This window comes from Streptomyces sp. NPDC093252, assembly GCF_040683675.1.
Lineage (GTDB): Bacteria > Actinomycetota > Actinomycetes > Streptomycetales > Streptomycetaceae > Streptomyces.
This window is the reverse complement of record NZ_JBFBEM010000021.1, coordinates 57672-115342: the sequence shown is the minus strand read 5'-3', so window position 1 is coordinate 115342 and position 57671 is coordinate 57672. Positions and strand designations below refer to the sequence as shown.

Annotated in this window: 44 protein-coding genes and 2 pseudogenes (1 of these 46 only partly in view); 11 read left to right on the top strand and 35 right to left on the bottom strand. The window is 71.3% G+C overall.

All coding sequences use genetic code 11. The features are described 5' to 3' along the window. The 4 genes from AB0O01_RS33910 to AB0O01_RS33895 form a co-directional block, all read right to left on the bottom strand. A protein-coding gene (locus AB0O01_RS33910) for an ATP-binding cassette domain-containing protein (RefSeq protein WP_365319559.1) crosses the window boundary here: on the bottom strand, positions 1-21 show its beginning. 1965 nt of this gene lie to the left of the window's left edge; only the first 21 of its 1986 coding nucleotides appear in the window; the start codon lies at positions 19-21; its stop codon lies beyond the left edge, outside the window. Positions 22-226: 205 nt separating this feature from the next. Beyond that, complete coding sequence (locus tag AB0O01_RS33905) at positions 227-985, bottom strand: NUDIX hydrolase (protein WP_365319558.1); 759 nt, start codon at positions 983-985, stop codon at positions 227-229. 131 nt (positions 986-1116) lie between these two features. Continuing rightward, complete coding sequence (locus tag AB0O01_RS33900; protein WP_365319556.1) at positions 1117-3030, bottom strand: glycogen debranching N-terminal domain-containing protein; 1914 nt, start codon at positions 3028-3030, stop codon at positions 1117-1119. Positions 3031-3745: 715 nt separating this feature from the next. Further along, on the bottom strand, positions 3746-5455 hold the full coding sequence (locus AB0O01_RS33895; protein ID WP_365319554.1) for a DUF4192 domain-containing protein: 1710 nt from the start codon (positions 5453-5455) through the stop codon (positions 3746-3748). Positions 5456-5962: 507 nt separating this feature from the next. Here AB0O01_RS33895 and AB0O01_RS33890 point away from each other — a divergent pair. Then, positions 5963-6418 carry a RidA family protein gene (locus AB0O01_RS33890; RefSeq protein WP_365319552.1) on the top strand — a complete coding sequence of 152 codons (456 nt, stop codon included), beginning with the start codon at positions 5963-5965 and terminating at the stop codon, positions 6416-6418. A gap of 117 nt (positions 6419-6535) precedes the next feature. Here AB0O01_RS33890 and AB0O01_RS33885 read toward each other — a convergent pair whose 3' ends face one another. Next, on the bottom strand, positions 6536-8689 hold the full coding sequence (locus AB0O01_RS33885; protein WP_365319550.1) for a DEAD/DEAH box helicase: 2154 nt from the start codon (positions 8687-8689) through the stop codon (positions 6536-6538). A gap of 441 nt (positions 8690-9130) precedes the next feature. Between AB0O01_RS33885 and AB0O01_RS33880 the strand changes: the two genes are divergently transcribed. Then, positions 9131-9766, top strand: a complete 636-nt coding sequence (locus AB0O01_RS33880) for a hypothetical protein (RefSeq protein WP_365319549.1) — start codon at positions 9131-9133, stop codon at positions 9764-9766. A gap of 326 nt (positions 9767-10092) precedes the next feature. On the opposite strand, the gene AB0O01_RS33875 is transcribed toward AB0O01_RS33880, so the two are convergent. The 3 genes and pseudogenes from AB0O01_RS33875 to AB0O01_RS33865 all read right to left on the bottom strand — a co-directional run. Next, positions 10093-10725 carry a hypothetical protein gene (locus AB0O01_RS33875; protein ID WP_365319548.1) on the bottom strand — a complete coding sequence of 211 codons (633 nt, stop codon included), beginning with the start codon at positions 10723-10725 and terminating at the stop codon, positions 10093-10095. 68 nt (positions 10726-10793) lie between these two features. Beyond that, positions 10794-11495: a ribonuclease HII gene (locus AB0O01_RS33870; protein ID WP_365319547.1), complete on the bottom strand. Its 702-nt coding sequence runs from the start codon at positions 11493-11495 to the stop codon at positions 10794-10796. Positions 11496-11577: 82 nt separating this feature from the next. Next, a pseudogene (locus tag AB0O01_RS33865) lies at positions 11578-12060 on the bottom strand (TetR-like C-terminal domain-containing protein); the annotation flags it as partial. A gap of 8 nt (positions 12061-12068) precedes the next feature. On the opposite strand from AB0O01_RS33865, the pseudogene AB0O01_RS33860 reads away from it, so the two are divergent. Next, a pseudogene (locus AB0O01_RS33860) lies at positions 12069-13035 on the top strand (MFS transporter); the annotation flags it as partial. 687 nt (positions 13036-13722) lie between these two features. Here the strand turns inward: AB0O01_RS33860 and AB0O01_RS33855 are convergent. The 3 genes from AB0O01_RS33855 to AB0O01_RS33845 all read right to left on the bottom strand — a co-directional run bounded on the left by AB0O01_RS33855 (position 13723) and on the right by AB0O01_RS33845 (position 16339). Next, the gene (locus AB0O01_RS33855) at positions 13723-14652 is read right to left on the bottom strand and encodes an ADP-ribosylglycohydrolase family protein (RefSeq protein WP_365319546.1); all 930 of its coding nucleotides are present in this window, start codon (positions 14650-14652) and stop codon (positions 13723-13725) included. 226 nt (positions 14653-14878) lie between these two features. Continuing rightward, positions 14879-15538 (bottom strand): histidine phosphatase family protein, encoded by a 660-nt coding sequence (locus AB0O01_RS33850; protein ID WP_365319544.1) that lies wholly within the window; start codon positions 15536-15538, stop codon positions 14879-14881. 195 nt (positions 15539-15733) lie between these two features. Continuing rightward, entirely contained in the window at positions 15734-16339 is a 606-nt protein-coding gene (locus tag AB0O01_RS33845) for a YdbC family protein (RefSeq protein WP_365319542.1), read from the bottom strand. Positions 16340-16488: 149 nt separating this feature from the next. On the opposite strand from AB0O01_RS33845, the gene AB0O01_RS33840 reads away from it, so the two are divergent. Beyond that, entirely contained in the window at positions 16489-17022 is a 534-nt protein-coding gene (locus tag AB0O01_RS33840) for a TerD family protein (protein ID WP_365319541.1), read from the top strand. Between the two features lie 259 nt (positions 17023-17281). Here the strand turns inward: AB0O01_RS33840 and AB0O01_RS33835 are convergent, their stop codons facing one another. Both AB0O01_RS33835 and nrdR read right to left on the bottom strand, forming a co-directional pair. Then, positions 17282-20191 carry a vitamin B12-dependent ribonucleotide reductase gene (locus tag AB0O01_RS33835; protein ID WP_365319539.1) on the bottom strand — a complete coding sequence of 970 codons (2910 nt, stop codon included), beginning with the start codon at positions 20189-20191 and terminating at the stop codon, positions 17282-17284. Between the two features lie 172 nt (positions 20192-20363). Beyond that, positions 20364-20930 carry a transcriptional regulator NrdR gene (gene nrdR / locus AB0O01_RS33830; protein WP_365319537.1) on the bottom strand — a complete coding sequence of 189 codons (567 nt, stop codon included), beginning with the start codon at positions 20928-20930 and terminating at the stop codon, positions 20364-20366. 609 nt (positions 20931-21539) lie between these two features. On the opposite strand from nrdR, the gene lexA reads away from it, so the two are divergent. Beyond that, the gene (lexA, locus tag AB0O01_RS33825; protein ID WP_365319535.1) at positions 21540-22319 is read left to right on the top strand and encodes a transcriptional repressor LexA; all 780 of its coding nucleotides are present in this window, start codon (positions 21540-21542) and stop codon (positions 22317-22319) included. Positions 22320-22613: 294 nt separating this feature from the next. Here lexA and AB0O01_RS33820 read toward each other — a convergent pair whose 3' ends face one another. From AB0O01_RS33820 to AB0O01_RS33810, 3 genes are all read right to left on the bottom strand, one after another. Beyond that, the gene (locus AB0O01_RS33820; RefSeq protein WP_365319533.1) at positions 22614-24593 is read right to left on the bottom strand and encodes an ATP-dependent DNA helicase; all 1980 of its coding nucleotides are present in this window, start codon (positions 24591-24593) and stop codon (positions 22614-22616) included. Positions 24594-24760: 167 nt separating this feature from the next. Continuing rightward, a complete protein-coding gene (locus tag AB0O01_RS33815; protein WP_365319602.1) occupies positions 24761-25594 on the bottom strand; it encodes a GNAT family N-acetyltransferase in 834 nt (277 codons plus the stop codon). Beyond that, positions 25489-27423, bottom strand: a complete 1935-nt coding sequence (locus AB0O01_RS33810) for an IucA/IucC family protein (protein ID WP_365319532.1) — start codon at positions 27421-27423, stop codon at positions 25489-25491. The genes AB0O01_RS33815 and AB0O01_RS33810 overlap by 106 nt, the downstream gene beginning before the upstream one ends. 344 nt (positions 27424-27767) lie before the next feature. Between AB0O01_RS33810 and AB0O01_RS33805 the strand changes: the two genes are divergently transcribed. Continuing rightward, positions 27768-28994 carry a hypothetical protein gene (locus AB0O01_RS33805; protein ID WP_365319530.1) on the top strand — a complete coding sequence of 409 codons (1227 nt, stop codon included), beginning with the start codon at positions 27768-27770 and terminating at the stop codon, positions 28992-28994. 232 nt (positions 28995-29226) lie between these two features. Here AB0O01_RS33805 and hflX read toward each other — a convergent pair whose 3' ends face one another. The 6 genes from hflX to miaA all read right to left on the bottom strand — a co-directional run bounded on the left by hflX (position 29227) and on the right by miaA (position 37913). Next, positions 29227-30720: a GTPase HflX gene (gene hflX, locus AB0O01_RS33800; protein ID WP_365319528.1), complete on the bottom strand. Its 1494-nt coding sequence runs from the start codon at positions 30718-30720 to the stop codon at positions 29227-29229. Between the two features lie 272 nt (positions 30721-30992). Beyond that, positions 30993-32498 (bottom strand): M1 family metallopeptidase, encoded by a 1506-nt coding sequence (locus AB0O01_RS33795; RefSeq protein WP_365319527.1) that lies wholly within the window; start codon positions 32496-32498, stop codon positions 30993-30995. Positions 32499-32687: 189 nt separating this feature from the next. Further along, positions 32688-34877, bottom strand: coding sequence for an HD domain-containing protein (locus AB0O01_RS33790; RefSeq protein ID WP_365319525.1), 2190 nt, complete (start codon positions 34875-34877; stop codon positions 32688-32690). Between the two features lie 471 nt (positions 34878-35348). Then, a complete protein-coding gene (gene dapF, locus AB0O01_RS33785; RefSeq protein WP_365319523.1) occupies positions 35349-36218 on the bottom strand; it encodes a diaminopimelate epimerase in 870 nt (289 codons plus the stop codon). Positions 36219-36349: 131 nt separating this feature from the next. After that, entirely contained in the window at positions 36350-36868 is a 519-nt protein-coding gene (locus AB0O01_RS33780; RefSeq protein ID WP_365319600.1) for a hypothetical protein, read from the bottom strand. Between the two features lie 106 nt (positions 36869-36974). Further along, positions 36975-37913 carry a tRNA (adenosine(37)-N6)-dimethylallyltransferase MiaA gene (gene miaA, locus AB0O01_RS33775; protein WP_365319521.1) on the bottom strand — a complete coding sequence of 313 codons (939 nt, stop codon included), beginning with the start codon at positions 37911-37913 and terminating at the stop codon, positions 36975-36977. A 180-nt stretch (positions 37914-38093) separates the two neighbouring features. On the opposite strand from miaA, the gene AB0O01_RS33770 reads away from it, so the two are divergent. Further along, positions 38094-38462 carry a hypothetical protein gene (locus tag AB0O01_RS33770; RefSeq protein WP_365319519.1) on the top strand — a complete coding sequence of 123 codons (369 nt, stop codon included), beginning with the start codon at positions 38094-38096 and terminating at the stop codon, positions 38460-38462. 93 nt (positions 38463-38555) lie between these two features. Continuing rightward, positions 38556-38873, top strand: a complete 318-nt coding sequence (locus AB0O01_RS33765; protein ID WP_365319517.1) for an antitoxin — start codon at positions 38556-38558, stop codon at positions 38871-38873. Between the two features lie 209 nt (positions 38874-39082). Here the strand turns inward: AB0O01_RS33765 and AB0O01_RS33760 are convergent, their stop codons facing one another. From AB0O01_RS33760 to AB0O01_RS33750, 3 genes are all read right to left on the bottom strand, one after another. Further along, a complete protein-coding gene (locus AB0O01_RS33760; RefSeq protein ID WP_365319515.1) occupies positions 39083-39820 on the bottom strand; it encodes a class III extradiol dioxygenase subunit B-like domain-containing protein in 738 nt (245 codons plus the stop codon). 326 nt (positions 39821-40146) lie between these two features. Continuing rightward, positions 40147-41682: a tRNA (N6-isopentenyl adenosine(37)-C2)-methylthiotransferase MiaB gene (miaB, locus tag AB0O01_RS33755; protein ID WP_365319513.1), complete on the bottom strand. Its 1536-nt coding sequence runs from the start codon at positions 41680-41682 to the stop codon at positions 40147-40149. A gap of 30 nt (positions 41683-41712) precedes the next feature. Continuing rightward, on the bottom strand, positions 41713-42387 hold the full coding sequence (locus AB0O01_RS33750; protein ID WP_365319511.1) for a TMEM175 family protein: 675 nt from the start codon (positions 42385-42387) through the stop codon (positions 41713-41715). Positions 42388-42753: 366 nt separating this feature from the next. On the opposite strand from AB0O01_RS33750, the gene AB0O01_RS33745 reads away from it, so the two are divergent. Further along, positions 42754-44133 carry a lectin gene (locus AB0O01_RS33745; protein ID WP_365319509.1) on the top strand — a complete coding sequence of 460 codons (1380 nt, stop codon included), beginning with the start codon at positions 42754-42756 and terminating at the stop codon, positions 44131-44133. Positions 44134-44312: 179 nt separating this feature from the next. Beyond that, on the top strand, positions 44313-46478 hold the full coding sequence (locus tag AB0O01_RS33740) for an RICIN domain-containing protein (RefSeq protein ID WP_365319598.1): 2166 nt from the start codon (positions 44313-44315) through the stop codon (positions 46476-46478). A 132-nt stretch (positions 46479-46610) separates the two neighbouring features. On the opposite strand, the gene AB0O01_RS33735 is transcribed toward AB0O01_RS33740, so the two are convergent. From AB0O01_RS33735 to AB0O01_RS33720, 4 genes are all read right to left on the bottom strand, one after another. Beyond that, a complete protein-coding gene (locus AB0O01_RS33735; protein ID WP_365319508.1) occupies positions 46611-47432 on the bottom strand; it encodes an ABC transporter permease in 822 nt (273 codons plus the stop codon). A gap of 12 nt (positions 47433-47444) precedes the next feature. After that, entirely contained in the window at positions 47445-48239 is a 795-nt protein-coding gene (locus tag AB0O01_RS33730; protein ID WP_365319506.1) for an ABC transporter ATP-binding protein, read from the bottom strand. Positions 48240-48345: 106 nt separating this feature from the next. Beyond that, positions 48346-49413 carry an ABC transporter substrate-binding protein gene (locus AB0O01_RS33725; protein WP_365319505.1) on the bottom strand — a complete coding sequence of 356 codons (1068 nt, stop codon included), beginning with the start codon at positions 49411-49413 and terminating at the stop codon, positions 48346-48348. A 142-nt stretch (positions 49414-49555) separates the two neighbouring features. After that, complete coding sequence (locus AB0O01_RS33720; RefSeq protein WP_365319504.1) at positions 49556-51010, bottom strand: DHA2 family efflux MFS transporter permease subunit; 1455 nt, start codon at positions 51008-51010, stop codon at positions 49556-49558. Between the two features lie 285 nt (positions 51011-51295). Between AB0O01_RS33720 and AB0O01_RS33715 the strand changes: the two genes are divergently transcribed. Further along, complete coding sequence (locus tag AB0O01_RS33715) at positions 51296-52084, top strand: GntR family transcriptional regulator (RefSeq protein WP_365319502.1); 789 nt, start codon at positions 51296-51298, stop codon at positions 52082-52084. Between the two features lie 11 nt (positions 52085-52095). Here the strand turns inward: AB0O01_RS33715 and AB0O01_RS33710 are convergent, their stop codons facing one another. From AB0O01_RS33710 to AB0O01_RS33685, 6 genes are all read right to left on the bottom strand, one after another. Then, positions 52096-52899 carry a dienelactone hydrolase family protein gene (locus AB0O01_RS33710; RefSeq protein WP_365319499.1) on the bottom strand — a complete coding sequence of 268 codons (804 nt, stop codon included), beginning with the start codon at positions 52897-52899 and terminating at the stop codon, positions 52096-52098. A 32-nt stretch (positions 52900-52931) separates the two neighbouring features. Continuing rightward, on the bottom strand, positions 52932-54422 hold the full coding sequence (locus AB0O01_RS33705) for an MFS transporter (protein WP_365319497.1): 1491 nt from the start codon (positions 54420-54422) through the stop codon (positions 52932-52934). Between the two features lie 102 nt (positions 54423-54524). Next, positions 54525-54956 carry a heme-binding protein gene (locus tag AB0O01_RS33700; RefSeq protein ID WP_365319496.1) on the bottom strand — a complete coding sequence of 144 codons (432 nt, stop codon included), beginning with the start codon at positions 54954-54956 and terminating at the stop codon, positions 54525-54527. Between the two features lie 39 nt (positions 54957-54995). Continuing rightward, positions 54996-55580 carry an NAD(P)H-dependent oxidoreductase gene (locus tag AB0O01_RS33695; RefSeq protein WP_365319495.1) on the bottom strand — a complete coding sequence of 195 codons (585 nt, stop codon included), beginning with the start codon at positions 55578-55580 and terminating at the stop codon, positions 54996-54998. 186 nt (positions 55581-55766) lie between these two features. Continuing rightward, positions 55767-56714: a fumarylacetoacetate hydrolase family protein gene (locus tag AB0O01_RS33690; protein WP_365319493.1), complete on the bottom strand. Its 948-nt coding sequence runs from the start codon at positions 56712-56714 to the stop codon at positions 55767-55769. Positions 56715-56770: 56 nt separating this feature from the next. Further along, positions 56771-57622 (bottom strand): hypothetical protein, encoded by an 852-nt coding sequence (locus AB0O01_RS33685; RefSeq protein ID WP_365319491.1) that lies wholly within the window; start codon positions 57620-57622, stop codon positions 56771-56773. Between the last annotated feature and the right edge of the window lie 49 nt (positions 57623-57671).

The following is a 57671-nucleotide window of genomic DNA, read 5'->3' as shown; positions in this document are numbered from 1 at the left end:
CAGTCCGAACGCCTGGATCACTCACAGCAAGATAGCGCGCTATGTCCGTTTTTGCGGGCAGTTCCGGGGCCGCCGGGCAGCCGACCGGCGGCATCGGACACCTGACCGAGCGGCCTCGTCGGACACCTGACCGATCGGCTGTCTCGGACAACTGAGCGACCGCATCGGGCATGTGATGAGCCGCCGCCGGCGTCGGGCAGCCGATCGGGCCGGGCCCGCCCCGGTGTCACACCTCCGGGCGCAGCATGGGCGGGTTGAGCAGGGTGGCACCGCCCGCGCGGAACAGTTGGGCCGGCCGGCCTCCCTGGCGCGTGGTCGTGCCGCCGGTCGGTACCAGGAACCCGGGCGTGCCGGTGACCTTGCGGTGGAAGTTTCGCGGGTCCAGCGCCACGCCCCAGACCGCCTCGTAGACCCGGCGCAGCTCGCCCACGGTGAATTCGTAGGGGCAGAACGCGGTGGCCAGCGACGAGTACTCGATCTTCGACCGGGCGCGTTCGACGCCGTCCGAGAGGATCTGGGCGTGGTCGAAGGCGAGCGGTGCCGCGGGCTCGTCGTCGCGGCCGTAGCCGCCCTGTTGCAGCAGATCGTCGACGGGCGCCCAGCGCGCGTTGCTGGCGTCGCCGCCCGCGCGCGGGGCGGGGAGGTCCGGGGCGAGGGCCAGGTGCGCGACGCTGACCACGCGCATCCGCGGGTCGCGCTTGGGGTCTCCGTAGGTCGCGAGCTGTTCCAGATGGGCCCCGTTGTCCGTGGCGGGCACCGCCGGGTCGTGCACGCACAGCCCGGTTTCCTCCGACAACTCGCGCGCCGCGGCCTGCGCCAGGTCCTCGTCGGCCCGTACGAATCCGCCGGGCAGCGCCCAGCGGCCCTGGAACGGCGTCTCGCCCCTGCGCACCGCCAGCGCGCACAGCGCATGACGACGGACGGTCAGCACGACCAGGTCCACGGTGACGGCGAAGGGCGGGAACGCTGACGGGTCGTAGGGCATGTCGTGATCATAGTCGTCTGCCTGACGATAAACACGCCCTTCGCCGGTCCCGTCGCACCTGGCCCCCTTCCACCCGGTATCGCCCTCACCGGCGGCTCCTCGTCGTCTTGGCGCGTCGGGCGATGTGCCCGTCAGGCCCCCAGTCGGAGGCCGTCGGCCGCTTCCTCGACCATGGCGAGACCGAGTCTGCTGACCCTTACGGAGAAGGGCGCGCCGGCGACTCTGAGGTCCGTGAGACCGATCTCGCCGAGCGGGGCGCTGCGCATCGGTCTGAGCCGTACCGTCCCGGCCGGGGCGTCGGGGCGGATTCCGGCGAGCGTGGTCATCAGCAGGACCCCGGCGGCGGCCGAGGTGGCGGCGGGCCGGCAGGCCGCCGGGTGGGGCAGGGGGGCGCCGCCCTCGGTGCGCCGCTCCCCCGCGTACATCTCGGGCAGCCGGTGGCCGAAGGACTCGGCTGCCGCGAGGACGCCCTTCAGCAGGGAGGTCGCCTCCTTCTCGTACCCGGCGTGCGTCAGCCCCGCCACGGCGACGGCTGTTTCGTGGACGCGTATCGCTCCGCCGCGGTGTCCGAAGGGGTTGTGGCCCGGCTCCTTCGCGCCGAGCCCGCGCAGTCCCCACCCGGAGTCCATGGCGGGGCTGCCCAGGAGCCGGGCGAGCTGTTCCGTCCGCACCTTGTCCAGCAGCCCGGGTGCCTGTGCGCCCCCGCCCAGCAGGCCGGTGTCGAGCAGATGCGCGACCGCCGAGCCCAGATGGGGCACAAGAGCGCCGTCCGCCGTGCGTGCCGCTGCGGGTCGGCCTCCGCCGAGGTCTTCGATCCAGAACCGCTCCCGGAACGCCGTCCGCAGCCGCTCGGCCCACTGCCTCAGTTCGGCGCCCCCAGGTCTGCCGTAGGCGTCGAGCAGATCGGCTCCGAGCAGGGCGGCGCGGTGGGCGTGGGCCTGTGTCTCGCTGCGGACCGGGCCGCCCGGCTGGGGGTCGGGCAGGTAGACGCCGTTGCCGACCGCCGTGCGCAGCCAGGTCAGGCAGCGCTCCGCCGCCGGCAGCAGTTCCTCGGCGGTGTGCTCGGGCATACCCCAGCGGCGGGCCTCGGCGAGCAGTACCGGAAAGAGGAGCGTGGCTTCCGTACCCGTGCAGACGGGCGGCAGGTGGGGGCCCGCGTCGCGCAGCGGGCCGGGGATCATGCCGAAAAGCGGTGCGGGTCCGGTGCGTTGGGTGCGGGCGAGTCCGCGGAGGGTGCCCGCCGCCAGCCGGGTGCCGAGGGGGAGGGCCATTCTGGCGGCGGCCAGCGCCTCGGCAGGGGCCCGTCCACAGCGCCAAGGCGCTCCTGCGGCGAGATGGGTGTCGGAGGGGTGGTCGGGGTCGCGCAGCAGGAGGGCCCGGAGGTCGTCGACGCCGGTCTTCAGGAGCGGGCCGATCCTCGGGTCGTCGCCGGTGGCCCGTGCGGGGGCCAGCGGGCTCGTCGCCGCCCGTCCCACCGGCCGCAGCGGTCCGGCGCCGTCGAGCCGGACGGTCAGCTCGACCGTGGCCGTGCCGCCGGGCGCCAGCTCGAACTCCCAGCGCAGCAGACCGGCCGAGGCCAGGGCGTCGGCGGGCGGGGGATCCGCGGTGACCGACGAGGAACCGGCCGCCGCGGACGACCAGCGCAGTCCGGAGTCGTGGACGGTGGCCGTCAGTTCGGGACCGGCCGCGCCGGATGCGATGGCGCCCATGGTGGCCAGGTCTGTCCCCAGTGTCACTTCGACAGGGAGCCTCAGGGAGCGTGGCGCCGCGCTGCACACCGTGATGCGCTCCCTCCCGTCCGCGTGCCGGACGCGTTCGACGATCACGTCCGGGTCAGCGCCGGGCTCGGGCGAGGCACGGAGGGTTCCGACGAAGCGGGCGCTGTCTGCGGTGGCCATCCCGGCCTGCACGGCGAGGGGCTCCCGCCCTGCCACCCGGAGCCGGCAGCGGGCCAGCAGGCGCCGACCCGCCCGGTAGAAGCCGTCCAGGCCGTGTCCGGTCAGTTGTCCGTGCTCGGTGGAGATGGTGAGGCCGGGGAGGCTCACGCAGATGAGGGTGTGGTGGGCTGGAGGGAGGGCGGTGGGGTGGCGGGGTTGAGGTTGTGGAGGGAAGTGGGAGTGGGGGTTGGGGTGGGGTGGCGCGGGGGTCGGTACAGCCGTTGATGTCGCTGCCGGTGCTGGCGGGCGCGCCTTTGTCTCTGTCAGTGCCTTTGCCGGGACGGAGGCGGCGGCCTGGTGGTGGGGGTGGCTGGGCGGAGGGGGTGTCTGAGGGCGGTCCCGCGTGGGGGACGGTGCTGGGACGCAGCTGTGCGGTGGCGTTCCGGCGGGGTGCTCCCGGTGTTCGTACCTGCCTGTGCCGGAAGTCTCGGGCGGTCGGGAAACGGGGTCCGGTGACTGCGGTTCCGGGATGGGGCAGCCGTCGGCCGAGGGCGGGGTGGGCTGGTGCATGGGCGGCTTCCTCCGCGCCCGGTGCGCCTCCGGCCGGGCTGTCGGACTGACCGGGGTGAGCGTCGCGGGCAGGTCGGACGGGTGGGGCGAGTGCGGTGGGCGGCGGCGGATTGCCCAAGGGCGCGGCCGGTGGGGTTGTGCGCCCCCTCCGGGTGTTCCGCCACTCAGGTGAACGGGACCACTCACGTGAACGGGGCCGGAGTCCCCCAGGTCACGCCCACAGCGGCCCGACGTGCCCGAACGGCGTCGGGCGAGCCGCCGCCCGGCGGCCCGGGCCCACGCCCAGGCTGTCGCCCGCCGTCCCGGCGCCCGTTCACTCCTCGGCATCGGTGCTCCCGCCACCGGGCCGGGTTCCGTCGGCGGGGAATCGGGCGCCTTGGTGCGGGTCGCAGGCCGCGTCGCGCGGGTTCGCCCGCAGTGTGCGGGTGGCGGCCGTACGGATCCGGTCCGGGGCCGACGAGGTGCGCCGGGCTCCGGGGCGGGTGTCGCGGGCGCCGGAGGGACCGGTACCGGCACCCGCGCCGGTGGGGCGGAGGGGGCGACGGCGCCTGGGTGGAGTGAGTGCCCCGGATTCCACGGATGGCGGGGAGAGGGGTACCTCCGATGCGTCGTCCGATGCGGGAGCGAACGGCATCGACGACTCACTGACGCCGGATGCCTCCGGGCTGGACCCGCTATGCCCTTCGAGGCCGGGCTCGCCATCTTCTTCGAGGCCGGGCCCGCTGTCCTCCACGCCCTCCGGCCCCTCGGACCCCACCGGTGTCTCCAGCCCCACCGAGGACTTCCGCTCCTCACGCCCAGTCCGTTCCGAGCGCAGACAGCGCCGGATCGACTCCGGATCGAGCCCCTCGTTCACCGCCTGGTGCAGGAGACGGGCGAAGAGGTACTCGGTGTCGGCGCCCAGTGCCATGGCGAGCGCCTCACGGGCCTCCAGGTCGTCGCCGGTCGACCAGGCGACCCAGCCGGCGAGGGTGAGCGGTGCCGCCGCGTGTTCCGTGTAGGAGCCGACGCAGCGGCGCGCGAGGGCTCGCCAGAGCCTCAGTGCGGGTGCGGCGGCCTCGCCCTCCATCCACTCCGCCGCGCGGTCGCGGGTCGTACGGTCCTGGAGGCCGAGGATGAGCGCGGCGGCCTCGTTGTCGGTGAGGAGTGTGTCGTCGCGCAGATCCGAGGGGAGCGTGCCCGGCACCTTGGGGGCGTCGGCGAAGCGGTGCATCACGTGCGCTGCCAGTTCGACGGTTTCCGCCGCGACGGCGGCCCTGCTGGCGCCGTCGAGAATCCTGGGGACCAGCGACACACCGGCCTTGTCGAGCGCCGTCTCCTGTTCCAGGGCGGCGGCGGTTTCCATGGGCAGCAGCCTCGCTCGCAGTTCACGGAGTGTGCCCCGGACCTGGAGTCCCGCGTAGGTGGCCGCCGCCGCGAGCACCGAGGTGCCGGGAAGGCCCATCGCGGCGCCGTCGGGCGGGCAGCAGTCCGGCTGGGAGCAGCAGTAGGACCAGTACCGGCCGCCGGAGATGCAGAGCGCCTCGATCACCGGTACGTCGAGGAGGCCGCACTCCAGGCGCAGGTGCTGGGCCAGTGGGCGCAGTCGGTCCATCACGCTCTGGCCGGTCTCGCCGGGCGCCGGTTCCTGGCAGACGTACACCACCATCTGCTCCGGCGGGGTGCCCCGGCGGAGGCCGGCCGTGACCAGGCCGTGGGCGAGCTGCTTGGCGACGGAGGGCCAGTCGTCGGGGTTGGCGGGGATGCCGAGCCGTGCCCGGCCGCCCAGTCGTCCGCGTCCGTTCTTGTCGTACAGGGAGACCAGCACGATGCTGTCCTCGGGACGGTAGCCCAGGAGGTACGGCAAGGCATCCGCCAGTTCGCCGGGGCTACGGAGGGTGACCTGCTGGGCGCCGCCGTGTCCGACGTACGCGGAGATGTCGTCGCCGATTCCCTGTGGTCCGTCGCCGCCCTTGGCGGGCTTCGTGGGGTTGTTGACGTCGTGGTTGTCGGAAGGTCCCGTGGATTCGCCGTGGTTCGTCATGTCTCGACGATCTCGCGGATTGCAATCTTCCGCTTGGGCCTGTGGATAACTCTGATCAGGAACACGTCACAGAGCGTCAACTCGCCGCCTCTGGAGCGGTGTTCGGGCTACGCCCCCATCAGCCATCGGCGACAGATCAATGACTCCCTTTGTCGACATGAACAGCGCCTCGGTCAGTCGATAAAGGGAGGCGACCCCGAGAAAGAGTGCAGATTACCGATACCTTGACGGGCCGTTAACGGGAGTCCTACGCTCCGCGGCATCCGGCGACCCCTTGTCTCAAAATCAACCCCGCCGACGTGCGTCTCCTCACCGTCGACCAGGCAGTCCCATATCTGCGGAGCCACCGCCTTCGCCTGCCGCCGTCCCGAGGAGCCGTAGGAGCTGACATCCGCCATCCCCCGCCGCAGGAGATGAATACCGATGAACGCCCAGAACGCACCGGAGCCGCAAGAAGGCCCTCACCTGAGCCTGGTGCGCCCCCCTGTTCCGGCCGGCGCCCCTGCTGTGAGCACGGCCACCGTCGCCGCCGAGCCGGTCACCGTGGCCGAACCATCGGCGGGCCCCGGCCGCACCGACCTTTTCCACTACTGGGAGTCCCAGCAGAGATCGCTCGGCTTCTCCCAGGGCATCCGGGTGGACAACACCGTCTGGCTGTCCGGCACCGCCGCCCTGGACAAGGACTTCCAACCCGTATCGCCCGATGACCTGCCCTCCCAGATGAAGTTCATCTACCAGCGCATCGAGGAGAGCCTGGGCAGCTATGGGCTCGATTTCCGCCATGTCGTGCGCGAGAACATGTATGTCACCGACATGGCCGCCCTGGTCGGCGCCCTGCCGTACCGCAAAAGCGTCTACGGCGACGGCCCCTTTCCGACCTCGACAACGCTCCAGGTCAACCAACTGCTGCTGCCGGGCCTCATGATCGAGATAGAGGTGACCGCCTGCCGGGCACTGCCCTAAAGGCCTATCAGGGGCCCATCAGGGAGCCATCAGGGGGCCCTGTAGGGGCCGGTAGAGGCCAGCAGGGGTCTACTCGGCGAGGCCCCCCTTGGCCCTTGCTGCAAGGCCCTACCGCCTTCACCCCGCCGCCGCCAGGACCAGCGGCAGCACCTCGCCGCTCCCCGACCGGCGCAGCAGCCGTGCGGCGACCGCGAGGGTCCAGCCGGAGTCCGTGCGGTCGTCGACGAGCAGGACCGGGCCCGGCGCGGCGGCGAGGGCCTCGGCCAGGTCCCCGGGGACGGCGAACGCCCCCGAGAGCGCCCTGAGCCGCTGGGCGGAGTTGCTGCGCCGTACGGCGTGCCCGTCGCCGGTGTGGGCCAGGGTGCCGAGGAAGGGCAGCCGACCGGCGTTCGCGATGCCCTGGGCCAGGGTGGCGACGAGGTGCGGGCGGGTCGTGGAGGGCAGGGCGACGACCCCTACGGGGCGTGGGGCGGCGTCCGGCCCCTCCGTGGCCCATCCGCCCGAGGAGCGCGCCCAGTCGGCCAGGACGGTCACGCAGGCCCGCAGGACGTCGTCGGGGACGGGTCCGTCGGGTGCGTTCTCGGCGAGCAGGGGGCGCAGCCGGTTGCCCCAGCCGATGTCCGAGAGCCGACCCAGGGCACGGCCCGTGGAGCACTGCTCCTTGACCGGGATACGGCCCTTCAGATCGACGCCCAGGGCGGGCATTCCGGTGGGCCACATCCGGCGCGGCTCGACCTCCACGCCCGGCCGGTCCAGCTCCTTCTCGGCGCCTGTCAGGGCCTCGGTGGAGACGGTGGGCTCGATCCAGGGGCCCGCGCAGTTGTCGCAGCGTCCGCAGGGGGCGGCCTCCGGATCGTCGAGCTGGCGCCGCAGGAACTCCATCCGGCAGGTGTCGCCGTGTGCGTACGCGCGCATGGCCTCCTGTTCGTCGGCGCGCTGGCGGGCCACCCTGGCATACCGCTCGGTGTCGTAGTGCCAGGGGCGGCCCGTGGCGGTCCAGCCGCCCTTGACCCGCTGGACCGCGCCGTCCACGTCGAGCACCTTGAGCATGCTCTCCAGCCGGGTCCGGCGCAGGTCGACCGCGGCCTCCAGGGCGGGGACGGACAGCGGGCGCCCGGCGTCGGCGAGGGTGGCCAGGGTCTGGCGGACCTGCGGCTCGCGCGGGAAGGCGGTGTCGGCGAAGTAGCGCCAGATCGCCTCGTCCTCCGTGCCCGGCAGCATCAGGACATCGGCGTGCCGCACGCCGCGTCCCGCGCGCCCGACCTGCTGGTAGTAGGCGATGGGTGAGGACGGTGAGCCGAGGTGGACGACGAAGCCGAGGTCCGGTTTGTCGAAGCCCATGCCGAGGGCCGATGTGGCGACCAGTGCCTTGACCCGGTTGGCCAGCAGATCGGACTCGGCCTGGAGCCGGTCCGCGTTCTCGGTGCGGCCCGTGTAGGACGCCACCGGGAAGCCGCGCTGGCGCAGGAAGGCGGTGGCCTCCTCGGCCGCCGCGACCGTGAGCGCGTAGATGATGCCGGAGCCCGGCAGCTCGTCCAGGTGTTCGGCGAGCCAGGCCAGCCGGTGGGCGGCGTCGGGCAGCCGGAGCACGCCGAGGCGCAGGCTCTCCCGCTCCAGGGAGCCGCGCAGCACCAGGGCCTCCCCGGCGCCCGTCCCCAGTTGCTCGGCCACATCCACGGTCACGCGCGCGTTGGCGGTCGCGGTGGTGGCCAGGACCGGGATGCCCGGGGACAGGTCGGCGAGCATGGACCGGAGCCTGCGGTAGTCGGGACGGAAGTCATGGCCCCAGTCGGAGATGCAGTGTGCCTCGTCGACCACGAGCAGACCGGTCGTGGCCGCGAGCTTGGGCAGGGTCTGGTCGCGGAAGTCGACGGAGTTGAGTCGCTCGGGGCTGACCAGGAGCACATCGGTCTCGCCGCGCTCGACCTCGTCGTGGATCGTGTCCCACTCCTCGGGGTTGGCGGAGTTGATGGTGCGCGCGCGGATCCCGGCCCGCGCGGCGGACTCGACCTGGTTGCGCATCAGCGCCAGCAGCGGCGAGACGATCACCGTGGGGCCCGCGCCGCGCCGGCGCAGCAGGGCGGTGGCCACGAAGTACACCGCCGACTTGCCCCAGCCGGTGCGCTGCACCACGAGCGCGCGCCGACGGTCGCGGACCAGCGCGGCCACCGCCTGCCACTGGTCCTCCCGCAGCCGCGCCGTGCCCCCCGGGGCGCCGACCAGCTCGGCGAGGATGGCATCGGCTTCGGCGCGCAGCTCCTGATCGTCCATGCCTCCATGCAACCCGATGGGTCTGACAATGGGCCACTCGCGCCCTGCGGGGCCGTCCGGACCATGGGCGGACCACAGGGGGACCAAGGGTGGGGGTGTGTCGCGACTGGTCCTTGCGGTGAAGGGCCGAACGGGCGAAACGGGGCCGCCGCGGCGCCTCGCGCGGTGGCACACGGGCACGCGCGTGACCCGTGGGAGGCCCCGTCAGTGCGCCTGCACCCCATGGGGCACCTGGTGCCCCTTTGGGTAGGGATATAAGCCACGCAGCAGCAGATACGGGTCGGTGACCCCATTTGCTCGTTGCCGCATCCCAGTTCGACAGGAAGAATTGAAGTCCGCTCCCCGCACGGCTCGGCCGTGGTCCGGAAGGGCTTCGCTGCGGTGTGCGCTCCCCCGACCAGACCCCGCCCGCAGTGCGGGCGCCTAGCCGAAGGGAGGATCGTGACCTTCGGATTCGCTCCGTCCTCCGCAGCATCTACGTCGTCCTCGGCCGCCCTGTCCGCCGCTTCCACCACCCCCTTGGCCCGTACGCTGGAACCGGCGGAGTGGGCCGCCGCGGGCATCCCCCTCCTGCGCAATCCGAGGGAAGTGGTCAGCGGACTGTACGCCCGGCACCGGCCCCTGCCGCTGACCGCCGTTGTGGCGGTGCTCGATCCCGACGAGCGGCTGCTGGCCAGCGCCTCCTTCAAGCGGCGGACGGCCCAGGCGGACGGCTGGATGCTGCGCAACGCCCTGCTCTCCCAGTTGCGCCGGGTCATCCCGCACGACCTGCGCCGCCGCACCCCGGTGCGTACGGCGGTGCTGCTCTACTGCCGGGAGGGCGACGCGCGTTGGACGGAGGAGGACGGAGCGTGGATGTGGGGCCTGCGGGACGCGTGCACGCTGCACGGGCTGCGCTGCGGGGCATACATCACGCTGACCCGGGACGGCTGGCAGGTGCTCGGGGAGGGGCGCGGCGGACGCAGCCCCAGCATCGGTTCGGTGCCCGAGCCGTTCGCGACCGCTGAGGCGCCGCCTCCGCTGCCGCGGACCGGCGGTGCCGCCTCGGACATACTCAGCCGCGTAGCGGCCCGCTGAGGCCCCTCTCCGGCTCCATCACGGAGCGCGACTCGGATGACAGTGCACGACGGCCTGCCGGAGGCCCTGGGGCGCGGCGCGGGGCGGCTCCCCGCGTTCCCGGGCCGCAGCGCCCGCTCGTACGACCGCTGCTCACCGGCAGGACGAACCGACACCCCCGTCGGTAGAACGGACCGACCCCCGTCGCTCTCATGTCCAGGCCCCGGGCAGCCCGAAGCACCGGCCTGACCTGCCCCGTCAGGGCAAGAGCCGGTGCGCCCTCCGTGCACGTACCGACGTGGCGACGGCATCGCTGCCCTCGCCCCGTCGCCGGGACCGGGCCGGGCTCAGACGCCCGCGCCCAGCACCGTGTTGATCTTCTTCGGGTCGCCGCAGACGATCAGCAGGGCCCCCGCCCGGCTGAGGGCCAGCGGCAGCGCGGACGCGGCCGTGTCGTCGGAACCGCCGTTGACGGCGACCACGACGACCGGGCGGGAAGCGGCACGGCTCGTGGTGGCGGCGTCGGTGTAGAAGACGTCGTCACCCGCGTCGTGCTGCTGCCAGTAGGAGGCTTCCCCGAAGGACAGCTCGTGCGCTGCCCAGGGGTGTTGTTCGCCGATGGTGACGACCAGGATGTCACCGGGGGCGCGGCCCGATTCGAGCAGCAGGTCCACGGCCTCCTCGGCGGCGTCGAGGGCACCTTCGGCGGAGGCCGGGATGAGCTGGATCTGCGGGGCCGCCGAGGTCGGGGCGGTGGCAGCGGGGCCCGACGGTGCGGGCTGGGCCGGGACCACGTCACGCGGCGTGCGTTGCACGGGCGGCGTCGGCCGCAGCGGGCCGGGACGACCGGGACGCGAGGGCGCCACGGGACGGGGGCCGGGTACAGGACGGGGGGTCGGCGCGGTACGGCCACTGGCCGGGGTGGCGCGGGGACCCTGGGCACTCTCGTGAATCTGAGGCTCCTCGGGGATGAGAGGCATGAGCTGATGTTAATCAAACACTGGTGCGGCACACATGGGCGGGTGGCACATACGTGCGAGCGGAATCGTCAGAAATCGAAGCCGAGCTGACCCTCGATCTCCGGAACGCTTCCCTCCGCCCAGCTACGGGCCTTCTTGAGGTGCCGCCACTGGGGCAGCGCATCAAGATACGCCCACGACAACCGGTGGTACGGGGTGGGTCCCCGCTCCTCCAGTGCGGCCTTGTGCACAGGTGAGGGATACCCGGCATTATCCGCAAAACCGAAGTCTGCATGGTCGATACCCAGTTCGGCCATCATTTTGTCGCGCTGAACCTTGGCGATCACCGAAGCCGCCGCGACGGCCACGCACGACCGGTCCCCCTTGATGACCGTGCGCACCTGCCAGGGCGCCCCGAGGTAGTTGTGCTTGCCGTCGAGTATCACGGCCTCGGGCCTGACCGGCAGGGTCTCCAGGGCGCGCACGGCGGCCAGGCGCAGCGCGGCCGTCATGCCCATCCCGTCGATCTCCTCGGGAGAGGCATGCCCGAGGGAGTACGACGTCACCCATGTGCGCAGCGCTTCGGCGAGTTCCGTGCGCCGTTTGACGGTGAGGAGTTTGGAGTCGGTGAGCCCTTCGGGGGGCCGGCGCAGTCCGGTGATCGCCGCGCAGACGGTGACGGGACCGGCCCAGGCGCCCCGCCCCACCTCGTCGACACCGGCAATGATCTTCGCTCCGGTCGTGGCGCGGAGGGAGCGCTCGACGGTATGAGTAGGCGGTTCGTACGGCATGGCGCCCTTAGCGTACGCCGCCCGGATCACCTGGTGACACCCCGCCTCCCCGAGTCGCTCACCCGACGGCGGGCAAGCCGTCTCAGGCACCGCCCGGCCGCAGCAGCGGCATCATCAACTCGTCCACCATCTGCTCGATGTCGGCGTCAGGCCATTCGCTGGTACAAATCTTTGAGCGGTACATCATTATCGCCGGGATGGCGTCGATGACATAGCCGTTCGCCGCGTCGGGCCGCACCTCGCCGCGCTCGATTCCCCGGTTGACGACCTCCCCCAGCAGTCTGACGGTGGGCTCGACGACCCCGCCGAAGATCACCCCGTGGAACCGCTCGGCCTGCGCCGGATCGCATTCGTAAATCACTGAGCGGAGCGCGAATCCGGGCCGCGAGAACATCGCGTCGCGCGCCTGGCGGCACAGATGGAGCCGATCCTCGCGCACACCACCGAGGTCGGCGGCCTCGTCGAACCGCGGGAGCCCGGCCTGGAGGGCGTCGGCGACGAGATCATCCTTGGAGGGCCACCGCCGGTAGACCGCGGCCTTGCCGGTCTGGGCACCGGCCGCGACGCGACGATTTGAACCTCGCGCTTCCTCACATCCAGGATGCGCTCTCCTTCAGCACCACCGAGCTGACCTGGGTGGTCAGCGCGTACACGCTGACATTCGGCGGCCTGCTGCTGCTCGGCGCCCGCGCCGGTGACATCCTCGGCCGTCGCCGGGTCTTCATGGCCGGGATCCTGTTTTTCACCTTCGCGTCGCTGCTCGGCGGCTTCGCCCAGGAACCCTGGCAACTGCTCGCCGCACGGGCCCTGCAAGGCGTAGGGGGTGCCATCGCGTCGCCCACATCGCTGGCCCTGATCACCACCACGTTCCCCGAAGGGCCGGAGCGAATTCGCGCCTTCGGCGTCTTCGCGGCCGTCTCCGCAGGTGGCGGAGCCATCGGTCTGCTCGCGGGCGGCATGCTGGGCGGACAAGGCTTCGCTGCTGCTGCGCCGGGTCATCGGTCTGCTCGCGGGCGGCATGCTGACCGAGTGGCTGGACTGGCGCTGGGTGCTCTTCGTCAATGTGCCCATCGGTGTCCTCATCGCCGTGCTCGCACCACTCTGCATCAGCGAGTCCGAACGGCACCCCGGAAGCTTCGACATCGCCGGCGCGCTGGCCTCCACCATGAGCATGGTCTCCCTCGTGTACGGCTTCATCCGCGCGGCCGAGGAGGGCTGGCAGGACACCCTCACCCTGGGGTCCTTCACCACCTCCGTGGCACTGCTGTCGGCCTTCGTCTTCATCGAGATGCGGGCATGGGAACCGATCACCCCGTTGAAGATGTTCGCCGACCGCAATCGCTCCGGCACCTACCTGATCATGCTGAGCCTCGCCGCGGCGATGTTCGGGATGTTCTTCTACATCGTGCTCTTCGTCCAGACCGTGCTGGGCTGCAGCCCAATCAGCACCGGTCTGGCCTTCCTGCCGGTCACGGTCGCGATTGCGTCGGGCGCGGGTCTGTCGCAGCGGCTGATGCCGAGACTCGGCACCAAACCGTTCGGGGGCGGGGGTGGGTTGAGACGGAGGGAACGGTGACGATCGGCCACGGCCGGTGGACGGGGGTGGCGGCGGGCCCGGTATGAGTGGCAGTGGGGCGGGCCCGGGATGAGTGGCCATGGTGGCGGGACGGGGGTGGATGGCTGTGGCCGCGGACCGGAGGCGGGCGGTAGTCACCGCAGGCCGGAGGCGGGCGGCTGTGGCGACGGGTCGAAAAGGTTCGGCTGTGGCCGCGGGCCGGGAAAGGTCGGGTACGGCCACGGGCCGGAGGTGGTCGGCAGGCATCACGGGAGTGTGCCAGCCGCCCACCGACCAGCCCTGCTCCCTCCACCACCACCGGGCACCGACCCACAAGGCCATCACCACGGCAACAGTCACGAGCAGCCCTGGCCGCCCCATGACACCAGCCCACTCACCACGCTCACCCCCTGCATGCCCTCGCAACCGCCGCGTGCCCACTCGTCACACGGCGGTTGCAATGGGAACGCACTGCCGATCACGCAGAGTTCCCGTCGAGCGCAGAGAGTTTCCATGGCTGCGTCGAAGCGCGGCCGACGCCGACCGGACGGCCCGGCAAGAACCTCCGACATGACCCCGGCATGGGCCGGTCCGGACCCGCGGCCAACGGATCAGCCGAAATCCAGGCCCACCCAAGAAGCCCTCCCAGAACCCGCAGACCCACAGAACCCTCTAAGAACCCCTCGGCACCCACCCCGGCAGCGCCTCCACCCGCTCGCCCCAGCCGACCGGCGGTCGCCCCGTCCCGCTCGCGGCCAGCACGCCGCCCACGATGGCGCAGGTCGTATCGACATCGCCGCCGACCTGCGCGGTCGTCCAGAAGGCACGCTCGTAATCGCCGAGGGCGCGCGCGGCGGACCAGAGGGCGAAGGGAACGGTGTCATGGGCGCTCGTACGCCGTCCGCAGCCCAGAACGGCGGCGACGGTCGCGGCGTCGTCGTAGTCGAGCATGTCGCGGGCGCGGCGCAGTCCGGCGCCGACCGCGCTTCTGGGGATCAGGGCGACGACTCCGTCGAGCAGCGCACCGGCGTCGGGCGGCCCGCCGGGGGAACCGGCCAGGGCGGCTGCGGCGGCGACCGCCATGGCGCCGACCACGGCCTCCCGGTGCTGGTGGGTCGGGTAGGCGGAGATCTCGGCCTGGTGGGTGGCCTGCTCGGGGTCGTCGGCGTACCAGGCGCCCAGCGGAGCGATCCGCATCGCTGCGCCGTTGCCCCAGGACCCCTGTCCGTTGAACAGCGCGGCCGACAGCTCGCGCCAGTCGCCGCCCTCCCGGACCAAGCGCAGCAGCCGGTTGACGGCGGGGCCGTACCCGCGGTCGAAGTCATGGCGCGCGGCGAAGGAGGCGGCGAGCGCGTCCTGCTCGATCCGTCCGTGCGCGGCGAGGACGGTGACGACGGAGCAGGCCATCTCCGTGTCATCGGTCCACTGCCAGATGCCCTCGGGCAGTTCGCGTCGCTTGAGCAGCGGGTAGTTCACCGGGACGAAGAACTGCGAGCCGAGCGCGTCGCCCACTGCCAGTCCGCGCAGGCTGGCCAGCGCGCGATTGAGGCGGCCGTCAGGAGAGAAGTCGTCGGGAGAGAGGTCAAGGGAGTCGAAGGTCATCGCCCAGCCACTCTAATTCGTCGCCGGCGGATCCAGCACGGTCCGGACGGGGAACGGTGGCCATCCTCACGACCGGCATCACCGGGTCGGCTGATCAGCGACCGCCGGGTTTGATCATCACGCGATAGTCCGCGCCGCAACGAGAGCCGACAGCCGCCGGCAGCCCCGTCCGGCGTCCCCGCCCAGCCGTCCGACCCAGACGACAGCGCATCCCCCACCGGCACCCCTACTCGCCGAGCCCGTACGGCTCCGGATCCCGCCAGCGCTCGAACGGCCGGTCCAGGGTGTACCGGCCGTCATGTCCGAGAACGAGCATCCGCACCTCACCGTTCCCGGGATTGGACAGGGACTCGAATTCGGCGACCGTCCAGTGGAACCAGCGCATGCAGAACAGGCGCATGGCCAGACCGTGGGTCACCAGGAGCACGTTCGGGGGATGGTCGGGCGCCTCGAAGCTGCGGTAGAGGCTCTCCAGGAACCCACCGACCCGGTCGTACACATCGGCGCCGCTCTCACCCTGGGCAAAACGGTAGAAGAAGTGGCCGTAGGCGTCCCGGTACGTCTTCTGGAGGCGTACGTCGTCGCGGTCCTGCCAGTTGCCCCAGTCCTGCTCGCGCAGCCGGGGCTCCTCCCGGACGCGTATCAGCTCGGGGTCGAGATGGAAGGCGCGCAGTGTCTCGTGGGTACGGCGGTACGGGGACACGTACACGCTCACCCGCTCGCGGCCGAACTGCTCGCGCAGCCCCTTTCCCGTCTCCTCCGCCTGCCGCCAGCCCCGCTCGGTCAGGGCGAGGGCGTGGTCGGGTTCCCGCTCGTACACGGTGTCATCAACATTGCCCGTTGACTCCCCGTGGCGGACAAGGACGATGCGCCGTGGTCGTTCCATGCCGAAACCCTAGATCGGAGGACGCGATACCGGGTGGTCGTGGGGGCTCCATACGGCGTAGGTCACACAATCTCCCCTCCGCGGGGCCGCCGCACGCCGCAATCACCCGAGGCCGTCAGGCTCAGCCCCACGGCGCCCCCGCGCGCGGGGGCGGTTTTCCGGGCGCCTCTCCCAGGGTGCCGCGCACGGCCCCGGTCACACCGTCCAGGACGGCTCCATTTCGACGATGTCCCCGGTGAGCGCGGCGATGTCCGCCTCGGTCTGGGCACGCAGGGCGAGACGTTCGATGCGTTCGGTGCGGTATTTGCCGTGCTCGGCGGCGGACTGCCACATGGACAGCACCAGGAACTCGTTCCCGGGGGCCTCGGCGAACAGCCCGCGGATCATGCCGGGGGAACCGGCCATGGCGGGGTTCCAGACCTTCTCCTGCATGAGGGTGAAGTTCTCGACACGCTCCTCGCGGACGCGGCACAGGGCGACGCGGATGAGGTCGGCGTCGACGAAGCGGGGCTCGAAGCCGGTCTTCACATCGAAGCGGTAGTCGAACAGCCTGACCTCGGCGTCCTTGAAGGTGCCCGACTGGGCCGCCGCGAGCCGGTCGTGCGAGCGGGCCATGAAGGAGTCGTAGAAGGCACGGGACTCCCAGAAGGTGAAGATGTGCGCCACCGAGGGCCGCACGCGGCTCCAGCCGCCGCCCTGCCCCCGGAATCCGGGCTCGCCCGGAAGCCCCACCCACTTTCGCTGCCCCCGCTCGAACCCCCGACGGTCCACCACGGTGCAGCGAGTCCACTTGACCAGCACCGCGCCATCGTACGACCCGGGAGGTGCCGTAGGTCACGGTCGGTGGGAGCGCATACGCGCGTGCGCCCGCCTCCGCGTGGCAGGATGGACAACCGGCCCTGTCCACGGGGCAGTTCGGGGTGGATACGTACGGGGAAGGGGCACAACCGGTGAACGACCTCACCAAGGGCATCCGCAAGGCCGAGATCGCGGTCAAGTGGGACCCGAGTCCGTCGGGGCACCCGCCGACCGATCTCGACCTGGTGGCGGCGACCTATCTGACCAGTGATCCGCAGGGCGGGCCCGCCTATCTCGTGCACTTCGACAGGCGCTCCCCCGACGGCACGATCACGCTCAACCGGGACAGCAAGGACGGCAAGGGCTTCGGCTGGGACGAGGTCCTGACGGTGGAGTTCGAGCGGCTGGACCCGCGCTACGCGCGCGTGGTGGTGGGTGTCGTCATCCAGCAGCGCCCGGACCGCCGGACCTTCGTCAGCGTCGGCAATCCCAGGCTGCGCATCCGTGAGGGATACACCGATCTGGCGGCCGACGACTTCGGCGGCGTGCTCGGCGCGACGGCGGCGACGGTCGGGGAATTTCTGCGCACCGACTCGGGAACCTGGGACTTCCACCCGGGCGTTCACGGTTACGAGGACGATCCCACGACCTTCACCAGCGTCATGGGCGCCACCGCTCGTTCCTGACCCGCACCTCGTTCCTGACCGGCACCGCGCCGGTGCTCCTCACCCGCAGGGGGGCATCGGACGGGCCTGCCGTGCGCCGGGGCGCCCCCTGCGCACCCACCACTGCACCGGACGGCAGGTTCAGCATGCACCGCGCCGGACGCACACCCGGCGCGTGACAGGCGGGAGGGGCGCCGACCTGACGCCGACGCCCCTCCTCATGCTTCACCTCTGCGGTGTGCGCCCCGGGCAGGGTGCCCGGGGCGCACACCGAGAGGCATTAGCTGCAACCGCTGGTGGACCCGCATCCCTCGCAGATGTAGCAGGACCCGGCCCGCTGCATCTTGGTGCCGCAGGAGAAGCACAGCGGGGCGTCGGCCTGGATGCCGAGCTGCATCTCCACCAGTTCCGCGCTGGTGTGGGCCTGCCGGGGGGCGGGCGCGGCCTCCTCCTCGGCACCGGCCGGCTTCGGCGCGGTGACGGCCTTGAGTTCCTGGGCCCGCGGTGCCGACTGGGCGAGGCCCTCGACATCGACGTCGTCGTCCAGGGGCTCGTACGAGCCCGTCTCCAGGTGGCGCTGGCGCTCGTCGGCGGAGTGGATGCCGAGCGCGGAGCGCGTCTCGAACGGGAGGAAGTCGAGCGCCAGGCGGCGGAAGATGTAGTCGACGATCGACTGGGCCATCCGGACATCGGGGTCGTCCGTCATCCCGGCCGGCTCGAAGCGCATGTTGGTGAACTTCGAGACGTACGTCTCCAGGGGCACGCCGTACTGGAGACCAACCGAGACGGCGATGGAGAAGGCGTCCATCATGCCCGCGAGGGTCGAGCCCTGCTTGGACATCTTCAGGAAGACCTCGCCGAGACCGTCGTCCGGGTAGGAATTGGCGGTCATGTAGCCCTCGGCACCACCGACCGTGAAGGACGTGGTGATCCCGGGGCGGCCCTTGGGGAGGCGCTTGCGGACCGGCCGGTACTCGACGACCTTCTCGACCTTGGACTCCGCGGCGGAGACGGCAGCCGAGGCAGGGACGGGGGCGGCCTTGGTCTCCGGCTCCTTCTTCTTGGCGGAGAGCGGCTGGCCGACCTTGCAGTTGTCGCGGTAGATGGCGAGGGCCTTGATGCCCATCTTCCAGGCCTCGAAGTAGATCTCCTCGACCTCCTCGACGGTCGCCGTCTCCGGCATGTTGACCGTCTTGGACAGGGCGCCGGAGATCCACGGCTGGATGGCGGCCATCATGCGGACGTGGCCCATCGGGGAGATGGTGCGCTCGCCCATGGCGCAGTCGAACACCTCGTAGTGTTCGAGCTTGAGGCCCGGGGCGTCGATCACATTGCCGTGGTCGGCGATGTGATCGACGATCGCCTCGATCTGCTCCTCCTGGTAGCCCAGGCGGCGCAGGGCCTGCGGGACGGTGCCGTTGACGATCTGCATCGAGCCGCCGCCGACCAGCTTCTTGAACTTGACCAGCGCGAGGTCGGGCTCCAGGCCGGTGGTGTCGCAGGACATCGCCAGACCGATGGTGCCGGTCGGGGCGATGACGGACGCCTGGGCATTACGGAAACCGTTCTTCTCACCCAGGCGCAGCACGTCCTGCCACGCCTCGGTGGCGGCGGCCCAGATCGGCGTGTCGAGGTCGTCCACGCGGACGGCCAGGCCGTTGGCGTCGGCGTGCTGCTTCATGACGCGGTTGTGGGCGTCGGCGTTGCGCGCGTAGCCGTCGTAGGCGCCGACGACCGTGGCCAGCTCGGCGGAGCGGCGGTAGGCCGTGCCGGTCATCAGCGAGGTGACGGCACCGGCCAGGGCACGGCCGCCGTCGGAGTCGTAGGCGTGGCCGGTCGCCATCAGCAGGGCGCCGAGGTTGGCGTAGCCGATGCCGAGCTGGCGGAACGCGCGGGTGTTCTCGCCGATCTTCTGGGTGGGGAAGTCGGCGAAGGAGATGGAGATGTCCATCGCGGTGATGACCAGCTCGACGACCTTGGCGAAGCGCTCGGCCTCGAAGGACTGGTTGCCCTTGCCGTCGTCCTTGAGGAACTTCATCAGGTTCAGCGAGGCCAGGTTGCAGGACGTGTTGTCCAGGTGCATGTACTCGCTGCACGGGTTCGAGCCGTTGATCCGGCCCGATTCCGGGCACGTGTGCCAGTGGTTGATGGTGTCGTCGTACTGGATGCCCGGGTCGGCGCAGGCCCAGGCGGCCTCGGCCATCTTGCGGAAGAGGGCCTTGGCGTCGACCTTCTCGATGACCTCGCCGGTCATCCGGGCGCGCAGACCGAAGGTCTCGCCGTTCTCGACGGCCGTCATGAACTCGTCGTTCACCCGGACCGAGTTGTTGGCGTTCTGGTACTGGACGGACGTGATGTCGTCGCCGCCCAGGTCCATGTCGAAGCCCGCGTCGCGCAGGGCGCGGATCTTCTCCTCCTCCTTGACCTTGGTCTCGATGAAGTCCTCGATGTCGGGGTGGTCGACGTCGAGGATGACCATCTTGGCGGCGCGCCGAGTGGCGCCACCGGACTTGATCGTTCCTGCGGAGGCGTCGGCACCGCGCATGAAGGAGACCGGACCGGAGGCGTTGCCTCCGGAGGAGAGCAGTTCCTTGGAGGAACGGATCCGGGAGAGGTTCAGGCCGGCGCCGGAGCCGCCCTTGAAGATCATGCCCTCTTCCTTGTACCAGTCGAGGATCGACTCCATGGAGTCGTCGACGGACAGGATGAAGCAGGCGGACACCTGCTGCGGCTGGGGCGTGCCCACGTTGAACCAGACGGGGCTGTTGAAGCTGAAGATCTGGTGCAGGAGGGCGTACGCCAGCTCGTGCTCGAAGATCTCGGCGTCGGCGGGCGAGGCGAAGTACTTGTAGTCCTCGCCGGCCTTCCGATACGTCTTCACGATGCGGTCGATCAGTTGCTTGAGGCTGGTCTCACGCTGCGGGGTGCCGACGGCACCGCGGAAGTACTTGCTGGTGACGATGTTGACCGCGTTCACCGACCAGGAGCCGGGGAACTCCACGCCGCGCTGCTCGAAATTGACCGAGCCGTCGCGCCAGTTGGTCATGACGACGTCACGACGCTCCCATTCCACCTCGTCGTACGGGTGCACTCCAGGGGTGGTGTGGATGCGCTCGATACGCAGTCCCTTGCTGGCCTTGGCTCCCTTTGCGCGGGAACCTCGTGCCGGACCGCTCGTCGTCTCTGTCATGCCGCCTCCCTGTACGGGCGAAAACGCCCTGAAGTGCCCCGTTGTTCCCGTGGCACGGTGTTCTGTCTGGTACTGCGGGCAGGCCCAGGCTCCGCCCACAACAGGTGATTCGATTCGCCGCCGTACGGCCGGTCCCGCCATCCGCCGCGGTCCGGTACCGGCCCTTCTCCGGTCAGTCGGCGGCGTGGACGGGCTGGGGGACCTGCCTGGTCCCGCCGGGCCCGCGATGGTCTTCCCGGCTCCCCGTGACAGCGCCTTGTCCGTCGTCGCGGGCCTCGTCGTCCGCGGCGGGGGGCCTCGTCTCCCTGAGTTCCGCGATGGCCGTCTCGAAGTCGTCGAGCGAGTCGAAGGCCCGGTAGACGGAGGCGAAACGCAGATAGGCGACGAGATCCAGTTCCTGGAGGGGGCCGAGTATGGCCAGACCCACGTCGTGGGTGGTCAGCTCGGCACTCCCGGTGGCCCGCACCGCCTCCTCGACCCGCTGGCCGAGCTGGGCGAGTGCGTCCTCGGTGACAGGCCGCCCCTGGCATGCCTTGCGCACACCGTTGATGACCTTGGTACGACTGAAGGGCTCGGTGACTCCGGACCGCTTGACCACCATGAGCGAGCACGTCTCCACGGTCGTGAAACGACGGGAGCAGTCAGGGCACTGGCGGCGCCTGCGGATCGACGTACCGTCGTCGGTCGTACGGCTGTCGACGACACGGCTGTCGGGATGCCGGCAGAAGGGGCAGTGCATGATCTCCCAACCCTCCTCGCAGCAGAACTCAATAGCCCCAGGAGGCCACTCGGGCCCCTCGAAGCAGGCACCAGCATAGGCGATGGTCCTGGGCCTGAAGACCCGGGGGACCACAACTTCTGGGCTGTTGATGCAATCCAACCACTAGATGTGGGGATTGGCGCATACATACACGCCGCGCCGCGTGTCGCGGGTCCGACCGGATCTGCCGCGTGACGGTACCGCTCCGTACCGTCGTCGGAAGCACCTCGACACGGGGTGTCCGGTACGCCCCGGAGGACACACCTGTGCCACTCCGTACCCCGGAGGGGGCCCGGGGAGATACCGTGGGCGCCGCAGGGAAGCGGCGTGGGGCTCCCGTACGGATGGAGACCCGCGCCCTGCCGGGCGGGACACCGGCTGGCAGACTGGGGCGACCCCACAAGGGCCCCACCCGGCGCAGAACAGTACAACAGTGCGGCCCCCCGCCCACCGGAAGCACGTCAGCCATACACCCCGAGGGAAGATCGCAACAGAGGGATCGCGCTTTTTCACTCGAACGTGTGTTTGGCGCAACCTTTCGAAAGCAACTACCGTTGTCCAGCAGGGAGACCATCGAGAGGGGCCGACGTGACCACGACCGCAGACAGTGCCACCATCACTGCCCAGGACCGCTCCCAGGGCCGACTTGAGCCGGTGCATGCGATGAACGAAGCCACGCATCCCGAGGGGCACAAGCGCTCCCTACCGGGCCGACCTCCAGGCATCCGGGCGGACAGCTCGGGCCTGACCGACCGGCAGCGCCGGGTGATCGAGGTCATCCGGGACTCGGTGCAGCGCCGCGGCTACCCACCGTCCATGCGGGAGATCGGCCAGGCGGTCGGCCTGTCCAGCACCTCGTCCGTGGCCCACCAACTGATGGCTCTGGAGCGCAAGGGCTTCCTGCGCCGCGATCCGCACCGCCCGCGCGCGTACGAGGTACGCGGCTCGGACCAGGCCACGTCCGCGCAGCCCACGGACACCGCCGGCAAGCCCGCCGCGTCCTACGTCCCGCTGGTCGGCCGGATCGCCGCCGGTGGCCCGATCCTCGCGGAGGAGTCGGTCGAGGACGTCTTCCCCCTCCCCCGGCAGCTCGTCGGCGACGGTGAGCTGTTCGTGCTGAAGGTCGTCGGCGACTCCATGATCGAGGCCGCGATCTGCGACGGGGACTGGGTGACCGTCCGCCGCCAGCCGGTCGCGGAGAACGGCGACATCGTCGCCGCGATGCTCGACGGCGAGGCCACCGTCAAGCGCTTCAAGCGCGAGGACGGTCATGTCTGGCTGCTCCCGCACAATGCCGCGTACGAGCCGATCCCCGGTGACGACGCGACCATTCTCGGCAAGGTCGTCGCCGTACTGCGCCGCGTGTGAGCGCCGCGGCGAGCGGGCACGTCACCCCGCTTCCCTGACCGGGCCCCGGAACCTCTGCGCCGGTTCCGGGGTCCTGTGCTGTCCGCTGCGCGGGGGCCTCGGCCGAGCGGCTACGGGGCTTGGGCCACGGGCTTGAGTCGAGCGGTGCCGCCGTCGCGGCGGGGCTCGGCCGTACCCGGTGTGTCCGTTACGTGGGGTTACTGAACCCGGCACCCATACCCCGGCCAAGCGCCGGTTATGCTGCCCCGCGACGTGCGGTCGCGGGGCAGCATAACCAGCTCCCCAGCAGCGCCTTTACCCGGCCTCCTCCGCCTCGCGGGCCGCCGCGTCGATCACAGCCAGTGATCGCCTCACTTGATTACGGTCCGTGGTGTACCAGAAGTCGGGCAGTGACGCCTTCAGATAGGTGCCATAGCGGGCCGTCGCCAGCCGCTGATCGAGTACGGCGACCACACCACGGTCCCCGGTCGCCCGGACGAGTCGGCCGGCACCCTGCGCCATGAGCAGCGCGGCATGGGTCGCGGCCACCGCCATGAAGCCGTTGCCGCCCGCCTCCTCCACCGCCTTCTGGCGGGCGCTCATGAGCGGATCGTCGGGACGGGGGAAGGGGATCTTGTCCATGACCACGAGCTGGCAACTGGCCCCGGGGACATCCACGCCCTGCCAGAGCGACAGCGTGCCGAAGAGGCAGGTCCTGGGGTCGGCCGCAAAGTTCTTGATCAACTCGCCGAGGGTTTCCTCGCCCTGGAGCAGGATCGGGTACTCCGGGATACGGGTGCGCAGGTCCTCCGCGGCGAGCTGCGCGGCCCGCATCGAGGAGAACAGGCCGAGCGTGCGCCCCCCGGCGGCCTGGATCAGCTCCGTCAGCTCATCCAGCATGTCGCCCCGGTCGCCGTCCCGCGCGGGGCGGGACAGATGCTTGGCGACATACAGAATGCCCTGCTTGGGATAGTCGAAGGGCGAGCCGACATCGATGCCCTTCCACTGCGGGAGGTCGTCGCCGCCGGTGCCCTCCGGATCCAGCCCCAGTGAGGCGCCGACGCCGTTGAAGTCGCCGCCCAGCTTCAGGGTCGCGGAGGTGAGGATCACCGAGCGGTCCGCGAAGAGCTTCTCCCGCAACAGACCGGAGACCGACATCGGCGCGACCCGCAGGGACGCCCCGAAGCGGTCGTGCCGCTCGTACCAGACGACGTCCCACTCCGAACCGTTGACCACCCGCTCCGCCACATCGTGGACGCTCTCCAGCGACGCCAGCGCCTGCTTGCGGACGGCGTCCTCGTCCTGGACGGACTTGTCCCGCGTCGCGCCGATCGCGGAGATCACCGTACGGCAGGCGTCGCGCAGCGCCATGAGGGCGTAGGCGAGATCCTCGGGGATCTCCTCCAGGCGGCCCGGCAGCGCCAGCTCCATCAGCCGCTCGAAGCCCTCGGCGGCGGTCTGCAACTGGTCGGCGGCCTTTTCATTGGCGAGCTTCGCGGCGCGGCGCACCGCGCGATTGACCTGCCCCGGCGTGAGTTCGCCGGTGGCGGCACCGGTGACCCGCGAGACCAGTTCGTGCGCCTCGTCGACGATCAGCACCTCGTGCTGCGGCAGGACCGGGGCACCCTCGATCGCGTCGATCGCCAGCAGCGCGTGATTGGTGACGACGACCTCCGCCAGTTTGGCGCGCTCCCGGGCCATCTCGGCGAAGCACTCGGCACCGTACGCGCACTTCGTCGCGCCCAGGCACTCGCGCGAGGAGACCGACACCTGCGACCAGGCACGATCGGACACGCCTGGGCTCAGATCGTCGCGGTCGCCGTCCTCCGTCCCGCCCGCCCAGTCACGCAGGCGCAGCAGGTCCTGGCCCAGTTTGCTGGTCGGGGCCGCGGCCTCGAACTGATCGAACAGGCCCTCTTCCTCGTCCTGCGGCACGCCCTCGTGGAGCCGGTGCAGACAGAGGTAGTTCGACCGGCCCTTGAGCATGGCGAACTCCGGGCGGCGCCGGAGGAGCGGATGCAGCGCCTTCACCGTGCGTGGCAGGTCGCGCTCGACGAGCTGGCGTTGCAGGGCGAGCGTCGCGGTCGCGACGACGACTCTCTCCCCGTGGGCGAGCGCGGGCACCAGGTATCCGAGGGATTTTCCGGTGCCGGTGCCGGCCTGTACCAGCAGGTGCGAGCCGCCGTCGATGACATCCGCGACGGCTTCGGCCATGGTCGCCTGGCCGGGACGCTCCGTGCCGCCGACGGCTGTGACGGCGGCGTGCAGGAGATCGGGGAGAGAGGGCTTTGTCATAGGGCGACCACCCTACGGCTCGGGACTGACAAAGGGGTGATGTCGGGGAGGGGGTGACATGGCGAGGAGTGAGGGTGAAGTTGCGGGAGGAGCGGCGGAGGGTGAGGGGGGTGGGAACCGAATCGCAGCGAGCGGTGTACCAAAAGTGATGACGCTGTGGCACAGGGCTACAGCAGATCACGCAGGGATCGGTCTCGGATCATGAGCGCCGCTCGCTTGCCGGGCAGTGCGACCTCGGCGGCGAACCGAAATCCGGCGGTCAGGAAGGCGGAGACGGAGGGAGTGTTGCGGATGTCGGGTTCGGCTACGACGCGTGCGCAGTTCGGCCGGTGGTCGAGGACGAGGTCGGCCACGGCCCGGAGGAGACAACTGCCCAGTCCGCGTCCTCGGTCGGCGGTGCCGCCGATGAGGACATGGATACCGGTGTCGTGCGAGCGAGCCGGGTAGTGGTGGGCCAATGGGTCCAGGTCGGCACGGTAGATCTCCCAGTAGCTCATCGGTGTGCCGCCGTCGTCCAGCAGCCCGAGGCAGGGGACGCTGCGGCCATCACCGCTCTGCTGAGCGCTCAGATGCTCCTCGGCCACGGATTGGGGACCGGCCAGTTCCCAGAAGGCGGCGATTGCGGGGTCGTTCATCCAACCGCTGATGAGCGAGAGGTGGCGGGGCAGGTGGACGGGGAGTAGTCGGAAGGTGCCGAAGGGGGTGGGGGTGGGGTTCCAGGAGGGGACGTTGTCGAGGAGGGAAGGGGGATCGGGGGCGCGGGCCTCGGGCTTGGGCGCGGGCTCGGGCTCGGGCTCGGTGGGGAGCGTGGGGTGCGTGGGGTTCCTTGGGTGCATGAAGTCACGCCTTTTCCGGACGACGGGCGGCGGTGGAGGGTGAGGTGTGATCTGTGGCTTCAGGTGTGGAGGGGGTTGGTGATGGTGACGTAGACGGACTGGGTGTCGACCGGACCGATGAGTTCGTCCAGGCCGTGCGCGCGGGTGAGGAGGTTGGCCTTGCAGCGCAGGGTGGGGGCGTCGAGCAGGAGGGTGGGCAGGGATGTGCGGAGGCGGGCCGGGCCTGAGGAGACGCTCTCAAGGAAGTGGCGGAAGGCTGCGAGCAGGAGACGTTCGTCGGCCAGACGCTGGGCTCCGAAGGCGCCGATGAGTCCGCAGACGTTGTTGATCGCGAGGTAGTAGGCGAAGCGCTCGTCGGTGACCTCGTCGGAGACGAACGTGTCGCTGTGCTCGCCGATGCCGGGGAGTCGGGCGTCGAGGTCCGGGCGGCGCGATGCGCGGAAGTAGTAGCCCTGGTTGTCGCGGTAGCGACCGCCTGCGGGCCAGCCGTCCCGGTCGAGGGCGACCAGGGTGTTCTGCTGGTGGGCTTCGAGCGCGATTCCGGCTTCGGCGTCCAGCCAGAGAAGGGGGCGGACGACGTGTTCCAGGTAGCGCAGGAACCACTCGGCCGCTACGGCGGTGCGGGGGCGGTGGGTGCGGGTCGCGAGGGTTGTGATCACCTCGGCAAGCCGTGAGGGAGGGGTGGCCTCGGGGGTCCCTTCGAGTGGGCGGAGTGCTACGAGCCCGGCGATGCAGGAGATGTCGCCGGTGGGGCGGAAGGGGTTGTGGCGGATCACGGTGTCCAGCCCCTGTACGGGGTGGCCGTCCGGGGCGTCGACCGCCAGCCAGGCGGGGTCGCGGACGATGTCGAAGCCCGGGTGGACCGCCTGCCATTGCTGAGCGAGGCCGGTGCGGAGGAGGCGGTGCACTTCGACGCCTCGGTGGAGTTCCTTGCGGAGGTTCTCGCGACGGGAGTTGGTGATGCGCAGGGCGAGGGACAGCTTGAGCATGGCCGGGGCACCAGGACGGTAGACGGTGCGGACGGAGGAGGTGGGATGCCAGGTCGGACCGTGCGGGCCGAGGTCGCGCAGGAGTCCGGCGTCGAGAAGGGCGGCGACGTCCGGTCGGTGGAGTAACTGGCGCAGTTGCCAGGGGTGCACGGGCAGGGCTGTGTGGGCATCGGGCAGCGGCAGATCCGGTCCGGCGAGACCTGCGGTGAGACGGGAGGCGCGAATGGGGCGGCCTCGTTCGGTCCATGCCGAGTCGGTGGCGAGCACTGAGGGGGCGACGGAGAGCCAGTGGAGGCGGAAGCGGCCTCGGAGTTCCGGGGAGTAGAGGTGGGCTTCGGTTTCGGTGAGGCCCTCGCGGCTCTTCGGGGTGGGGTGCAGGGGGTGGCCGAGGAGGAGTGCCTGCTCTGCGGAGAGGAACAGGTCGGAGGTGTCGGCTGGGTGGCGCCGGCGTTCTGCGAGGAAGGTGGCGGTGCGGTGCAGGGAGTCGGCGACGCGGGACACGAGGTCGGTGGAGGCGGCTACGGCAGTGGTGGCAGGCGGTGGGGTGGTGGGGGTGGGGTGGGCGGCTGCCGAGGGCGGTGAGGCGTGGTGGGCCTCGCGGGTCAGGAGCGCGGCGAGGGTGACCGCGTCGAGGGGTGGGAGTGGTGTGGGTGGGGTTGGCGCGTCGGGTGGGGAGGTGGAGGCGCTCAGGTGGGGTGGGCCGAAGCGGTGGTGGCCTGTTGGTGACCAGTAGTGGACCGGGGCCAGGAGGGTGGTGCCGGTGGTGGGGAGGGGGATACGGAGGGTGCCGTTGGTGGGGGCGGGGAGGTTGGTCTCGCGGGTCCAGCAGCGGAGGAGGTTCTCGATGGTTGCGGCTTGGGCTGCGATGTAGGGGTCGGGGTGGTCCAGGAGGTCGGTGGTGATGCCGTCGAGTTGTTTGTGCGGGGGAGCGGCTTGGGGCTGGTGGGGGACGGAGGGATGGAGGGGTGAGGGCGCGGGGGGTGGTGGGGGTGGGGTACTGGTCACGACGGTCCTTGCGGGGGAGTTCGACTCACTGGGGATGAGTGGAGGGGCTTGTGCGACGAGATGGCTGAGGAACCCACACCTCCAACACCCCACCCCGCAACGGGTTACGCCGTGCCGCTGGATCCTCGTGCTGAGGGGACCGCTACGGCTGAGGCCGTCTGCCTCGCTGGTCAGGGAGCCTGTGGCCGAACCGTTGCCGATCCGTCGGAAGTCCCCCACAGCGACCGCATAGTGTGGGGGGCCGTTCCCAAGGGCCGGGCGGTCGGGGTGCGGAGTTCCCTGGGGGCTTTGCCGAGGTCACCGCTGTTGGGCCGAAATCCGTTCATATCAGGGGGAGTAACACCATGCGATCCATTCGGCCGTCGTTCATCGCTCGTCGGGGGAGTCGAACGCGGCGCAGAACGTCGCCGGTGCTGGCCGCGGTGGCGCTGGTGTCGGTGCTGGGGCTGACGGCGACGGCGTGCGGCGGGTCGGGCGGGACGTCGGCGGACGATGCCGCCGCGTCGGCCACGGCGGCGGCCGGTGACGACAAGATCCAGATTCCGGACGACATCAAGGACCGGCTCAAGGACTACGGGATAGACCTCGATTCCTGGCGGGACGGTGAGTGGAAGAACTGGAACCGGGACGACTGGCTGCGCGAGGCCGACGAGTTCATCAACCCGATCATCGAGGGCCTGTGGGATTCGGACCGGATGCGGGACGCGGAGGAGCCTGACCAGGGGGTCGAGGAGAACGACATCTCCGGTGACCAGGGGGTGACCGATCCCACGCCGGAGCCCGTGGAGGCGCAGGCGGTGCCGGCGCAGTACCACGACAGCGTGCCGGAGGCCGGGAAGCTGCTCTTCGACTCCCCCGAGGGCACGATGGTCTGCTCGGCGACGGTCGTGCAGGACCCGGCGAATCCCGGCAAGTCCAACATGGTCTGGACGGCGGGGCACTGTGTGCACGCAGGTAAGAGCGGGGGCTGGTACCGGAACATCGCGTTCGTGCCGTCGTACAACGACTCGGCGATGACGGCCCAGGAGTTGGAGACCGCCTCCGAGGAGGAGGTCGCTCCGTACGGTGTCTGGTGGGCGGACTGGGTGCAGACCTCTGACCAGTGGATCGAGCAGGGTGGGCCGACCGGGGGTGACGGTGCGGCGTACGACTTCGCGGTGATCCATGTGACTCCGGAGGAGGGTGCCGGGGGCACTTCGCTGGAGGAGACCGTGGGGGCGGCGCTGCCGGTGGACTTCGATGCTCCGTCGGTGCCGGAGATGGACAGCATGACGGCGACGGGGTATCCGGCGGCGGCGCCGTTCGACGGGCAGGCGCTGTATCAGTGCGAGGACAAGCCGGGGCGGCTGTCGATCACGGAGACGGACCCGACGATGTATCGGATCGGGTGCACCATGACGGGTGGTTCGTCGGGCGGTGGCTGGGTGGCGACCGGGTCCGGCGGTGAGCCCGCGCTGGTCTCCAACACGTCGATCGGTCCGGTGACCGCGGGATGGCTGGCCGGGCCACGGCTGGGCGAGGAGGCCAAGGGTGTGTTCGACGCGGTGAGTGAGAAGTTCGCCGGGCAGTAGCGAGGACCGAAGGTGGCGGTGGCGGGGCCATGGCTGCTGCGGGGACGCAGTCGTCCAGGGCTGCGCCTCCCCGCCGCTCGTGTGGCTCTGCGCAGTTCCGTGCCGGGTGCGGGGAGGTCTAGCGGGGAAGTCCGCGACCCAACCATGGCGACCGGCGGTCGGCGGTTGGCGGTATGAGTGAGGCCCGCCCCCAACACATCGGGGGCGGGCCTTCTCGGTGGCTGTTGGCGGGTCAGGCTGCCGGGGTCGGGATGTATGGGGTCAGTTCGGCGGCGAGTTCCTCGTGGACCCGTACCTTCAGGAGGGTGCCGTCCGCGGTGTGCTCCTCGGAGAGAATCTCGCCCTCGTCATGGGCGCGGGCGACCAGCTTGCCGTGGGTGTAGGGCACCAGGGCCTCGATCTCGACGGACGGCCGGGGCAGTTCGTTGTCGATCAGCGCGATCAGCTCGGCGATGCCCTCGCCCGTGCGGGCGGAGACCGGGAGTGCGCGCTTCTCGATGCGGAGCAGCCGCTGGAGGACCAGCGGATCGGCGGCGTCCGCCTTGTTGATCACGACGATCTCGGGTACGCCGGTGGCGCCGACGTCCCTGATCACCTCGCGTACGGCGGCGAGCTGCTCCTCCGGGACCGGGTGCGAGCCGTCCACCACATGGAGGATCAGATCGGCGTCGCCGACCTCCTCCATGGTGGAGCGGAACGCCTCGACCAGGTGGTGCGGCAGATGCCGGACGAAGCCGACGGTGTCCGCCAGGGTGTACTGCCGGCCGCTCGGGGTCTCGGCCCGGCGGACGGTCGGGTCGAGGGTCGCGAACAGGGCGTTCTCGACCAGGACGCCCGCGCCGGTGAGGCGGTTGAGCAGCGAGGACTTGCCCGCGTTGGTGTAGCCGGCGATGGCGACCGAGGGCACCTTGTTGCGGCGGCGCTCCTGGCGCTTGATATCGCGCCCGGTCTTCATCTCCGCGATCTCCCGGCGCATCTTCGCCATCTTCTCGCGGATCCGCCGCCGGTCCGTTTCGATCTTGGTCTCACCGGGACCGCGGGTGGCGAGGCCGCCGCCCTTGCCGCCGCCCATCTGCCGGGACAGCGACTGACCCCAGCCGCGCAGCCGCGGCAGCATGTACTGCATCTGCGCGAGCGAGACCTGTGCCTTGCCCTCTCGGGACTTGGCATGCTGGGCGAAGATGTCCAGGATCAGGGCCGTACGGTCGATGACCTTGACCTTGACGACGTCTTCGAGGTGGATGAGCTGGCCGGGGCTCAGCTCACCGTCGCAGACGACCGTGTCGGCGCCGGATTCGAGGACGACATCACGCAGTTCCTCGGCCTTGCCGGAACCGATGTAGGTGGCGGCGTCGGGCTTGTCGCGGCGCTGGAACACACCGTCGAGCACGACCGCGCCGGCGGTCTCCGCGAGGGCGGCCAGCTCGGCGAGGGAGTTCTCGGCGTCGGAGAGGGTCCCCGAGGTCCAGACGCCAACGAGGACGACCCGCTCCAGCCGGAGCTGGCGGTACTCGACCTCGGTGACGTCCTCCAGCTCGGTGGAGAGGCCCACCACCCGGCGCAGGGCCGCGCGGTCGGAGCGTTCGAGCTGGTCGCCGTCGCGCTCGCTGTCGATCTCGTGGCTCCAGGCGACGTCCTCTTCCATCAGGGCATCGGCCCGAAGACCGTCGGAGTAGCTGTGCGCGGGGCGCTGGGTGTCCTGGGAAGGGGATGAAGAGGAGGTCATTTGATCCTTACGTCGATGGGGTTGCCGTGGGGCGGCGACGGGGTGGAGGCGGGGCTGCGGAGCCCGGCCCGTCACTGTGCTCAACGCACGGGACCTTCGGGAGATTCCCGTGGCCAGGGCGTTTTACTCCGGTGGATCCGGTAGAACCCGTAGACCCGGTGGAACCTGTAGATCTCGTGGATCAGGTGGATCTCGTGATTTTGGTGGATTCGGAGCGGACCGTGTCGCCGACCTGACGATGGTCTCACGGGCCGCCTCGTCTCGTCACTGTGTTATCCGGCGGAGGCGGGCTTCTTCGCCGGGGGCTCCGACGTCCAGTCGGGGTGGCCCGGCATCGGTGGGGTCTTCTCGGCGTACAGCCACCCCTGGAAGAAGCCGTCGAGGTCGCGGTCGGCGAGGTCGGAGGCCAGGTCGATGAAGTCGCGGGTGCCGGCCACGCCGTCCTTGTGCCGGGTGACCCAGGCGCGTTGCAGGCGGTCGAAGACGGGGGTGCCGATCTCCTGGCGGAGGGCGTAGAGGATCAGCGCGGCGCCGTCGTAGACGTTGGGGCGGAAGATGCCGATCTTGTCGCCGGGGGCGGGCACCTTGGGGGCGCCCGGAGGGCCGCCGGTGGCGCGCCAGCGGTCGGAGGCGCCGTACGCGGCCTTCATGCGCGCCTGGAGGGTACGGCCCGCGCGCTCCTCGGCGTAGAGGGACTCGTACCAGGTGGCGTGTCCCTCGTTGAGCCAGAGGTCGGACCACGCGCGCGGGGAGACGCTGTCGCCGAACCACTGGTGGGCCAGCTCATGCACCATGATCGAGTCGACGTACCACTCGGGGTAGGCGGGCTCCATGAAGAGGCCGCGTTCGAAGAGGGAGAGGGTCTGTGTCTCCAGTTCGAAGCCGGTGGCGGCGTCCGCCATGAGGAGCCCGTAGGTCTCGAAGGGGTAGGGGCCGACGCGGTCCTCCATCCAGGAGATCTGCGCGGGGGTCTTCTTCAGCCAGGGTTCGAGCTGCTCGCGGTACTGGGTGGGGACGACGTCGCGGACCGGCAGGTCGTGCGGGCCGGTGCGGTGCAGGACGGTGGAGCGGCCGATGGAGACCTGGGCGAGTTCGGTGGCCATGGGATGGCGGGTGCGGTAGGTGCGGGTGATGGTGTCGCCGGCGCGGTCCACACCCGTGGGGAGGCCGTTGGCCACGGCGGTGTAGCCGTCCGGGGCGGTGACGCGGATGGTGAACAGGGCCTTGTCGGAGGGGTGGTCGTTGCACGGGAAGACCGTGTGGGCGACATCCGCCTGATTGGCCATGGCGAGTCCGTCGGCGGTGCGCACCCAGCCGCCGTCGCGGTCGGGGTCGGGCCGGGGGTCGCTGGTGTGCCGCACGGTGATCCGCATCCACTCCCCCGCGCCGAGCCGGTCCTCCGGGGTGATCACCAGGTCCTCGCCGACGCTGGTGAAGGCCGCGGGGACACCGTCGACCGTGACGGACCGGACGTCACCGTGGGTGAAGTCCAGATTGACGGTGTCCAGCCGGGTCGTCGTCCAGGCGTCGATGGTGGTGACGGCGTTGAGCGGTTCGTTGTTGCTGCCGCCGTAGACGAAGGACAGGTCGTACGACGCCACGTCGTATCCCGGGTTGCCCAGGTACGGGAAGAGCCGGTCGCCGACGCCCAGGGGGGTCGCCGGGGCGCTCGCCGCGACCAGGCAGACGGAGACGGCCGACGCCAGCAGGGCGGACACGGCCGGACCCGGGCGACGGCGGGCACGGGGCGGGCGGGGGGTGGGGGAACTGTGCGGCATGGACCACCGCTACCAGCCGGGCGGGCACCCGCAGGGGAGGACGCGCGCCGGTCCCCCCGAACGGGGGGATGCGGGCCGAACGGGGGGATGCGGGCGGGGATGCCCTCCGGGAAACCGCCCACTGGGGTCGGTTGCGGGAGATCGCCCCCTGGAGGGCTGTTGCGGAAACCCGGCCCCGGGGAGCCCCGTTCAGGAGGCCGCCGCGGCGTGTCGCGCGCGGTTCACGTCGAAGACGCCGGGCACATTGCGCATCGCGCGCATGAGGGAGGGCAGCCGGGAGGCGTCGGGGAGCTGGACGGTGTAGGTGTGGCGGACGCGCTGCTGGCTCGGTGGCTCGACCGTCGCGGAGACGATCTCGGCGCCCTCCACGGCCATCGCCTCGGTGAGGTCGGCCAGCAGATGCGGACGGACGAACGATTCGGCGACGAGCGTCACCCGGCACTCGCTGGACTCGCCCCAGCGCACGGCGATCTCCGCGCGCCCCGCGTTCTTCATCCGGGCCACCGCGGCGCACTCCGCGCGGTGCACGGTCACCACTCCCCCCCGGACGGCGAAGCCCGTGACCGCGTCGGGCGGTACGGGCGTACAACAGCCCGCGAGCCGGACGCTCGCGCCGGGCGGGTCGAGGACGATGTTGGCGGCGGGGCGGACACTGACCGGCTGGGGAGGGGTGGCGGGGGAGGCTGTCGCGGACCCCGGCGCGGCGGCGGCCTCCGGCGGTCCCTCTGTGCCCCCTTCCCGGCCCGTTCCCGGCGTGTCGGCGGCCGGGGTCGGGTGGGTCGCCAGCCAGCGCTGGATGGCGATCCGGGCGGCGGGGGTGTGGGCGTGGTCCAGCCACTCGCGGGACGGTTCGGAGGCGGGGTCCTGGCCCATGAGGAGCTGGACGGTGTCGCCGTCCCTGAGGACCGTGCTGAGCGTGGCGAGGCGCCCGTTGACGCTGGCGCCGATGCACGCGTGCGCGTCCTCCCCGTACTGGGCGTAGGCGGCGTCCACGCAGGTGGCGCCCTCGGGAAGACCGAGGGTGCCGCCGTCGGGGCGGAAGACGGTGATCTCGCGGTCCTGGGCGAGGTCCTCGCGCAGGGTGGACCAGAAGGTGTCGGGGTCGGGCGCGGCGCGCTGCCAGTCCAGGAGCCGGGAGAGCCAGCCGGGGCGGGTGGGGTCGATGCGCTCGCCCTCGGCCGGGGACTCCTCGGTGCCGGGCGCGTAGGGGTTACCCAGGGCGACGACTCCGGCCTCGGCGACCTGGTGCATCTGCTGGGTGCGGATGAGGACTTCGACGACCTGCCCGTCGGGCCGGGCCACGGCGGTGTGCAGCGACTGGTAGAGGTTGAACTTGGGTACGGCGATGAAGTCCTTGAACTCCGAGACGACCGGCGTCAGACAGGTGTGCAGCTCGCCCAGGACGGCGTAGCAGTCGGCGTCCTCGGCGACCAGGACCAGGACCCGCCCGAAGTCGGCGCCCCGCAGGTGGCCGCGCTTGCGGGAGACCCGGTGCACGGAGACGAAGTGGCGGGGCCGGACGAGGACTTCGGCGGTGATGTCGGCGTCCTGGAGGACCGTGCGGACCTCGTCCACGACCTCGGTGAGCGGGTCGGCGGCACGGGCGGTGTTCTCCCCGATCAGCGCGCGGGTGTGGTCGTACTCCTCGGGGTGGAGGATCGCGAAGACCAGGTCCTCCAGCTCGGTCTTGAGGGCCTGGACGCCGAGACGTTCGGCGAGGGGGATGAGGACGTCCCGGGTGACCTTGGCGATACGGGCCTGCTTCTCGGGGCGCATCACGCCGAGGGTGCGCATGTTGTGCAGCCGGTCGGCGAGTTTGATCGACATCACGCGGACGTCGTTGCCGGTGGCGACCAGCATCTTGCGGAAGGTCTCGGACTCGGCGGCGGCTCCGTAGTCGACCTTCTCCAGCTTGGTGACGCCGTCGACCAGGTAGCGGACCTCCTCGCCGAACTGCTCGCCGACCTGAGTGAGGGTCACCTCCGTGTCCTCGACGGTGTCGTGGAGGAGGGAGGCGGTCAAGGTCGTGGTCTCCGCGCCGAGTTCGGCGAGGATCAGGGTCACCGCGAGGGGGTGGGTGATGTAGGGCTCGCCGCTCTTGCGCATCTGGCCGCGGTGCGAGGACTCGGCCAGGACGTAGGCGCGGCGCAGGGGTTCGAGATCGGCGTCGGGGTGGTGGGCGCGATGGGCGTCCACGACATGGCCGATCGCGTCCGGCAGGCGATCGCGTCCGGGTGCGGCCAGCAGCGCGGCCCGGCCGAGACGGCGCAGGTCGAGCCGGGGGCGGGCCTTGCGGCGGGCGGCCTGGCCGGCCACGGGGCCGAGCACGGCGTCCGTGACCGGGCCTGGGGTCGCGGGGTTCGTGGCCTCCGCACTCATGGGCACCTCCGGCTGCGTTGACCGGCGGACGGGATGCCCCAGGGCTGACACGGGCTCAGGGGGCGACTACCGCCCCCCGTCCGGGCCGGTGCTTGATGCTATCGAGCGGAACACGCCCGGTTGACCGCCTCCCGCCGAGCGTGAAACGGATCACCCCTTCGAGCGACCGCGGGGAGGTTTGGACTGAGCGTGGGCTGTGTGGCGTCGATACGGGGCAGAACGCCCATTCGGGGCGCCGCCGCTCTTCTCCCGGCTTCGGTGGCCTCGCGGGCGGTCCCGCTCTTCCGCCGACCTGGGTGGCCTCAGGGGCGGTCCCGCTCATCTCCCGATCTGGGTGGCCGCGGGGGCGGTGCCGCTCTTCTCCCGGCCCGGGTCGTCTCGCGGGCGGTGCCGGGCGGAGGGCCGTTGTCAGTGGGGCGTGCGACTCTTGGGATCAGGTCGCCCTCCGCAGTGCGAACGGGGGCGAATTCCTCACCCCCGCACGGCCGCCAGCCACTCCCCGTCGATCAGCCCCTCCGCCACGATGACGGCGGGACCGGTCATCTCGATCTCGCCGTCCGGGCGTTCGGTGATCACCAGCCGACCGCCGGGGACGTCCACGGTGTAGGTCGCGGGTGTCCCGGTGGCCGCAGGGTCGGTGCCGTCCCGGCGGGCGGCGGCGACGGCGACCGCGCAGGCGCCGGTGCCGCAGGAGCGGGTCTCGCCCGAGCCCCGCTCGTGGACGCGCATCGCCACATGGCGGGGGCCGCGGTCCACGACGAATTCCACATTGACGCCGTCCGGGTAGGCGGCGGCCGGACTGAAGGGAGGCGCGGTGAGCAGGTCCCCGGCATGGCCGAGGTCGGCGACGAAGGCGACCGCGTGCGGGTTGCCCATGTTCACGTTCCGCGCGGGCCAGCTCCGCTCGCCGACGCGTACGGTGACCTCGCCCTCGGGGAGCCGGGCGGCGCCCATGCCGACGGTGATGTCGCCGTCCTTGGCGAGGTGCACCCGCTTGACCCCGCCGCGGGTGGCGACCGCGAGATCGCCCTCCGTGATCTCTCCGGCACGCTGGAGATAGCGGGCGAAGACCCGGACGCCGTTGCCGCACATCTCGGCGATCGAGCCGTCGGCGTTGCGGTAGTCCATGAACCACTCCGCCTCGGCCGCCATCGCCCTGGCCTCGGGATGAGCGGCGGAGCGCACCACGTGCAGCAGTCCGTCACCGCCGATGCCGGCGCGGCGGTCGCACAGGGCGGCGACGGCGGCCGGGGGCAGGTCGACTGCGTTCTCGGGGTCCGGGACGATCACGAAGTCGTTCTCGGTGCCGTGACCCTTGAGGAAGGCGATCCGCGTGCTCATTCCTCGATCGTAAGGGGTGGGTCCGGGAACCTCGACCGACGGATCACCACCGTGCCCCCGCCGTCCGGCACCCCGCTCCAGCCCGCCGCCGCCCGGCTCAGCGCAGTCGTGGACCGGCTCAGCGCAGTCGCTCAGCGCAGTCGGGCCACGCGCCACACCGCCAGGACCACCACCGCGGCGACGACCACCGCGTACAGCGCCGCGATCCGCCAGTCGGTGCGGCGGTCGGGGTCGCGGGGGGAGAGGCCGGGCCAGGAGTAGCCGACGCGGCGGGCGGCCATCATGCCCCAGCCGGCCGCGCAGGAGCAGATCAGCAGGCCCAGCATCGCGATCACGGCCCCGCTGTCGCCGAAGTCGAAGGCGAGCGGGAAGGCGAACATCAGGGAGCCGAGCGCGGCCAGACCGACGATGGGGGCGAGCTGCCAGAGCCGCAGCCGGCGCTGGGGGCGCAGTTCGACCTCGACCTCGGGGCCGCCCGCGAACATCTCCTCGGGCTCCGGCCCGTCCTGGCTCACCCCGCCGTCGGCCGTGTCATCGGGTCCGTCGGGGGTCAGGCCGAGACCTGGACGGTGATCGTCCGTTTCCGGACGGCCGCGGTCGGCGGTGACGGGTTCGGTGTCTTGTGCGGTGTCGCGAGGGCCGGCCTCCATCGCCACGCGCCCTCCCAACTCGGACTCACTGGTCGATCGAAGCTTGATGATGGCACGGCCCCGAACGCCCGGATGACGGCCTGGGCGTCCCGATGCCATGACGTGATCAGGCTGTGACCGGTCGTTCGACCAACGCCAGTGCGAGTCGCGGAAGTTCCCCGAGGTCCGCCGCGGCCCCACTGAGCCAATGCACCCGGGGGTCGCGTCTGAACCATGAATCCTGGCGGCGCGCGAAGCGCTTGGTGGCCCGGACGGTCTCCGCGCGAGCCTCTTCCATGGAGCACTCCCCGGCGAGCGCGGCGAGGACCTGCTGGTAGCCGAGGGCCCGGGACGCCGTACGCCCGTCGCGCAACCCCTGCGCCTCCAGTGCGCGCACTTCCTGGACGAGACCGGCCTCCCACATCCGGTCGACCCGGCGGGCGATCCGCTCGTCCAGCTCGGGGCGGGCCACGTCGACACCGATCTGGAGGGTGTCGTAGACCGAGTCGTGGCCGGGGAGGTTCGCGGTGAAGGGGCGGCCGGTGATCTCGATCACCTCCAGGGCGCGGACGATCCGGCGGCCGTTGCTGGGCAGGATGGCCCGCGCCGCCTCCGGGTCGGCGACGGCGAGGCGGGCGTGCAGCGCGCCCGAGCCGCGCAGCAGGAGTTCCTCCTCCAGCCGGGCCCGGACGTCCGGGTCGGTGCCGGGGAACTCCAGGTTGTCGACGGCCCCGCGGACGTAGAGGCCGGAGCCGCCGACCAGGATCGGCCAGCGGCCGGCCGCGAGCAGGGCGTCGATCCGGGCGCGGGCCAGGCGCTGGTACTCGGCGACGGAGGCGGTGACACCGATGTCCCAGATGTCGAGCAGATGGTGCGGTACGCCGTCCCGCTCGCGCGGCGTCAGTTTGGCGGTCCCGATGTCCATCCCCCGGTATAGCTGCATGGAGTCGGCGTTCACGACCTCTCCCCCGAGCCGCTGGGCGAGGTGAACGCCGAGATCGGATTTTCCGGCCGCGGTGGGGCCGACGACAGCAATGACTCGGGGGGCGGGGGGTGCGCTGCTCACGGGACCAGTCTCGCAAACCTGCGGGCGGGCCCTCGAACGAGTTACGTGACGGGTGGGGTCCGGAGTCGTTGCCCGATGCGAGGTTCGCCGTCCGCTCATGGAGACGGCGCCCCGGGCGGCGCAATCGGACGCACCGGACGACGCGGGATTTCGCCCGCACGAGTACCGTATGGAGTGGATATGGGAGTTTTTGCGCGATTTCTTCGGAGGTCGAAGAGCACGGAGGAGGCCGCCACGGAGGAGGTGTCGTCGGGTGCCGGGAATCCGGCCGGGGACGCCACGCCGGGCACGGAGACGGACACGGTGACGGCGGCCGAGGCGGGCACTGAGGCCGTTTCGGACACGGTGACCGGGGCCGGGGCCGGGTCGGGTGCGGAGTCCGGGACCGGAGCGGCGGTGCAGACGGACGGTTCCGACGCGGCGGCGACGGCCGGGGAGCGGACGGCCCGGGACACCGAGGTCCCGGCCACCGCGAGCGTCGAGATCCCCCACCAGCAGTCCGCCGCCGAGGCCGCCGACAATGAGGCCGGCGAGGGCGCCCGGACATAGATCGCTGTCCCAGGCGGTTGTCACAGACAGGCGCCGTAGAAAGGTGTCGTACGGATTCGTACGCACCTACGGTCCCGTGAGGGAAGGTGGACCATGAGTCTCCTGAACAATTTGAAGGCCAAGCTCGCCCCGGCCAAGGACAAGGTGTCGGACCTCGCGCAGCAGCACGGGGACAAGATCACGCACGGCATCGACAAGGCCGCGAAGGCGGTCGACGACCGGACCAAGGGCAAGTACAGCGAGAAGATCCAGAGCGGTACGGGCAAGGCCAAGGACGCCATGGACCGCCTCGCGCACAAGGACGCACCGGACGGGACCCCCACCGGCGGCGGCGCCGACAGCGGCACCACCGGCCCCAGCGGCGGCGACGCCTCACCCGGCACCCCACCGCCCGCCCCGCCGGCCTCCTGAGCACGGCGGTATCACCGGCGGACGGCCGTGGAGCGTACGGGCTCCCGGCCGTCGGCCGTTTGCGGAGGTGACGGATGCGCGAGCGGGCGGGGGCGGGGCAGGGCCGGGCGACAGGTCCGGCAGGTTCGGCAGATCCGGCAGGTTCGGGAGGTTCAGAAGTTTGGCGGTCGGCGTGCGGCTGCCCGCCGGGGCCCCACGGCCAGGGGGCCCTACGACCAGGTCGCCACCAGGTACCCCACCCCGTAGGGCGCCTCCTCGTACAGCAGCGTGCCCGACAGACCGGCGTCCTCGGCCGCTCCCGCCAGTACCTGCCAGGGGGCGCGCCCGGACACCTTCAGCTCCCGGGACAGCCCGGGGTCCAGCGCCTTCAGCGCCGCCACGTCGGCTGCGCCGAGGGCCTCCGCGACGGCCGTGTCGTACGGCTCCGCACGGGGATCGAGATAGCCAGGCGCCTTGAGCGTGCGGCAGGCGCTGGCGTCGCCCATCACCAGCAGCGCGACCCGCTCGTCCGGCCCCGCCGCGATCTCCCTCCCGATCTTGATACACCGCTCGGCGTCGAACGGTTCCCCCACCGCGCGTCCCTCGATCGGGGCGTCCGCCCATCCGGTCCGCTCCAGCAGCCAGGCGCCGACGGCGAGGGAGACGGGCAGCGGGGCGGCTGCCGCCGAGGGGGCCGACTCGGTTGCCGGGCCGACGTCCCCCAGATGTACCTCGCGGTCCACGCCGAAGCCGTGGAAGGAGCCCCGGGTGCCCTGGGGGTACGTCCCCGGTTCTGGTTCCTCCGGCACCGGGCCGATCACCACCAGGCGGTCGGGGCGGGCGGCGGCGAGGACGCCGAGCGCGTCCACGCAGGCGGCGCGCGCGGAGTCGAGTTCGGGCGCGGCACCCGAGGCAACCTCGGGCACCAGCAGCGGCGGACAGGGGCAGACGGCTGCGGCGACAAGCATGATCCGCAGGGTAGCCGCCCGGGTCAGGGCGAGACTCCGTCACGGCGGTCCTGTCATGCGGTCCGCTCATGGCGGTCGGGCTCATGGCGGTCCGGCCACGGCGATCCCGTCACGCGTTCTCATCACAGCCGATCGGGGCACGGCGATCGGGGCACGGCGTTCCCGTCACGACGCTCCGGCCATGCGCTCGGCAGCGGCCGATGCGGAACAGCCGGTCCGGAGCGACTCGGTCCGGGCGGCACCGTCAGGTCGGCGGTACGCACCCGCGGGCCCGGCCCGGCCCGGCCGCCCTGCGCGCCCAGCCCTGCGCGCCCAGCCCAGGACGGTCAGTCCAGAACCCCGCACGCGCCCGTCGCCACCGGCAGTGGTGCCGGGACGCCGATCGTCGGGAGGCCCAGGAGGACCCCCGTCGGCTTGGCGGGTTCCGCGGTGCGCCGCTCCCAGGCGTCGCCCGCGCGCGTGCGGCGGATCTTGAGGACCTCGCCCTCGGCGAGCAGATGGTGCGGGGCGGCGTAGGTGATCTCGACGGTGACGACGTCCCCGGGGCGGACCTCGTCGGCCGGCTTGGTGAAGTGGACCAGGCGGTTGTCGGGGGCGCGGCCGGAGAGGCGGTGGGTGGTGCCGTCCTTGCGGCCCTCGCCCTCGGCGACCATCAGGTCCACCACCCGGCCGACCTGCTTCTTGTTCTCGTCCCAGGAGATCTCCTCCTGGAGGGCGACCAGCCGCTCGTAGCGGGCCTGGACGACCGCCTTGGGGATCTGGCCGTCCATGGTGGCGGCCGGGGTGCCGGGGCGCTTGGAGTACTGGAAGGTGAACGCCTGGGCGAAGCGGGCCTCGCGCACCACATGGAGGGTCTGCTCGAAGTCCTCCTCGGTCTCGCCGGGGAAGCCGACGATGATGTCGGTGGTGAGCGCGGCGTGCGGGATGGCCGCGCGGACCTTCTCGATGATCCCCAGGTAGCGGTCCTGGCGGTAGGAGCGGCGCATCGCCCTGAGGACCGGGTCCGAGCCGGACTGGAGCGGCATGTGGAGCTGCGGCATGACGTTGGGGGTCTCGGCCATCGCCGCGATCACGTCGTCCGTGAAGTCGCGGGGGTGGGGGGAGGTGAAGCGGACGCGCTCCAGGCCCTCGATCGCGCCGCACGCGCGCAGCAGTTTGCTGAACGCCTCGCGGTCGCCGATGTCGGAGCCGTAGGCGTTGACGTTCTGGCCGAGCAGGGTGATCTCGGAGACGCCCTCGGCGACCAGGGCCTCGATCTCGGCGAGGATGTCGCCGGGGCGGCGGTCCTTCTCCTTGCCGCGCAGCGCGGGGACGATGCAGAAGGTGCAGGTGTTGTTGCAGCCGACGGAGATGGAGACCCAGGCGGCGTAGGCGCTCTCGCGGCGGGTCGGCAGGGTGGACGGGAACGCCTCCAGGGACTCGGCGATCTCGACCTGCGCCTCCTCCTGGACGCGGGCGCGCTCCAGCAGGACCGGGAGCTTGCCGATGTTGTGCGTGCCGAAGACGACATCGACCCAGGGGGCCCGCTTGACGATGGTGTCGCGGTCCTTCTGGGCCAGACAGCCGCCGACCGCGATCTGCATGCCGGGGCGCTTGGTCTTCATGGGGGCGAGGTGGCCGAGGTTGCCGTACAGCTTGTTGTCGGCGTTCTCGCGGACCGCGCAGGTGTTGAAGACGACGACATCGGCGTCGCCGTTCGCGTCGGCGGCGGCGCGGACGTATCCGGCGCCCTCCAGCAGGCCGGCCAATCGCTCGGAATCGTGGACGTTCATCTGACATCCGTAGGTGCGGATCTCGTACGTCGGATTCTCTTGAGCTTCCACTGCCGTCACTGCCGTGCTCCGGTCGCCGCTGCTGGTCATGCCCTCCAGGGTAGGCGGTCCGGGGAGCGGCTACGGCGTGGGTTTCCCGGAGCGCCGCCCGCCCCGGCCGCGGACCAGGCGGCGGCCGGGAAGGGCGAGGAGCCACCAGTACTTGGCGGCCGTCGCGGACGCGAAGGCGACGGCGATCGACGTGCCGAAGACCAGGGCCAGCAGCACGCTGTCGCGCAGCGCCGCCCTGAGGTGGGCGGGGGTGCTGTGCGGGGTGGTCAGCGCGGGGGCGGCGAGCAGCCGGGCGTACATCGCGCAGCGCAGGGCGAGGCCCAGGGTGATCGTCCCGGCATAGACCGCGGTGGCGGTGACGGTGGTGCCGTACTCGCTGATCAGCCGGGTCGGGAAGGGCAGCGCGGCGACGACGGCGAGCAGGGCGAAGTGGCCGTAGAGAAGCCAGTGGTCGACCTGGGCGACCTGGCGGAGCAGCCGGTGCTGGGCCAGCCAGAGGGTGCCGATGACGGCGAAGGAGAGCAGGTAGGCGCCGATCGAGGGCAGGGTGTCCCGGACGGCGTCGGCGACCTCGGCGTCGGGCAGGCCGTCGGGGACGGTGATGTCCAGGGCGAGGAGAGTGATCGCGATGGCGAACACTCCGTCGCCGAAGGCGGTGAGGCGCTCGGGGGAGAGCGGGGCGGCACGCGGGTCGGGGCGCGGAGCGGGTTGCGGGGCGGGTTGCGGAGCGGCGCGGTGGGGCATGGCGGCGACACCAGGGGTGGGGGGCGGGGAGGCAGCACCAGGGGTGGGGGTGGGGAGTGGTGAAGGTCAGCAGTACCACGCCGGGGTGCGGGGCCCGGGGAAGGACGCGCGCCGGTTCGCGGGGCCCGGTGGCTCCCGGGGACCGGCCGGACGGCCGCTACCCCGGGGACCGGCCGGACGGCCGCTCCCCGGGGTCCCGTCCCGAAACCCCTTCCCTCACTTCTTACTTCACATCTTGACGGAAGTGGTCCGGACCTTTAGCTTCACCGAGCGACCCCCAGCCCGTGAGCACCCCCAGCCATCCGGAACGTTCAGAAGGTGACGACGGCCGCCGGTGCCCACCCTCGCGAAAGGCCACCCCCCACCATGGCCAGAGCCAGGTCCTTCCCCCGTTCCGTCTCCCTGACCGCCGCCGTCGCGGCCACCACCCTCGCCCTCGCCGCCGGGCTGCTCGGCGCCGCCCCCGCCCAGGCCGCCACCGGCACCATCACCGGGCTCGCGGGCAAGTGCCTCGACGTCGCCGGGGCGAACTCCGCCGACGGCACCCCCGTACAGCTCTACGACTGCAATGGGACCGGTGCCCAGCAGTGGACCGTCGGGACCGACGGGACGATCCGGGCGCTCGGCAAGTGCCTGGACGTGACCGGGAACTCCACCGCCAACGGCGCCACCGCCCAGCTCTGGACCTGCTCCGGCGGTGCCAACCAGCAGTGGACCGTCACCGCCGCGCGGGACATCGTCAATCCGCAGGCCGGCAAGTGTCTGGACGTCACCGGGAGCAGCTCCGCCAATGGCACCCGGGCGCAGATCTGGAGCTGCACGGGCGCGGCCAACCAGAAGTGGACCGCCCCGGCGGCCGGGGGCCCGAGCCCGTCCGTGCCGATGGCGGTGGCGCCGTACCTCTACAACGGATGGGGGTCGCCGCCGAGTCCGACGACGATCACCAACGCGACCGGCGTGAAGTGGTTCACGCTGGCCTTCGTGCTGAGCAATGGGTACTGCAATCCGCAGTGGGACGGCTCGCGGGCGCTGACCGGCGGGGTGGACCAGCAGACCATCACCACCGTGCGGGCCAACGGCGGCGATGTCATCCCGTCCTTCGGCGGCTGGAGCGGCAACAAGCTGGAGAGTTCCTGCGGGAGCGCGGGTGAGCTGGCCGCCGCCTATCAGCGGGTGATCAGCGCCTTCGGGCTCAAGGCGATCGACATCGACATCGAGGCCGCCGCCTACGACAGCCCCACCGTGCAGCAGCGCACGGTGGACGCCCTGAAGACGGTCAAGGCCGGCAACCCGGGCCTGAAGGTGTACGTCACCATCGGCACCGGGCAGAACGGGCCCGACACGAGTCTGATCAACCGGGCGGCCTCCTCGGGGCTGACCGTGGACGGCTGGACGATCATGCCGTTCAACTTCGGCGGCGCCGGACAGAACATGGGCACGCTGACCGTGCGGGCCGCCGAGGGGCTCAAGAACGCGCTGCGGACGGCGTACGGGTACAGCGACGACCAGGCGTACCGGTCGATGGGGATCTCGTCGATGAACGGGATCACCGATCAGAACGAGACGGTCACCGTCGCCGACTTCCGCACCGTGCTGGCCTACGCCCAGCAGCATCATCTGGCGCGGCTGACCTTCTGGTCCGCCAACCGGGACCGGCCCTGCACCGGTGGTCCGGCCGACAGTTGCTCCGGGGTCGCCCAGTCGGCCTGGGACTACACCCGGGTGTTCGCCGGATACACCGGCTGACCCCAACTCCGTTTCGCCCCCTCCGGTTCACCCCCTCCGTTTCGCTCCACCGGTTTCACCCCCTCCGTTTCGCTCCCTCCGCTCCCCCACCCGCTGAGCCGAACCATCGGCGAGGAGAACACGTGTTCCCTTTCTCGCGTCCCGCTTCCCGGGGACCCCGCAGAACGCCCCGTAAATCCCTGTCGGCGGGGCTGGTCGCCGCCGCTGCCGCCTCCTTTCTGACGGCCGCCCCGGCGCCCACCGCCTCCGCCGCCGAGGCGGCGCTCCCGGCCGGCTGGGCGACCGTCATGAACGCCGCGAGCGGCCGGTGCCTGGACGCCCGCGCCGCCGGGACCGCGAACGGCACGGCCGTCCAGCAGTACGGCTGCAACGGCAGCACCGCCCAGCAGTGGTCGTTCACCGCCACCAGCGACGGCCATGTCCGGATCAACAGCCGGGGGGACGCCACCAAGGTGGTGGATGTCTCCAATGTGTCGACCGCCGACAACGCGGCCGTCCATCTGTGGGCCTACGGCGGCGGCACCAACCAGCAGTGGCTGCCGGTCCACGAGGGCGGCGGGGTCTACCGGTTCGTCAACCGCAACAGCGGCAAGTGCCTGGACGACCCGGCCGCGTCCACCGCCGACGGGGTGCAGTACGTGCAGTACACCTGCAACGGCAGCGCGGCGCAGCGGTTCCAGGTGGTGCCGGTGGAGCAGTCGGCGGTCAATCCCGATCTCGGCCCCAATGTCGTGGTCTTCGATCCGTCGATGTCCGCGTCGACCATCCAGAGCCGCGTGAACTCCATCTTCCAGCAGCAAGAGACCAATCAGTTCGGCGCGCAGCGCTATGCCGTGCTGTTCAAGCCGGGGTCGTACAACGCGGATGTCAATGTCGGTTTCTACACCCAGGTCGCGGGGCTCGGGCTGTCGCCGGACTCGGTGAACATCAACGGGGCCGTGCATGTGGAGGCGGACTGGTTCCCGCCGCAGAACGCCACTCAGAACTTCTGGCGCGGCGCCGAGAACCTGTCGGTGAATCCGGCCGGGGGTACCGACCGGTGGTCGGTGTCGCAGGCGTCGGCGTACCGGCGGATGCATGTGCGGGGCAATCTGGAGCTGAGCGACGGCGGCTGGTCCAGCGGTGGGTTCATGGCCGACACCAGGATCGACGGCCAGGTCAACTCGGGTACGCAGCAGCAGTGGCTGACCCGTAACTCACAGTTGGGGAGCTGGACCGGGTCCAACTGGAACATGGTCTTCGTCGGCAGCCAGGGCGTCCCCGCGACCAGCTTCCCGAGCCCGCCGTACACCACGGTCGCGCAGACCCCGGTGGTCCGCGAGAAGCCGTTCCTGTACGTGGACGAGAACGGCGCCTACCGGGTGTTCGTGCCGTCGCTCAAGTCCAACTCGGCGGCGACGGGGTGGGTGAACGGTACGGCGGCGGGGTCGTCGCTGCCGATCGACCAGTTCCACATCGTCAAGCCGGGCGCGACGGCCGCGGAGATCAACACGGCGCTCGCGGCGGGCAAGAACCTGCTGGTGACGCCCGGGGTCTACCGTCTCAACCAGACCCTCCAGATCAACCGTCCCGACACCGTCGTCCTGGGTCTCGGGCTGGCCACCTTCATCCCGGACAACGGCATCACCGCGATGCGCGTCGCCGATGTCGACGGGGTGAAGCTCGCCGGAGTGCTCTTCGACGCGGGGACGGTGAACTCCCCCAGCCTGCTGGAGGTCGGCCCCGCCAACTCCGCCGCCTCCCACGCCGCCAACCCCACCTCGCTGCACGACGTCTACTTCCGCGTCGGCGGCGCGGCCGTCGGCAAGGCCACCACCAGCATCGTCGTCAACAGCGACCATGTCATCGGCGACCATCTGTGGGTCTGGCGCGGCGACCACGGCTCGGGCATCGGCTGGAACAGCAACACCGGCGACACCGGACTCATCGTCAACGGGGACAACGTCACCATGTACGGCCTCTTCGTCGAGCACTACCAGAAGTACCAGACCATCTGGAACGGCAACGGCGGGCGCACGTACTTCTACCAGAACGAAATGCCCTACGACCCGCCCAACCAGGCGTCCTGGATGAACGGCGGCACCCAGGGCTACGCCGCCTACAAGGTCGCGAACACGGTGACCAGTCATCAGGTGTACGGGTTCGGGAGCTACTGCTACTTCAATGTCAATCCGGGGGTGGCCGCCGAGCGGGCCATCGAGGCGCCGAACACGCCGAATGTGCGGTTCACCAGCATGGTGACGGTGTCGCTGGGCGGCACGGGGACGATCCGGCATGTGATCAACGACCGGGGTGGGCCGTCCAACTCGACGACGAATGTCGCCAACCTCGTGAGCTATCCGTAGGGGTCGCCCACCTCGTGAGCTACCCGTAGGGGGTGTCGTAGGGCCGTACCCCGGCCCCCGTCCGGAGTGCGCCGGGCGGGGGCCGAGGGGGCCGAGGGGGCCGTCATGTGGGGGGTGGCGGTCCCGGTGACATCAGTTCTGCCACTTCAGGGCGCGCTTCTCGAAGACGCCGATCAGCGCGCTGCCCAGCACCACCATCGCCACGATGATCACCAGCGCGGCGAACAGACCCGCCGGGTCGAACTGCTGGGTCGAGGTCATGGAGTAGTAGCCGAGCCCCTCGTCGGCCGAGATGAACTCCCCCGCGATGACCCCGATCATCGCGAACGACACCCCGGCCTTGAGACCGGCGAACAGCGGCACGGCGACTGACGGGACGACCACCTTGCGCACCACGTAGAGCCGGCTGCCGCCCATCGCGCGGGCCACCTCCACCAGCGGCTGCGGCACATTGCGCATGCCCGAGTAGACATTGAAGAAGACCAGGAAGAACACGATCATGCTGGCGATCGCGATCTTCGAGCCGATGCCCAGACCGAACCAGAGCAGCATCATCGGGGCCAGCGCGACCTTGGGGATGCCGTTGATCGCGTTCAGGATCGGCTCCAGGATCTCGCCGACGATCTTCACCGCGCCGAGCGCCCAGCCCAGGACGGCGCCGCAGGCCGCGCCCAGCGACCAGCCCAGGACGAGTTCCTGACCGGTGATCAGGATGTGGTGGTGCATCTCGCTGTCGCCGCTCACCTCGACCAGCTTGGCGATCACATCGATCGGGTTACTGATCAGGAAGTAGTCGATCCACCGGCCGCTGATCAGTTGCCAGCACAGCAGGATCAGCAGGACGACGCCGAGTTGTCCGGCGAGCACCAGCATGCCGTGGCGTCCGCGCGGACGTCCGGTCTTCTGCCGGACGACCCGGCCGCGCCGCATCTGAAGCGGTTCTTCGACTGCCATCGCGCTCTCCTCCTAGGAGTCCAGGTCGTTTTCCAGCAGGCCCCACAGCTCGCGCCGCAGTTCCTGGAAGTTCGTCGAGTCGGTGATGTTGTAGACGTCCCGGGGGCGGTCCAGCGGGATGTCGACCGTGCGGCGGATCCGGCCGGGGCGGCCGGTCATCACGGCGACCCGGTCGGAGAGGGCGATGGCCTCGGTGAGGTCGTGGGTGATGAAGACGACCGAGGTCTGCCGCCGCTGCCACAGGTCCAGGACGGTCTTCTGCATGGTCGTCTTGGTGATCGCGTCGAGCGCGCCGAACGGCTCGTCCATGAGAAGGACCTCGGGCTCGTACACCATGGTGCGGGCGATGGAGCAGCGCTTCTGCATCCCGCCGGAGAGCTGGCGGGGGTAGTGGTTCTCGAACCCGTCCAGGCCGACGATCTTGATCCACTCGCGGGCCCGCTCCTGGCGCTCCCGCTTGGGCACCCTGCGGATCTCCAGCGGCATCATCACGTTCTCCAGGACCGTGAACCAGGGGAAGAGATTGGAGTCCTGGGTGATGTAGCCGACCTCCAGGCGGTCCAGCTCGCGGTCGCCGCTGAGCAGCCGGACCTCGCCGGCCGTGGGTTTGATCATCCCGGTGACGATGTTGAGCAGGGTGCTCTTGCCGCAGCCGCTCGGGCCGACCACGGTGAAGAACTCCTTCTCCCGGATGGTGAGGTTCACGTCCGTGAGGACATCCATCATCCTGCCGTCGGGCGACGCGAACCGGTGCGAGAGATCGCCGAGGATCATCGTCGGCCGCGCCGTCTCAAGGTCCTGCTTCATTTTCCTCCGCCTTGTCCCTGGGGTGGTGTCGTTGTCGTCCGGGGGGTTTTCCTCCGGGGGGTGGTCGTCCGGGGGGTCCGGGTGGGGGTCCGGGTGGGTGACGGGGTCACTTCTGGTACTCGTCCGTGTACGCCTTGGCGAGCTTGTCCGCGGAGGGCATCTCGAACATGCCCATGTCGGCGAGGGTCTGGATGCTCTGGTTGAACTGCTCCTCGCTCATATCGGCGTCCTTGGCCCACTTGTAGCTGGGCATGGCGTCGACGAGGATCTCCTCGCTGAAGGAGTTCATGCTGGCCTGGAGGGCCTTGGCGGCGGCCTCGGGCTCCTCGTCGAGGTAGTTGTTGGCCTTGCCGATGGCGTTGCAGACCTTCTCGGCGACGTCCGGATGCTCCTCGGCGTAGGCGCGGGAGGTGCCGATGCCGGACCAGGCGACGCTGTCCAGCTCCGAGAAGAGGTCGGAGGCGCCGGTGTCGTAGATGATTTTCCCGGGGGCGACGGAGAGCACCTGGTCGGGGATGGGCTGCGGCTGGAAGACCAGGCCGACCTGGCCCTTCTGGAAGGCGGCGGTGGAGGCGGCGGTGTTCGCCTGGGACAGCACGCCGATCGAGTCCCTGGGCAGGCCCTCCTTCTCCAGCAGGGCCTCCAGGAGTTTGGCGCCGGGGTTGACGGTCCGGCCGCCGATGGCGGTGATGTTCTCGCCTTCGAGCGCGGCCAGTTGCTCCTTGAGCGTCATGTCGTCCGACATGTTGTTGCGCTCCCAGGCCGCGTCGCTGACGGCGAGCATGTAGGACGGGTCCACCTGGGTCACACAGATCTGCTGGAGGTCGATCTCCTCCTGGGTGGTGGACTGGATGACCGTGGAGGTGTTGACGGCACCGAACTGGACCTTGCCGGTGGCGATCTGGAGGCTGGCGTTGGCGATGGTCTCGACCTTGACGTCGAGGCCCTCGTCCTTGAAGTAGCCCATCTCGTCGGCGAGGAAGATCGGGGCGTTGGCGGGGGCGGCGATCGAGACCGAGACGATGATGGGGTCCTCGGCGCCGGGGGACGCGCTTGCCGCACAGCCTGCGGTGGCGGTGAGGGCGAGGGCGGCGGTGAGGGCCAGCGCGGGGCGGCGGGAGCGGGAGGGGGTGGGGCGGCGGGTGGGTGTGGAAGCGTCGTTGCTTCTGGGCATGGTGTGTCCCTGGGAGGTGGGTGGGTGCGGGTGAGTGGGTGTGGGGTGGCGTCGTGGGGGTGGGGCGGGAGGGGGTGAGTGCGGGTGGGGTGGGGCTGGGCGCGCAGTTCCTCCCGCAGAGCGCCCCTGAGGGGGTGGGTGCTCAGGGGGTTTTCTTGGGGATCGTGGGGGACGCGTCCTCGTCGTTGACCCGGGAGGCGGCGTACAGGCCCAGGAGGTTGAGGGCCGCCGCGGTGAGGAAGGCGGCGCGGTAGCCGCCGGTGTCCGCGCCGGTGGTGCCGGAGGCGGAGACCAGGACCGTGGTGACGATCGCGACCCCGAAGGCCCCGCCGATCCGCCGGCCGACGTTGAAGAGGGTGGCGGCGCGCCCCGAGGAGTCGTCGGAGACCGTGGCGAAGGACGCCGACTGGGTGCCCAGGAAGACCTGTCCGACGGCCAGGCCCATCAGCACCAGCAGGGTGACGACCAGCCAGAGCGGGGTGGTCGCGTCGAGCAGCAGGGCCATCAGGGTCACGGCCGCGCTGGTGCCGGCCGCGCCCAGCATCAACTGGCGGCGCGGTCGCAGGGTGCGGTACAGGACCCGGCTGGCGAGCTGGGAGCCCACGGCCACCCCCAGGGACTGGGGGAAGGTCGCCAGTCCCGCGGCCAGCGGGGTCATGCCCCTCACGTCCTGGAGATAGAGGGTGATCAGGAACAGGGTGCCGAGGAAGGTCGCGGACTGCACGGTCATCGCGGTGGTGCCGGCCGCGAACAGCCGGACGCGCAGCAGCCGGAAGTCCATCATCGGGGTCCGCTTGCGGACCGACACCAGCACCAGGCCGGTCAGCAGTGCCGCCCCGCAGAGCAGTCCGGTCAGCACCGGCGCCGAGCCCCAGCCGCGTTCGGGCCCCTCGGAGACCCCGAACATCAGCAGCCCGAAGCCGGACGCGGCCAGCAGGAACCCGGTGAGGTCGAGCCGTTCGGCGGGCCGGGCGGGCTCGTTGCGCAGGCACAGGACGCCGAAGAGCACGGCGAGCACCCCGAAGGGGACATTGACGTAGAAGATCGCGCGCCAGGAGACCTGGCTGACCAGGAGGCCGCCGAGGACCGGGCCCAGGGTGGGGGCCAGGCCGTTGGCCATGGTGAGGATCGCGGAGGCGCGGACCCGCTCCTCGGGGCGGAAGGCGCGCAGCAGCATCGCCATCCCGACCGAGGCGAGCATGCCGCCGCCGGCGCCCTGGAGGATCCGGAAGGCGATGAGCTGGCTCAGGCTGGTGGCCGTGCCGCACAGCGCGGACGCCAGGGTGAAGACGCCGATGGCGGTGAGCAGGGTGCGCTTGCCGCCGAAGCGGTCGCCGAGCCAGCCGGAGCAGGGCACGAAGACGGCGAGGCTGACGAGGTAGGAGACGGAGACGATGTCGACGGAGGTGGAGGGGACGTCGAAGGCACGGCCGATGGAGGGGAGCGCGATGTTGACGATGGTCATGTCGAGCGTGCTCAGAAAGATGCCGGCCACGTAGACGATGCCGACGGCCAGCTTCTGGCTGACGTCCCATCGCGGTCCGCGCCGGACGACGGCGTCGGGAACGCCCCCGGTGCGCGGGCGGGTTGGTGCCATGGACGGCCTCCGAACGGAAGTGACAGGGGCGTGGGGGTACGGCTCCCTCCGGTTCCGGTGTCTGGTAACCGATGGCGTCGATGACCCAAAGAAACCTTCTTGGTAGGTTGCTGTCAAGGTAAAGCGCACGCATTTCTTGGGCGGTGCTTGGGCCCGCTCGGGGCGCATGGCGACGCTTGTGAGTCACCTATCAGGTAGGTTACGATCACGGGACGGCGATACACGGTGACTCCTGGGGGTGGCATGTCCGGGCCCAACAACCCCGCGAGGATCTTTCGCGGACGGGTGGCCGACCAGATCGTCGAGGACCTCTGTACGCAGATCCTCGGCGGCGCCCTGCCCGACGGCTCCCGGCTGCCGTCGGAGCGGGATCTGGCGACGGCGTACGACGTCAGCGCGCCGACCATCCGCGAGGCGGTCCGGGTGCTGACGGCCATGGGCCTGATCACCACCCGCAACGGCAGCCGGGCCACGGTCAACGCCCAGGGCGACACCATGCTCGCCATGTCCATCGCCTCGGTCGTCCAGGTCGAGAAGGTCGGCGCCCGTGAGGTGCTCGGACTGCTCGGCGCCCTCCAGGCGTACGCCGCCGAACTCGCCGCCGAGCACGCCACCGACGAGGAGATCGCCCGGCTCCGCGAGACGGCCCTGGCCATTCCCGGCGCGGAGGGCGTCGAGGCCGGTTCGGCGGCCCTGCACCACTTCTTCGCCACGCTGGCCGAGATCTCCCACAACCCGCTGCTGGCCGCGCTGTGCCGGTTCATCACCGCGATGCAGATCGGCCTCTCCCTGAAGCTGTCCGGCGCCGGGGAGGGCGACTGGGGCCGGGTCGCCGGGGATCTCCAGCCGGGCCGGATGCGGATCGTCACCGCGATCGGCACCCGTGACCCCGCCCATGCCGCCGAAGTCGTCCGCGCCTACCACGACCGGGCCGTCCACCGGCTCGGCGAGGCCCGCCGCGGGACCGACGCCGACGACAGTCGCCTGACGGAGGCGCTGGGGGCGTGGCTCCGGTCCAATGTGGGGCTGGGTGGCCAGGTGATGGGCCGCCGCGATCCGGGGCCGGTGGCTTAGGGGGTGTTGGCTCAGGGCGTGTCGTCGGCCGGCGGGCGGGGCGGTGACGACACGGCCTGGCCGAACGTCCGGTCCAGGAGGGCCAGGAGGGCGTCCCAGTGGCGGTCGTCGGCCTTCTTGTCGTAGGCCGTGGTGTCGGTCTGGGTGTAGCCGTGGTGGGCGCCGGTGTAGACCTCGCAGAGGTGGCGTACCCCCGCGTCCGTGAGGGCGGAGTCCAGGCGCCGGATCTGTTCCGGGGGCAGGGACGGGTCGTCGTCGGCATGGCCGAAGTACAGCTCCGCCGTGATGCGCGGGGCGATCAGATGGGGGCTGTCCGGATCCTCGGTTGCCAGGCGCCCGCCGTGGAAGCCCGCCGCCGCGGCGATGCGGTCCGGGTGGGTGCCCGCGGTGAGCAGCGCCAGCCGGGCGCCGACGCAGTACCCGGTCAGCGCCACCTGGCCGGGCGCCACCCGGGGGCTGGCGGCCAGCCAGTCCAGATGGCCGGCCGCGTCGCGCATCGCCAGCTCCGGGGTCAGGGAGCGCAGGATCGGGCGCAGCCGCTGCCACAGCTCGCCGCGCGTGCCCTCGCCGATCGTCGCGGGGAGGGGGACGACCGGGGCCCGGCCGTGGCGGTGGAAGAGGTTCGGCACCAGCACGGTGTGTCCGGCGGCGGCCAGCCGGTCGGCCATCGCCCGCACCGGGGGCCGTACGCCGAACGCGTCGGTGTAGAGGAGCACTCCGGGGCGGGGTGCGCCGTCGGCGGGGTGGGCCAGATAGGCGTCGGCGGTGCCGTCGGGGACGGGGATGTCGACGGCGGTGCCCAGGACAGGGGTCATGGTGGGGCGTGCCTCTCGGGTAGGGGTTCGGTTCAGCGGGCGGCCGGTGCGGGCTTCACCGCGCCCGGCCGGGAGGAGGCCGTGGGCAGACCGAGGCCGGGCAGCGCCACCACGAAGGCGACGGCGGCCAGCCCGGCGGCACCCAGCAGCCCGGCCCGCGCGGCGGCGGCGAAGTCCCCTCGGGTGGCGAGGAGTTGGCCGAAGTAGAGCGACCCGGCCAGGGCGGTGCCCAGGGACGTACCGATCTTCATGCCGGTCTGGTAGACACCGGCGGCCGTGCTGCCCTCGCGGCGCGGGATCGACCGGAGGGCGAGGGTCTGGTTGGCGGCGATGACCAGACCGGTGCCGCAGCCCGCCAGTAGCAGCGGCAGCGCCAGCCGCAGGACCATGCTGTCGCCGGGCCCGGAGGCGCCCGCGACCAGCGCGGTGACGGCCAGCCCGGCGGCGGTCAGGGCCGTACCGGCGATGACCAGCGGCCCGCCCATCCGGTGCGCCAGCCGGCCGCTGACGATCCCGCAGGCCGCCGATCCGGCCGTGAACAGCACCGTGCACAGCGACGCCCCGAACGGCGAGTAGCCGAGCCCCTGCTGGAGGAACTGGAACAGCACCAGGAAGATCCCGGTGAACCCGCCGTACAGCGCCCCGGCCACCAGGGTCCCGACCCAGTACGTACGCTGCCGGAAGAGCCGGACGTCGACCAGCGGGCGGCGTCCCCGGGCGGCCACCGCGCGCTCCCACAGCACGAAGCAGAGCAGCAGGGCGAGCCCGGTCCAGGCGAGCCACCAGCGGCGTTCGCCCCAGGTGCCGCTCTGGAGCAGCGGCAGCATCACGGTGGTCACCCCGAGGCCGAGGACCAGCGCGCCGACCGGGTCCGGGCCCCGCCCCCGCCCCCGCGCACCGCTCCGGCCCCCGGGCAGCAGTTGCGCGGCCAGCGCCAGCGCGAGCACGTCCAGCGGGATGAACAGCAGGAAGATCCAGCGCCAGCCGCCGTCACCGAGGGCCTGGAGGACCGCCCCGCCCAGCAGCGGGCCGATCGCGGTGGAGAGGCTGACGCAGGCGCCGTAGTAGCCGAAGGCCCGGCCGCGTTCGCGCGGCGGGTACATCTGGTGGAGCAGGCCGACGACCTGCGGGGCGACCAGTCCGGCGGCGGCGCCCCGGGCGAGCCGGGCCACCACCAGCCAGGTGGCGTCGGGGGCGAGCCCGCAGAGCACCCCGGTCAGGGTGAACAGCGTCATGCCGACGAGGAGGACCTCGCGGCGGCCGAACTCGTCGCCGAGCCGCCCGCCGGGGATGAGGGCCAGTCCGAAGGTCAGGGTGTATCCGGCGACCGCCCAGGTGGCCTGCGCGGACGACAGCCCCGACCCGTGCTCCATGGAGGGCAGCGCGGCCGTCACGATGCTCACATCGAGCAGGGTCAGAAAGGCCGCCCCGATACAGACGGCCAGCGCCTGGGCGCGGCGCCGGGGGGTGAGCGGGGCGGGGCCGTCCCGGGTGGTGCCGAGGTCATCCGGCGTCTTCGCCATGGCGTACCTCTGTTCCGAGGGCTGCGGTACGGGGGGTGGGGACGAGGGCCGGGACTGGGGGTCTCCGGTCCCGGCCTGCCCTGTCCGGTGAGCGGGGCGGGGTCAGCCCGCGTCGGCGACCAGGCCCGCCTTCTCGATGCCGAACAGCGCGACGGCCTCGTCGTTGTCCGGGCGGTCGCCGCTGACGCCGATGGAGCCGAGCAGGTCACCGGCCTCGTCCCGGATCAGCACCCCGCCCTTGGAGGAGGCGATCCGGCCCTCGGAGATCGAGGCGAGCGCGGCGAAGAACGCGGGGTCACGGGTGGCGTGCCGGGCTCCGGCGGCGCCGCCCTGGCCGGTGCCCAGGGAGCCCCATGCCTTGGCGTGGGCGATCTGCGGGCGCAGGATCCCGGCCTTCTCCTCGCGCTTGACGACCAGCGGGTGCCCGCCGGGGTCCAGGACGGTCACGGTCAGCGGGCGCAGGCCCAGTTCACGGGCGTGGCCGAGGGCGGCGTCGACGATCTCGGACGCCTGGTTCAGGGTCAGTACGGTCATGGCCGTTGCTCCTTGTGTGGGTGAGTGGGTGGAGGTCGGTCAGCCGACCGGGGCGGCCGGGCGGGCGGCGGAGAGCAGGTGGGTGAGCCGCTGGAGTTCGTCGAGGACGGCGGTGGCGCTGTCGTCGAGGCCGGGGGCGGCCTGGAAGGCGCCGTCGCGGGTGATGGCGGTCCGGACGGAGGGGATCTGGACGTGCGAGGCCAGCGGGACCATGCCGAGCGAGGTCACCACGGGCAGCAGGGCCTGGACGGCCCGGGAACCGGCGGCGACCCCGCCGTACCCGACGAAGGCGACCGGCTTGCCGGCCCACTCGCGGGCGAGGTAGTCGAGAGCATTCTTGGTGGCCGCGTTGAAGCTGTGGTTGTACTCCGGGACGACGAAGACGAAGGCGTCGGCGGCGCCGACCGTGGCGCTCCAGCGGCGGGTGTGCTCGTTCTCGTAGCGGCCCCGCTGGGGCGGGGCGGGTTCGTCCAGCAGGGGCAGGGCCACCTCGGCGAGGTCGACGAGTTCGGGGTCGAAGCCGGGGTGGGTGAGGGCCAGGGTGTGGAACCAGTCGGCGATGGCGGCGCCGCGGCGACCCGGCCGGGTGGAGCCGATGATGATCTGGAGGCGTGGTCGGGGCATGTCTGGCCTTTCGTGGTGGCGCGACGGGCGGGCGGGGCGGCGGCGGCTCGGGCGGCGTCGGGGGAAGGTGGATTTCACTTCGGAAACGCTGTTGCCGAAGTGAAATCCACCGGTCGGCCGGGGCGACCGGATCGCCCGATCGCCGGGGCGGCGGGGCGGCGGATCACCGATCGCCGGGGCGGCGGATCAGTCGTCCAGGACGACCTTGTTCTCGATGGCCCCGAGCCCCTCGACCTCGCCGCGGACGACATCGCCGGGCCGGACCGCGCCGTGGCCGGCCGGGGTGCCGGTGGAGAGCACATCGCCGGGGGCGAGGGTGAGGGCGGCGGTGAGCCAGGCCAGTTGCTCGGGTATGGAGTGGTACATCTCGGCGGTGGAGCCGTCCTGGCGGACCTCGCCGTTGACCCACTGGCGGATGCGCAGCGCGTGCGGGTCGGGGATCTCGTCGGCGGTGACGAACCAGGGGCCGCAGATGCCATAGGTGTCGAAGCCCTTGGCGCGGTCCATCCGGTTGTTGTCCCGCTCCGAGACATCCCGGGAACCGGTGTCGCACAGACCGACGTAACCGGCGACCGCCCGCATCGCCTCGCCGCCGGTGAGATGGCGGGAGCGGGGGCCGATGACGACGGCCAGCTCCATCTCCGGGTCGACCTGCTCGCTGATCGCGGGGTGGCGCAGGTCGTCGTGGGGACCGGCCACCGCGCCGGGCGCCTTCAGACAGCCCTGGAGGCCGCGCCGGGGCGGGCCCGCCTCGGTGACCGGGGCGGCGGCGGGGCGTCGGCGCGGGTAGTTGGCCAGCATGCACCAGATGGTGCGGGGCCTGCCGATGGGCGGTCCGAGCCGGGCCGGATCGTCGGACCAGAGGCAGTCCGCGTCCAGCACCCCGCTGCCGGTCTGTCCGACGACCCAGTCGAACAGCCGTCGTACGGTGCCGAGCTGCGGGTCCGCCTGGAGCAGCGTGGGCAGGTCGCCGGGGACGGCGAGCCGGGCCCGGACGAGAGCGTCGTCGCGGTGGACGCCGTCCGACTGCGCCCGCCGGACGAACGCGGCCTGAAGGTCGATGAGCTGATGCGGCACCACATCGGCGAAGCAGAGCCGATCGCCGAAGGGGGTCCGCCGGGAGGCGATTTTCACGGGATCACTTTCTGGACGGGGGGGGCACAGCACGCTTTGGGCCCGGTTGCTCAGGACTACTTCGGGTCCGCTTCCTTGGGGTTCTCGAAGCGGATACCGCCGTCGGTGACGACGGTGACGAACTTGTCCTCGTCCGGCTCGACCGGCTGCACGATCGGGGGCAGGCCCACGGTGTAGAGGACCAGTTCCTCCGTGGCGACGTACCGGACCTTCTCGCCCGGGTCGGCCTCGACCGCGCCCATCCAGCCGACCTCGGTGCCCTCGGCGGTGCCGGTGCCGGCCAGGACCACGGTGAGCAGCCGGGCGTCCGCGCTCTCGGCGACCCATTCGGCGCCCGCGTCCAGCTTGACGAACTCGATCCAGAACTGGCGCTCGGTGTAGGTGCCGATGTGCTTGCGCTTCACGCCGGGCCAGCCCGGCATCGGGAGGTAGTTGAAGTGGTCGGGGTTGCTGATGACGACGCCGTTGTAGCGGGGCTTGGGGAAGCGCTGCTCGCGGATCGGCCGGTGCTCGGCCTGGGCCTCCTTGTTGTCCGGGCCGCGTCCGCGTCCGGCGCTCATCCCGAGGGCGGAGGCGCCGCCGAACTGGAGCACGAGCTGGAGCTGCTTGGGGTCTTCGAGCCGGTCGTCCTGCGGTCCGTAGGTCTGGCCCTCGGGGAAGTAGCCGACCTCGCCCTCGCGCAGGAAGCCCTGCTCACCGAGGTTCATGTCACCGAGCACGGGCAGCCGGATCTGCTCGAAGGTGTGGCAGTGCCGGGGCATCCGGAAGTCGGCCTCGTTGCGGCCGAGGATGTAGCGGTAGTTCTCGAACGGCTTGCTGCGGTCGCCCATCAGCAGGTAGTTGAACGAGACCGTCCCCCGGGGGTGGTCCATCCGGAACGCGTTCTCGTCGTACGGCGCGATCTTCATCGCTGTCCTCCGTAGGTGCGGGGCGGGAAGACGGCTTCCGCGTGGGAAG

Coding starts and splice junctions, on each gene's coding strand:
- AB0O01_RS33905 (WP_365319558.1), bottom strand. CDS start 985: ATGCCCTACGACCCGTCAGCGTTCCCGCCCTTCGCCGTCACCGTGGAC.
- AB0O01_RS33895 (WP_365319554.1), bottom strand. CDS start 5,455: ATGACGAACCACGGCGAATCCACGGGACCTTCCGACAACCACGACGTC.
- AB0O01_RS33885 (WP_365319550.1), bottom strand. CDS start 8,689: ATGGACGATCAGGAGCTGCGCGCCGAAGCCGATGCCATCCTCGCCGAG.
- AB0O01_RS33875 (WP_365319548.1), bottom strand. CDS start 10,725: ATGCCTCTCATCCCCGAGGAGCCTCAGATTCACGAGAGTGCCCAGGGT.
- AB0O01_RS33870 (WP_365319547.1), bottom strand. CDS start 11,495: ATGCCGTACGAACCGCCTACTCATACCGTCGAGCGCTCCCTCCGCGCC.
- AB0O01_RS33855 (WP_365319546.1), bottom strand. CDS start 14,652: ATGACCTTCGACTCCCTTGACCTCTCTCCCGACGACTTCTCTCCTGAC.
- AB0O01_RS33850 (WP_365319544.1), bottom strand. CDS start 15,538: ATGGAACGACCACGGCGCATCGTCCTTGTCCGCCACGGGGAGTCAACG.
- AB0O01_RS33835 (WP_365319539.1), bottom strand. CDS start 20,191: ATGACAGAGACGACGAGCGGTCCGGCACGAGGTTCCCGCGCAAAGGGA.
- nrdR (WP_365319537.1), bottom strand. CDS start 20,930: ATGCACTGCCCCTTCTGCCGGCATCCCGACAGCCGTGTCGTCGACAGC.
- AB0O01_RS33820 (WP_365319533.1), bottom strand. CDS start 24,593: ATGACAAAGCCCTCTCTCCCCGATCTCCTGCACGCCGCCGTCACAGCC.
- AB0O01_RS33805 (WP_365319530.1), top strand. CDS start 27,768: ATGCGATCCATTCGGCCGTCGTTCATCGCTCGTCGGGGGAGTCGAACG.
- hflX (WP_365319528.1), bottom strand. CDS start 30,720: ATGACCTCCTCTTCATCCCCTTCCCAGGACACCCAGCGCCCCGCGCAC.
- AB0O01_RS33795 (WP_365319527.1), bottom strand. CDS start 32,498: ATGCCGCACAGTTCCCCCACCCCCCGCCCGCCCCGTGCCCGCCGTCGC.
- AB0O01_RS33790 (WP_365319525.1), bottom strand. CDS start 34,877: ATGAGTGCGGAGGCCACGAACCCCGCGACCCCAGGCCCGGTCACGGAC.
- dapF (WP_365319523.1), bottom strand. CDS start 36,218: ATGAGCACGCGGATCGCCTTCCTCAAGGGTCACGGCACCGAGAACGAC.
- AB0O01_RS33780 (WP_365319600.1), bottom strand. CDS start 36,868: ATGGAGGCCGGCCCTCGCGACACCGCACAAGACACCGAACCCGTCACC.
- AB0O01_RS33770 (WP_365319519.1), top strand. CDS start 38,094: ATGGGAGTTTTTGCGCGATTTCTTCGGAGGTCGAAGAGCACGGAGGAG.
- AB0O01_RS33765 (WP_365319517.1), top strand. CDS start 38,556: ATGAGTCTCCTGAACAATTTGAAGGCCAAGCTCGCCCCGGCCAAGGAC.
- AB0O01_RS33760 (WP_365319515.1), bottom strand. CDS start 39,820: ATGCTTGTCGCCGCAGCCGTCTGCCCCTGTCCGCCGCTGCTGGTGCCC.
- miaB (WP_365319513.1), bottom strand. CDS start 41,682: ATGACCAGCAGCGGCGACCGGAGCACGGCAGTGACGGCAGTGGAAGCT.
- AB0O01_RS33750 (WP_365319511.1), bottom strand. CDS start 42,387: ATGCCCCACCGCGCCGCTCCGCAACCCGCCCCGCAACCCGCTCCGCGC.
- AB0O01_RS33745 (WP_365319509.1), top strand. CDS start 42,754: ATGGCCAGAGCCAGGTCCTTCCCCCGTTCCGTCTCCCTGACCGCCGCC.
- AB0O01_RS33735 (WP_365319508.1), bottom strand. CDS start 47,432: ATGGCAGTCGAAGAACCGCTTCAGATGCGGCGCGGCCGGGTCGTCCGG.
- AB0O01_RS33730 (WP_365319506.1), bottom strand. CDS start 48,239: ATGAAGCAGGACCTTGAGACGGCGCGGCCGACGATGATCCTCGGCGAT.
- AB0O01_RS33725 (WP_365319505.1), bottom strand. CDS start 49,413: ATGCCCAGAAGCAACGACGCTTCCACACCCACCCGCCGCCCCACCCCC.
- AB0O01_RS33720 (WP_365319504.1), bottom strand. CDS start 51,010: ATGGCACCAACCCGCCCGCGCACCGGGGGCGTTCCCGACGCCGTCGTC.
- AB0O01_RS33710 (WP_365319499.1), bottom strand. CDS start 52,899: ATGACCCCTGTCCTGGGCACCGCCGTCGACATCCCCGTCCCCGACGGC.
- AB0O01_RS33705 (WP_365319497.1), bottom strand. CDS start 54,422: ATGGCGAAGACGCCGGATGACCTCGGCACCACCCGGGACGGCCCCGCC.
- AB0O01_RS33700 (WP_365319496.1), bottom strand. CDS start 54,956: ATGACCGTACTGACCCTGAACCAGGCGTCCGAGATCGTCGACGCCGCC.
- AB0O01_RS33695 (WP_365319495.1), bottom strand. CDS start 55,580: ATGCCCCGACCACGCCTCCAGATCATCATCGGCTCCACCCGGCCGGGT.
- AB0O01_RS33685 (WP_365319491.1), bottom strand. CDS start 57,622: ATGAAGATCGCGCCGTACGACGAGAACGCGTTCCGGATGGACCACCCC.